Source organism: Microbacterium sp. USHLN186 (assembly GCF_037145155.1).
Lineage (GTDB): Bacteria > Actinomycetota > Actinomycetes > Actinomycetales > Microbacteriaceae > Microbacterium.
In genome coordinates this window covers 57,672-115,342 of sequence record NZ_JBBCYA010000002.1, presented here as the reverse complement: position 1 = coordinate 115,342, position 57,671 = coordinate 57,672, and the positions used below count along the sequence as shown (strand labels likewise).

The following is a 57,671-nucleotide window of genomic DNA, read 5'->3' as shown; positions in this document are numbered from 1 at the left end:
AGCTGGTCGAGGGTCTCGCCCTTCTCGAAGCGCGCCCGCAGCTCCGCGGTCTCGCCGCGCAGCTCCTCGTCGGTGAGCTTCTCGAAGTCGTCCTCGAGCGCGTTCACCGCCTTCGCGACCTGCTTGAGCCGACGCAGGATGCGTCCCTCGCCCGCGCGCAGCAGCTTCTCGAGAGGATTCGCCACGGATGTCTCCCTTGGGGTATACGCCCCGGCGCAGGGGTCAGCGCCGGACATGCTTTGCCATGTTACCGGCGCGTGACGTGCATCCGCTGTGCGTCCGCACCCGCACCTAGCGCATGATCCGACCCGTGGGAGCCGTCTTGCGCAGTCCATGATTTGCGGATATGCATATGCCGGGAAACGCGATATCCGAGACCGGACGGGATGACATGCCTTCGATGTACCGTGCCCTCGCGGCATCCATCCTCACGGGACTCGCCTGCGCGGCACTGCTGATCGGAGCGGGCGTGCAGGCGGTCGCGGTCCTGTACACCATGTGCATCGCGGTGGTGTGGTTCACCGGCATCCGTGCGGCCGTGCTGTGGGCGCGCTCGCACCGCTCGATCCCGCGGTCCTCTCCCTCACTGCACACGGGGCGGATCGCCCTGCTGTACTGCACGGCCGACGACCTCGACGAACGCGCGCTGGCCGCGAGCAGCGCGCAGGACGTCCCCGTCGACGTGTTCGTGCTCGACGACTCGAACGCAGACCGGCATCCGGATGTCGACGATGCGGCTGCCCGGGTGGGGGCGGTCGTGATCAGACGCCACGATCGCACGGATGCCAAGGCCGGCAACCTCAATCACGCGCTCGCACAGCTGCCGCGTGACGTCGACGCGGTCGTCGTGCTCGACAGCGACACCGCGATCCCGGAGGACTTCGCCCGACGCGCCTGGGCGGCACTGGTCGCCGATCCGCGAGTCGCGTGCGTGCAGGCGGTGCCCGTCGCCGGCGGTTCGAGTGCGTTCGCCCGCTTCTTCGGCCCGCTGGTGCGCAGCCACGCCCGGATCAACCACGCCACCCGTGCCCGCGTGGGGTTCCCCGCTTTCGTCGGGCGCGGAGCCATGCTGCGCACCGATGCGCTGCGCGACGTCGGGGGTCTTCCGTCGGCGGTGTCCGAGGACCTCGCGCTGAGCGTCCGGCTGCGTGAACGGAACTGGCGGATCGTGCACCGACCCGACATCGAGTTCCGCGAGGACTTCCCCATCGACTACTCCGCCTTCCGCGTGCAGCAGGCGAAAGCCGCGGAGGGCGCGGCGGAGTTCCTGCGCGACAGCGGCGAGCGCGCACGCGCGCTGCACGTTCGCGAGCGCTTCGACCTCCGCATCGAGACGGGCCTGCTCTCGCTGGGGGCGGCGGCCGGGCTCGGGGCGCTGGCCGCCGGCACCGTGCTCGCGGCGTGGGGGACGCCCACGCCGGCGGGGCTCACGCTGATCACCGGAGTGCTGGCGCTGATGCCGCTGCTGCCCGAGGCGCTGCGTCGTGCGGCGGACGGCGCCCTCGGGTCCGCCCTCGCCTTCCTCCTGCTCGGGCCGCTGCTGTACTCGTCGGTCGCCCTGCTCATCGTGCGCCACGCTCTCGCGGTGACGGGGGGCCGCTCGGCGCGGTTCACGGTGACGCCGAAGCGCGCCGGATCCTCCCGCGTGCGCGATGCCGTCGAGCAGATGCGCCTGGAATGGGCGTGGGCGCTCATCGCGCTGATCGCGGCCACCGCCCTCGGCGCCGCGCCCCTCGCCATCCCGTTCGTCCTGCCGGCCCTGATCGGCACAGGCATGATCGTCTGGGGTGCGCGAGACCTGCCGGTTGCAGCGCCGCCGCTCCAGCGCCGTGACCGGCGCGAGCCGTCCGAGCAGCTCGTCTGAGACAGTAGGGTCTGGGACCGCCCTACTGAGCACGAAGAGAGAAGACAGCGCATGTCCGTTCGCCAGAGTCTGCTGGCCATCCTCGAGCAGGGTCCGTGCTACGGATATCAGCTGCGCGCCGAGTTCGACCGACGCACGGGCTCGGTCTGGCCGTTGAACGTCGGCCAGATCTACAACACGCTCGAGCGCCTGGAGCGTGACGGCCTCGTCTCGAAGGGCGAGGTCGACGAACAGGGTCACGTGTATTACGGGATCACGGATGCCGGGAGTGCCGAGGTGGCCCACTGGCTGCGCGCTCCGGTCAAGCGGGGCCAGGGCACGCGTGACGAGCTGGCCATCAAGCTCGCCGTCGCGGCGACCCTGCCGGCCGTCGACGTGGGAGCGGTCATCCGTGCGCAGCGGCGCGCGTCGGTGGCACAGCTGCAGGAGCTCGATGCCGCCGAGTACGCGGGCGCCAATCCGGGTGGTCCCGAGGAGCTCGCCTGGTCGCTCGTCATGGATTCCATGATCTTCGCGGCCGAAGCGGAGGTGCGCTGGCTCGATCACATCGAGAAGCGGCTCAGTCTGCATCCGCAGCACGCGCTGCAGCTCGAGCTCTCGACCGACCGGCCCAAGCGGGGTCGTCCGGCCCGGGTCGGCTGAGCGCCTGGGCCCGAGCACTCGGCTGTGCTGTTCGCCGCGGGCGCACCGCATCAGCCGCGCACGCATCGGCCGTCGATCGTAGGATCGAGGCATGGCCGGATTCTGGGGCAGACGCAGACGTGAAGATGAGGCGCTCGCAGCGCAGGACGCGGATCTCGCGCGCCGCGCCGAGCAGGCGCTGGTCGCGACCGACGAGCGCATCCGCACCACGGCCGACGAGCTGGCCTTCGCGCAGGCGGAGCTGGGCGACGCCCTGACGGCGGATCTGGCGGACGCGCTGCGGTCGGTGCGCATCCACCTCGGTGAGGCGTTCCAGCTGCATCAGCTGAATCACGACGAGATCCCCGACACCGTCGAAGAGCTGCGCACGCGCAACGCCCGCATCGTGCAGCTGTGCGAGTGGGCGGAGGGCCTTCTCGACGAGAAGACCGGTGACCTGGCGGAGACGGTCGCCAAGGTGCGCCGGGCTCCCGAGATCATCGCCCAGGTGCGCCGGGATGCCGACATGCTCGCGACGCGCATCGCTCCGGCTCGCTCGATGATCGAGCGCCTCGCCGCCCGCTACTCGGAGACGGCGATGCGTCGCATCTCCTCATCGGCCGACGAGGCCGAGCAGCTGCTGGCGTTCGCCACGCACGGGGCCGACGTGTCGGAGCGCCGCCGCGCCGCACGACAGAACGAAGAGGCGAACCTCGCGCTGGAGACGGCGACCGAGGCCGTGCGGCGAGCGAGCGCCATGCTCGACGCCGTCGAGGACTTCGAGCTGCAGGCGCTGCGGGCCGAGTCCACGCTGGCCGCTGTCGTCGACGATTCCCGCGGCGACATCGTCGCCGCCCGCAGTGCTCCGCAGACGCCGGAGGTTGCGAAGGCCACCGCCGCTCTGGAGGCCGCGCTGCTCGCCCTCGCCCCGTCCGGGACGCGCAACGACCCGTTCGCGGAACTCACCCAGCTGCGCAGCGCCAACACCGCTCTCGACGAGGCGATCGCGAAGGCGCAGTACCGCATGCAGCATCCGCTTCCCTCGCTGGATCAGGTGCAGCACGCCCTCGACGACGCCGACCGTCAGCTCGGCGTGGCACGCGGACTCATCGCCGGGCACCGCGGGTGGATCGGCGCGGATGCTCGCACCCGACTGGCCGAAGCGGAGCGGCTGCGCATAGACGTCCCGGCCCTGCTGCCGGCCGAGGACACCCGCGAGCGAGCCCTGTCCGGCGCACGACGCGTCGCGCAGCTGGCATCCGAGTCCCTGCAGCTCGCCCAGCGCGACATCGACTCCGCCCGCCCGCAGAACCAGGGCTGGGGCGGCGACGGCTGGGGCGGCGGTGGCCGCCGCGGCGGCATGGGCGGGGGCGATGTCATGGGCGGTGTCCTGGGCGGCCTGGTGATCGGCAGCATCCTCGACGGCATCTTCGACTGATATCCGCTTCCCCCGGGATGACGAGAGGCCCCCTTCTACGAAGGGAGCCTCTCATCATCTGATGAGCCGGCGGGTCAGGAAGCCAGCTCCTCCTGCGCCGGAGGCGCTGCCGTGGTGAGCGAGATCACGCCGTAGTCCCAGCCCTTGCGTCGGTAGACGACGCTGGGGTGGTCGGTGCGCGCGTCGACGAACAGGAAGAAGTCGTGGCCGACCAGCTCCATGCGATCGACGGCCTCCTCGACCGTCATCCACTCCGCGTCGAAGTTCTTGGTGCGGATGACGACCGGGGAGTACTCCTCCTCCTCGTCCTGCTGGACCGGGATGGCCCCGGTCGCGACCGCACGCAGCACGTCTGCGGATGCCGGCTCGACGTCGATCCCGGCCAGCGCTCCGCTGCCCTTCTCGAAGTGGGGGCCGCGCGACTGGTTGCGTCCGTCGATGCGCTTCTCCTTGGCGCGGCGCAGCTGCTCGGAGAGCTTGTCGAGCGCCATGTCGAACGCCGCGAACTTGTCGGGGTCGGTGGCCTCCGCGCGGATCACCGGTCCCTTGCCGAGGAGGGTGAGCTCGACGGTCTCATCGGGGAGTCGTCCGTTGCGGTAGGCGCGATGCGTGACCTTGATCTCGAGTCGAAGAGCCCGCGGCGCGAGCGTCTGGATACGGGCCGTCTTCTCCTCGACAACCGTGCGGAACCGATCGGAGATGCTCACTCCGACGCCGACGATGCTCGTTTCCATCACTGTCTCCTTGTCCCGGTCCGCCCGGCCAAGGGCGGACCGTGGTCGCCTTGTGACCCCCTACGCTAGTCGCCGCGCTGCGACATGTCACTATCCGCGCGCCGTGAATTCCGTCGTGTCGTGCGGCGGCCGCAGCCGTGGCGTGGCGGCCAGCGCCACGGCGCCGACGGGCAGGAATCCCGCGGCGAGCAGCGCCCGCGCGGCCTCGTCGAGCGTGGCGCCGGTGGTGACGACGTCGTCGACGATGAGCACGCGTCGGCCGTGCCCGCTGCCGATCGCACGCATGCTGCCGGCGACGTTGTGCGCGCGGGCGCGACGACCGAGCCTGCGCTGATCGCCGGTGCGGCGGGCGCTCACGAGCAGCCGCCGCGGCACGCCACCGGCTCGGCGCACGAGCAGCTCGGGAACCCGGTAGCCGCGCCGGCGGAAGGCGGCGCGGCTGGTCGGCACCGGGGCGAGCAGCGCATCGGCGGGCTGCACGGCGAGGACAGCCCGTAGAGCGTCGCCCAGGGGGCGCGCGAGCAGGGTCGCGCCGTCCTCCTTCAGCCGCCGGATCACGCGGGCGGGCACGTCCTCGTAGCGCAGCGCGGCGTGCACCATCATCCCCTCCGGAGTGCGCACGTCGTGCCGTTCACCGCGAAGGCGCATCCGGCACGCCTCGCACAGCAGCGTTCCGGCGCGATCGCACCCTGCACAGCTCGCGGCGAGCAGCAGCGCGAGCGCGTCCTGCCCGATCCGGTGCCACACTCCCATCCTCCGATGCTGCGCGATCCCGTGCGGCGCCGTCCGCGATCAGCCGACGAATGGGGATGCCTGCGCGTGCGCGCGGGCTGTGCAGGAGAACCGGAGCGCCGGCGTGCGGTCAGTAGCCGGCGCGGGTGCCGAGCACGAGCACGTCCGAGATCGACTCCTGCCAGAACGAGCCGCGCTGCGCGTACACGGCGCCGTCCGAGGCGAGCACACGCAGCCCCGTCACCGTCTTCGCGCCGGCCACCGAGATCGCGCCGTCCGGCGCCGCCGACTCCGCGGCCGGACCGCCGATCACATGCATCGTGAGAACGGCATCCGGAGCGGCGCTGAGCACGGCGACGCTGTCGGCGCCCACCCACGACAGCCCCTGGGCAGGACCGATCAGCCGCCCCACCTCGTGCGGCGGGCCGAGCTCGAGAGGCGTCTGGTCGGCGTCCCGCAGGATCGATGCGACCTCCACGCGGCGCTCCCCGTTGGAGGTGACCACGGCCGCGACCCGCGCGCCGTCGGACGACACGCGCATCTGGCTGATCGACTCCGCACCCGGCCAGGCGTTCGCGACCGTGCGCGGCGCGGCGTCGGCGCGTGAGACCCGCACCTCGCCGGGGCTTCGCGCGGGGACGGTCCAGATGAGCTTGAACGGATCGAGCGTCGGGGCGATGAGTCCGCCGCGCTCGTCCACGCCCACCGAGTCGCCGTCGCTGACGGCGAACACCCGCCCGTCCCGCAGCTGCACCGACGCCAGCAGGGCGTCCGTGGAGACGTCGATCGCGGTGATGGGCTCGCCGATCTTCGCGATCTGCGCGGTGAGGCCGGTGACCGGCGCGATCTCGCCGCCGGCGGCGGCGGTGCCGAAGGTCTCGCCGGTGAGCACGAGCACGCCCGGATCGATGATCGGCTCGTCGAGGGAGACGACCCCCGCCTCCAGCGGCACCCCGTCCACGACCAGTCGCACGTCGGTCACGCCGGATCCCACCAGGCTCTGCTCGAGCTGCGTGCGCATGCGCGCGAGATCCGTCGTCGAGGCCGACAGGGCCGCACGTGTCAGCGACACCGACGCCACCTGCGCCGCGTCCACGGTGACCGCGTCGCCGACCATGTCGATGTCAGAGGAGAAGGCGGTGCGCACGGCCGGGGCGAGCCAGTCACTCGGCTCGCCGGAGATCAGGGTGCGCACGATCGAGGTCGCCATCGCGGGGCGGCGGGGGAACCAGCGCACGTCGGGCACGAGGTGCGTCCAGGACTGGTCGAAGTACTGCAGAGCGAACTTCTCGTAGACCTGGCCGAACGTGTCGAGATCGAGCGTCACGCCGTCCCGCGCCTCCGCGATGCGCCACTCCCCACCCGCCGCGCGCACGAGACGGAAGGGCGCCTTGGCGGTGCCCTTCTCTGCGCTGTACACGCCGTCCGCGCTGACGCTCGCGACCTGGTCGAGGGTCACACGCACCTCGGCGGTCGTGGCGTCCTCCTCGTCGGCGTGGACGGAGGCATCGAACTGCCGCTTGAACGCGGAGGAGTCGATGGCGACCCCCGCCTCCGGCTGCCAGGTGTGACTGAACTCCTCGGTGAGGAACTGCCGGGCGATCTCCCACGAGTTGGCGGGAGTCATCGAGGCATCCAGGAAGCCGGCGACGATCTGCTCCGGGTCCGCTCCGGGCTCGGGGCCCTGTGCGATCGGCGTGAAGGGCACGTTCTCCTCATCCTCGCCGATCGTGAGTCCCGCGTTGGGCGGCCCCGAGGTGGGCAGCCCCGTGCACCCCGCGAGCAGCAGCATCGCGGTGATCGCGGCGAGGACGGCGAGCAGACGGATGCCGGTCCGGCGGCGGATGCGCGTGTCCGGGTGCGCCACGACGTGGATGCTCACATGTCCTCCCCGGGCTGGGCGCCGGCCGCGGCGTCGGCCTCAGAACCGGACGGGTCGCCGGTCTCGCGCGCCGGGCGCAGGGCGATCGGCTCGGTGACGTCGATGAGGTCCACGACGGCCTCCTCGGGTTCCAGCGGCACCGGCCCGCGTGTCACCTCGACATCCGTGCCGCGGGGGATCGTGAGCACGAAGTTCGTGCCGACGCCGAGCTCGGACCACACCTCGAGCGTTCCCCGATGCAGGTGCGCGTCGCCGAGCGCGATCGACAGGCCGAGGCCGGTGCCGCCGATCGTGCGCTTGCGTGAGGGGTCGGCGCGCCAGAACCTGTCGAAGACGTGCTCGACATCGCCCGGGCGCATCCCCAGCCCGAAGTCGCGCACGCCGACGGCCACGGCGTGCTGATCGCTGTCCACCGTGATCACCACCGGCTGACCCTCGCCGTGCTCGATCGCGTTGCCGATGAGGTTGCGCAGCACCCGCCGCACGCGACGCGGATCCATGTCGACCGGGGAGTATCCCCCGGGCGCGACCAGGCGCAGCTCGGTGTCGTGCGCGGCTGCCAGCGGACGCAGCTGCTCGATCATCTCCTCGGCCAGCTGCGCCAGGCTCGTCGCCTCGACCTCCAGCTGCACCGATCCGGCGTCGTAGCGGCTGATCTCGAGCAGGTCGGCCAGCAGCGTCTCGAAGCGGCGCACCTGCGTGTACAGCAGCTCGGCAGTGCGCGCCGTGACGGGGTCGAACGCCTCACGCTGGTCGTTGATCATCTCGGCCGCGAGACGGATGGTGGTCAGCGGCGTGCGCAGCTCGTGCGAGACATCCGAGACGAAGCGCTGCTGCACGAGCGAGAGCTCGGCCAGCTCTGCGATCTGACTCTGGATGCTGTCAGCCATCACGTTGAACGAGTGTGCGAGGCTGGCCAGCTCGTCCTCGCCGTGCACGGGCAGGCGCACCTCGAGGTCGCCGGCGGCCAGGCGCCCACTGGTGTCGGCGACCTCGATGATCGGTGCGGACACCGACCGCAGCACGAGCCACGAGATGGCGGCGATGAGGGCGACCAGGGTGATGCCGGCGAACCACAGCGTGCGCTGGACGAACAGCAGCGTCTCGTCGGCATCCGACAGGTCGTACGCGATGTACACGTCGTACGTGCCGACACCCCGGAAGTCCAGCAGCTGCCCGACCACCAGCCCCGCGGTGGTCGAGCCGTCCTGCTGCGGCAGGGCGACCGACTGCCACGCCTGACGTCCGGGCACCGTGATCACTCGCGTGCGGATCTCGTTGCTGAGCTTGAGCTGGGTGGACGAGTACTCCAGGCTGCGGAAGCCCGTGGGCGCATAGCCGTCGCCCTGCGTCTCGGCGCGGAAGCCCACGATGCGATCGGAGGAGGCGGTGCGGGCGAGCACCCGCTGCGCCTCGCCCCACGCGGCGGCGATCTTAACTCGGTCGTCTCCGGCCTGCGCCGCGTCGAGCTGCTTCTGCGCCGCCGACACCGCCGCGCGAGCATTGTGCAGCGCCTCGTCCTTGCGTGACTCGAAGAGGTCGTTGCGGATGACCAGCGCCATCACCACGCAGATGATGAAGATCGCCAGCGACGTCAGCACCAGCGTGATCGCCGTCGCGCGGAAGCGCATCGAGCGGCGCCAGGTGGCGGCGACGACCTCGGGCCAGCCGCGAGGGCCGCTCAGCAGCGTGGCGGTGGCGCGCGTGGGGTGGGTCGCCGTCACGGTCCGACCTAGCCGACGCTCCCGGCGCGGTACCCGACGCCGCGCACGGTCGTCACGATGCGCGGGTTGTCGGGATCGAGCTCGACCTTCGCCCGCAGCCGCTGCACGTGCACATTGACCAGGCGCGTGTCGGCCTTGTAGTGATAGCCCCAGACCTGCTCGAGCAGCATCTCGCGTGTGAAGACCTGCTGTGGCTTGGAGGCGAGGGCCACCAGCAGCTGGAACTCCAGGGGCGTCAAGGCGATCGGCGCAGTGCCCCGACGCACCTCGTGCGCGTCGACGTCGATAGTCAGATCGCCCACTCGCAGGATCTCGCTGGTCGTCTGCGGAGTCGGGCGCAGCCGGGTGCGGATGCGAGCGACGAGCTCCTTCGGATTGAACGGCTTGACGATGTAGTCGTCCGCGCCGACCTCCAGGCCGCGCACCACATCCGCCGTGTCGCTGCGCGCGGTGAGCATGATCACCGGCACCCCGGATTCCGCGCGGATGCGCGTGCAGATCTCGATGCCGTCCATGCCGGGCAGCATGAGATCCAGCAGCACGAGGTCGGGGCGGCTCGATCGCCACTCGTCGACGGCCTGTGCGCCGTCCGCGCAGAACAGGACCTCGAAGCCCTCGGTGCGCAGCACGATCCCGATCATCTCGGCCAGAGCCGTGTCGTCGTCGACCACGAGGATTCGAGAGGTCATCTTCCGCCCAGCCTCAGCTTTCTCTCCTGTTGGGCGCCGGTCTCTCCCCCGTCGGCGCGCCATCGGTCAGCCTACTTGACAATCCTCGGGTGCCGTGGAGGCGCCCCGCCCGCACTGCCGGCGCGCATCGCGTACGGGCGGTGTGCCACGATGGTGGCAGGCAGGGCGAGGGCGCCGAAGGCGAAGCGGAGGGGAGACGGATGAGCGGTCAGACCTGGACGCCGGCACCGAGGAAGGGCGCGATCCCACTGCATCCGATGACGTTCGGGACGATCCTCGGCCGTGCCTTCAGCGCGCTGCGCCACAATCCGAAGGTCCTGTTCGGCTTCGCCGTCGCCGTGCAGTTCGCCGTCACCGCGGCCGCCGTCGTGGTCGCCGTGCTGATCGGCGGCTATGCGGCCGAGCGCATCGCCCGCGTGCCCGCCGGCTCCCCGGACGCCGGCCCCATCATCGCCGGCACGGTGGCGCTCGGCGTGATCGTCGCCGTGATCGTCACCCTCGCCAGCGTCGCCTTCACCTCCGTCGTGCAGGGGCTGGTGGCCGCCGACATCTCGCTCGCCGCCCTCGGTCGCCGGGCGGGGCTGCGCGATCTGTGGGCGCGAGTGCGCCCGGCGTTCTGGCGGCTTTTCGGCTTCGCCCTGCTGCAGGGCCTCGCCGTGTTCCTCTGGCTGCTGCTGCTGGCCGGCATCGCGATCGGCGTCATGTCCGGCACCGGCTTCGACGGGGCGGGCGTAGGGATCGCGGTGCTCCTGGTGGTGGCGCTGATCCTGGCGAGCATCCCCCTCATCGTGTGGCTGAGCACGAAGCTCCTGGTGGTGCCCGCGGTGCTGGTGCTGGAGCGGGCGACGATTCCGGGCGCGATCCTGCGCTCGTGGCGGCTGCTGCGGGGACGGTTCTGGGCGGCGCTCGGCGTGATGTTCCTCATCGGGGCGATCATGGGCCTCGCCGCACAGGTCGTGAGCATCCCGGGCTCGGTGATCTCCGCAGTGCTCGGAGGGGTGCTGGCACCCACCGGCGCGCCGGACGAGACCGAGATCGTGACGCTCATCGCCGCGACGGTCCTGCCGCAGATCCTCGTGCTGGCGGTGCAGGCGATCACGCTCGTGGTGCAGGGCACCGGGGCGACGCTCATCTACATCGACTGCCGGATGCGCTACGAGGGACTGGATCAGACGCTGATCCGCCACGTCGAGCGCAGCGCCCTCGGCGCGTCCGACGCGGAGCTCGGCGACCCGTACGCGGTGGATCCGGCCCGCGCCGTGTCGAAGAACCCGCCGCCGCCGGCAGCCGCCTATCCGGTGGCACCGGGCTATCCGCCGGCGGGGTATCCGCCCGGGGCACCCCACCCCCAGTCGTCCGGGAACCTGCCGTATTCCCCGGGGCATCCGCCGCCCCCTCCTGCGGCCGGGCCGCCGCACACTCCTCCTCCGTCACCGTACGGCGAAGCGACGCCCGATCGCTGGGCCGCACCCGGCGGCGACGGATGATCGCACGCCTCAGCGCGCTCGAGGTCTTCGTGCCGGACGGCGAGGAAGCGCGCCGGCTCGCCGAGCAGGAGCTCGCGAAGAGCGAGTACCAGGCGGCGCGGCCGAACTGGTTCGACCGTCTCGCCGCGGACATCGTGGAGTGGGTCTCCGGGCTCTTCCGCGGTGAGGGCACCGGGAGCATCGCCCCGCTGGCGCTCACGCTCATCACGATCGCGGTGGTGGCCGCGCTGATCGTCGCCCTGATCGTCTGGGGCCGTCCCCGCGCGTCGCGCGCGGTGCGGCGCCGCGCCGACCTGCTCGGCGACAAGGACGACCGCACTGCCGCGCAGCTGCGCGCTGAGGCGGAGCGGCGCGCCCGCGACGGCGACTGGGACGCCGCTGTCGTGCTGCGCTTCCGTGCGCTGGCGCGCGGACTCATCGAACGCGACCTGCTGGATCCTGCTCCTGGTGCCACCGCACAGGGGATCGCGCGCGACGCGACGAGCGTGTTCCCCGCCTTCCACGACGTGCTGCACGCGGCCGCGAGCTCGTTCGACGCGGTGCGCTACCTGAACGCACCTGCCGACGAGGGCGACTACCGGCGCCTCGCGGCCGCCGACGAGGACCTGCGGGCCGCAGCCCCTCCGGCGACTGCCCGGTCCGCGGTGGTGACAGGATGAGCGACACAGCGCTCCTGTCCGCACATACCGGCCCGGCGGACGGCGCTGCGAGCACGGCGAGCACGGCGAGCACGGCGAGCACGGCCGCGCCCCCGCGGACCGGACGCGCACGCGCAGTACTCGGCTGGCTGTTCGTGGTCGTGCTGCTCATCGGAGTCGCCCTGCTGTCACTGCGGATGGTCGCCGCCGCCCCCGCGCTGACCGGAGTGCTCAATCCCGCCTCGCCTGGCCCGAACGGCGCCAGGGCGCTTGCCGAACTCGTGCGGCAGCAGGGCGTGGACGTGGAGGTGGTGCACAGCCGCACGGCCGCGACGGCGGCATCCCGATCCGGCGCCACCCTCGTGCTGAGCGACCCGGTAGCGCTCAGTGACGACGCCGTGACCGACCTGCTGGACGGCGCGGAGCGGGTGGTGCTGCTGAGCACCAGCGCACGGATGCTCGCGCTGCTGGACCTCGGGGTCAGCGCGGCGCCCAGCGCCGATGCGAGTGCCGGCCTGGTGGCCGGATGTGCGCTCCCCGAGTTCGCGGAAGTCGGCGAGGTGCGTCCCGAACGCGTGTTCACCCCAGCCGCCGGGGTCGTGGGGTGCTTCGCGGATGCCGATGGCGACGCGGCACTGCTCGTCGGCGAGCGCGACGGCACGCGCATCTCCTTCATCGAGGCTTCCCGGCTGCTGTCGAACGACCGCCTCGCCGACGACGGCAACGCGGCACTCGGCCTCGCACTGCTCGCACAGGGCGAACCGGTCGTGTGGTACGTCGGCTCGCTCGAGGACGGCGACCGCCGCGCCGACACCCCGGCCACGCTGGGCGAGCTGACCCCCGGGTGGGTCAGCCCCGCAGTGCTGCTGCTCCTGCTGGCCGGCATCGCGGTGATCTGGTGGCGCGGCGCACGGTTCGGGCCCCTGGTCGCGGAATCGCTTCCGGTGACGGTGCGCGCCTCGGAGACCATGCATGGTCGCGCGCGTCTGACGGCCAGGGCCGCGGATGCCCCGCATGCGGCATCCGCGATCCGCACCGGCACCCGCGCCCGGCTCGCGGTCCGCCTCGCGCTCAGCCCCCGCGCCACCCCAGCCGAGGTGGCCGATGCGGCGGCCGATCGGATCGGCGTGCCGCGCGGCTCGCTGCACCGGCTGCTCGACGGCCCGCCCCCCGCCGACGACCGCGAGCTCATCGAGCTCGCCCGACGACTCGCCGAACTCGAGACGGCGGTCGAGACCGCCGCCCGCACCGAAAGGACCCGCCCGTGAGCGACGAGAGCATCACATCCAGCGCCCCGCCGACCGACGACACCCTGCGTCAGGCGATGCACCGCGTGCGCGCCGAGGTCGACAAGGCGGTGATCGGGCAGGCCGGCACTGTGACGGGCCTGCTGGTCGCCCTGCTCGCCCGTGGCCACGTGCTGCTCGAGGGCGTGCCCGGCGTCGCCAAGACGCTGGTCGTGCGCAGCTTCGCCCGCGCAGTCGGACTCGACACGAAGCGGGTGCAGTTCACTCCCGACCTGATGCCCGGCGACGTCACCGGTTCGCTCGTGTACGACGCGCGCACGGGCGAGTTCGAGTTCCGGCCGGGACCGGTGTTCACGAACATCCTGCTCGCCGACGAGATCAACCGCACACCGCCGAAGACGCAGGCGGCCCTGCTCGAGGCGATGGAGGAGCGGCAGGTGTCGGCCGATGGGCTGAGCCGTGCGCTGCCGGATCCCTTCCTCGTCGCCGCCACGCAGAACCCGGTCGAGCACGAGGGCACCTACACCCTGCCTGAGGCACAGCTCGACCGGTTCCTGATGAAGCTCGTGGTCGGCATGCCCGAGCGCGACGCCGAGGTGTCGGTGCTGCGGCTGCACGCATCCGGATTCTCCCCGCGCCTGCTCACCGGTGTGCAGGCCGTCGTGAGCGCCGACGAGATCCGCGCGGCGCAGGACGCCGCCGCGCGGGTGCAGGTCAACGACGATGTGCTCGGCTACGTCGTGGATCTGGCGCGCGCCACCCGCCACTCCCCCTCGGTCGAGCTGGGCGCCAGCCCGCGTGCGGCCACCGCACTGCTCGCGGCCGCCAAGGCCTGGGCCTGGCTGAACGCCTCCACGGCCGTCACCCCCGACCATGTGCAGACCATGCTCATGCCCGCCTGGCGCCACCGTCTGCAACTGCGTCCGGATGCGCAGATGGAGGGCGTCTCGGCTGACGCGGTGTTGCAGTCCGTCGTGCAGCAGACGCGCGTGCCGATCTGACATGTTCGTCACCGTCCTGCTGGCTCCCCTGCTCGCGCTGGGCGTGGTGCCGATCGTGCTGCTGAACGCCGCCGGCATCTCCGCCTGGGCGGTGTTCGGTGCGTGGCTGCTGCTGTGCGTACTGCTCGTCGTGGCGGATGTGGTGTTCGCTCCCCGACCCGCGGACGTCGTGATCCGCCGCACTGCGCCCGCCCGCACCCGGCTCGGCGAGCCGGTGCTGACGGGCCTCACCCTGCAGAACACCGGTGGGCGCACGCTGCGCGGGCAGCTGCGCGACGCCTGGCAGCCCACGGCCGGTGCGCCCGCCGCCCGTGAGAGCGTCGTCATCCCACCGGGAGAACGTCGGCGTGTGCAGGTTCCCCTGCTGCCGCGGCGCCGCGGCGAGCTGGTCAGCGCGTTCGTCATGCTGCGCTCACGCGGACCCCTGGGCCTGGCCGGACGGCAGGCCCGTCACGACGTGCGCGGCACCGTCCGGGTGCTGCCCGCGTTCACCTCGCGCAAGCACCTGCCCTCCCGCCTCGCCCGGCTGCGGGAGCTGGACGGCAACACCTCCCTCCAGGTGCGCGGTCAGGGCACCGAATTCGATTCCCTGCGGGAGTACGTGCGCGGCGACGACATCCGCTCCATCGACTGGCGCGCCACCGCCCGCGCCGGCACCACCATGCTGCGCACCTGGCGGCCCGAGCGCGACCGCCAGGTCGTCGTGCTCATCGACACCGGGCGAACGGCGGCAGCACGCGTGGGCGACGGCACCCGTCTGGATGCCTTCCTCGAGGCCGCACTGCTGCTCTCGGCGCTCGCTGCACGCGCGGGCGACCACGTCAGCGTGCTGATGCACGACCGCGTGACGCGGGCGCGGGTGACGGGTGTCGACGGTGCGGCACTGCTGCCTGCGCTCTCGGATGCGATGGCGCCGGTGCACGCGCGCCTCGTCGACACGGACTGGACAGCAGCGTTCGCGGCGATCCGCGGGCTGACCACCCGCCCGTCGCTGATCGTCGTCCTGACTGCACAGGATGCGCCTGAGACCGCGCGCAGCTTCCTCGGGGCCTTCCCCCGGGCATCCCGCGCGACGACCGTGCTGGTCGGCTCGGTGACCGACGACGGCGTCACCGCGCTGGCGCGCCGGCGCGAGTCCCGTGCGGACGTGTACCTGGCCGCGGCTGCGGAGCAGACCGCGACCGATGCGCAGGCCGTCGCGGATGCCGTCCGGCGCGCCGGTGCGGAGGCCATCGCGGCCGATCCCGAGCAGCTGCCGCCGCGCATCGCCGACCGCTATCTCGCCTTGAAGGCCGCTGGGCGCCTCTGAGCAAGAACTGAGTGATTCGTTCTTCTGACTGATTCAGGATAAGATGGGGACCATGACCCGCTCCCCTGTCGACGCGCCGCAGCTGCTGCGCGACGCCGGGCTTCGCGTCACGGTGCAGCGCACGCGCGTCCTCGAGACACTGGACGCGCATCCGCACGCCTCCGCCGAGGTCGTCTACACCGGCATCCGGGACGCACTGCCCGGTATCGCCCTCGCCACGGTGCACAGCGTCCTGAACGACCTCACCGCCGCGGGGCTGGTGCAGCGTGTGAACCTGCCCGATGTCGGCAGCGCTCTCTACGAGATCCAGCACAGCGACAACCACCACCACGTGCAGTGCATCAGCTGCGGCCGCGTGGAGGACGTCTCCTGCGCCATCGGCGCCGCTCCCTGCCTGCACCCCTCCCACGACCACGGCATGCGAATCCTCGAAGCCGCGGTGACGTACCGAGCCCTCTGCCACGAATGCGAAAGGAACAGCAATGGCTGACAAGCCCGCAACCACCACACAGACAGGAACGCCCGTCGCAAGCGATGCGCATTCGCTGACCGTCGGCGCCGACGGCGTCACGGCGCTGCACGACCGCTACCTGGTCGAGAAGCTCGCCTCGTTCAACCGCGAGCGCGTGCCGGAGCGCAACCCGCACGCCAAGGGCGGCGGCGCGTTCGGCGAGTTCGAGGTCACCGAGGACGTCTCGGCGTACACGCGCGCGGCCGTCTTCCAGCCCGGTGCGAAGAGCGAGACGCTGCTGCGCTTCTCGTCCGTCGCCGGCGAGCAGGGCTCGCCCGACACGTGGCGCGACGTGCGCGGCTTCTCGCTGCGCTTCTACACCACCGAGGGCAACCTCGACATCGTCGGCAACAACACCCCCACCTTCTTCCTGCGCGACGCGATGAAGTTCCCGGACTTCATCCACTCGCAGAAGCGCCTCGGCGCCTCGGGTCTGCGCGACGCCGACATGCAGTGGGACTTCTGGACCCTCTCGCCCGAGTCGGCCCACCAGGTCACCTACGTCATGGGCGACCGCGGCCTGTCGCGCTCGTGGCGCCACCTCAACGGGTACGGCTCGCACACCTACCAGTGGGTCAACGCCGCCGGTGAGCGCTTCTGGGTGAAGTACCACTTCCTCTCCCACCAGGGCGTCGAGCGCATGTCGGCCGGCGAGGCCGAGCGCATCGCCGGCGAGGACGCCGACTACTACCGACGCGACCTGTACGAGGCGATCGAGCAGGGCGACTTCCCGAAGTGGGACGTGTACGTGCAGATCATGCCGTACGAAGAGGCCAAGACCTACCGCTACAACCCCTTCGACCTCACCAAGACCTGGTCGAAGAAGGACTACCCGCGCATCAAGGTGGGCACGTTCACGCTCAACCGCAACCCGCAGAACTTCTTCGCCGAGATCGAGCAGGCCGCCTTCTCGCCCGGCAACCAGGTTCCCGGCACCGGCATCTCGCCCGACAAGATGCTGATGGCCCGCGTGTTCTCGTACTCCGATGCGCAGCGCTACCGCATCGGCGCGAACTTCAACCAGCTGCCGGTGAACCAGCCGCACGCGGCCCAGGTGCGCAATTACATGCACGAGGGTCAGATGCAGTACCACTACGCCCCCGCCGAGCACCGGGTGTACACCCCGAACTCGTACGGCGCGGCCGGCGGCCCCGAGGCCGACCCGCTGCTGGGTGTCGAGGCGAGCTGGGAGTCCGACGGCGCGCTCGTGCGTTCGGCTGCCACGCTGCGCGAGGACGACGGCGACTTCGTCCAGGCGAGCATCCTCTACCGCGAGGTGTTCGACGACGAGGAGCGCGAGCGCTTCGTTCAGACCCTGGTCGGGCAGTACAACGCCCTGACCGTCCCCGCCATCCAGGAGCGCTTCTTCTGGTACTGGGGCCAGGTCGACCAGGACCTCGCCGCACAGCTGCGCGCTCTCGCGGGTGCACCGGTCGGCCAGCCCGAGCCGGTGGGCGTCGGCGAGTGAGCACGACGATCTGATCGGTGTATCCGAGGCCCCCTCATCACGGTGATGAGGGGGCCTCGGCGTGTACGCCGCACGGGTCGGAGCCGGATGCGAGATCATCGAAGAACGTGCCCGTGCCCACCGGGCGAGAGGAGCATCCCGGATGGAGAGCGCGATGACCGAGATCCCGGATGCCGCAGAGGCCGCCCGCACGGCGCGGCTGACCGCCGAGGGGTTCGGCTCTTTCCTGCTCGTCTTCGCCGGGGTCGGCACCGCGCTCTTCGCCGCAGACCACCTCACCGACCCGGGCGCGAACGCCGTCGTCTACCTCGCGACCGCGCTGGCCTTCGGCCTTGCCCTCCTGGTCGCGTTCAGCGCATTCGGACGGATCTCCGGCGGGCACTTCAATCCGGCGATCTCCCTCGGCGCGGCTGCGGCGGGCCGACTGCCCTGGCGCGATGTGCCCGCGTACGTCGCCGCGCAGCTCGTGGGCGCGGTGATGGCCTCCACCGCGCTGGTGCTGATCGGCACGTTCGGTCCGGCGGACTGGCTCAAGCGCTCCCAGGACGCGGGCTTCGCGAGCACGGGCTTCGATGCGCTGTCGCCGGCGGGCTTCGAGATGCCTGCGGCGATGCTCATCGAGGCGATCCTGGCCGCGTTCCTCATGTTCGTCTACCTCGGAACCACCGCGGCGAGCCGGAGCACGCCGAACGGGCCGGCGCCGGCAGCGGCGGCGGCCATCGGACTGGGCTACCTGCTCGTGCACCTCGTCGCGATCCCCGTGGACAACGGCGCGGTGAACCCGGCACGCTCCCTCGCGACCGCGATCTACGGCGGCCTCGGACCGCTGACGCAGCTGTGGGTCTTCCTGATCTGCCCCGCGCTGGGCGCGCTGGCCGCGGGGCTCGCGCACCGTGCGCTCTTCGCGGACGTCGCCGCACGCGAGACGCACTGACGCCGCGGCGGATGCCCACCGCCGAGGTCGTGTCCCGGGCGTCGCCTCAGCCCGCCGTGAGCGTCGGCGTTCCCGCCTCGTACTCCACCAGGTCGCCGCTCTCCCCGAGCCGGGCAGCACGACGACCCATCACCAGCATGTAGAAGACGAAGGCGGACAGCGCCAACCCGCCGATGCCGATCTTCACCGGCCACGGCAGCGCCGACCCGGTCACGAAGCCCTCGACCAGGCCCGACAGCAGCAGCACGAACACCAGACCGATCGCCACCGTCGCCAGCGACCGCCCGCCCGCGGCGAGGGACTGCGCGCGGCTGCGCCGACCGGGCACGGCCCACGACCAGAACACGTGCAGACCGGCCGCGGCTGCCACGAAGATCGCAGTGAGCTCCAGCATCCCGTGCGGCAGGATGTGCAGCAGCATCGTGTCGAGGTGCCCGTACGCCGACATCACCGCGCCGGCGACGCCGAGCCCCATCGCGTTCTGCACGAGCATCCACACCGGCCACACGCCCGTCACCCCGAACAGCACGCACTGCATGGCGATCCACGCGTTGTTCAGCCAGACCATCCCCGCGAACGAGGCACCCGAACCGTAGTAGTCGACGAAATCCTCCTCGGCATACTGTCGTAGCGCGTCCGCCGGCCCGAGCGTCGCCACCAGCGCCGGATCTGCGGCGATCCATGCACCACTGAGCAGTACGACGAGCACGAAGGCGGCGGCGATGACGGCGGTCGTCCATCGGATGCGGTACAGGGCGGCCGGCAGCTGCCGTGTGAAGAATCGACTCGCCTGGGCGAGCACGTTGTCGCCCGCCCCGGTCAGTCGCAGCCGCGCGGCGGCGAGGATGGTGGAGAGGTACGCGCCCTGTGGGGAGTCGCCGACCGAGGTCTTCAGCTCGGCGAGGTCCGCAGATGCGGCGCGGTAGCGCAGGATGAGCTCGTCGACCTCGGCGCCGGTGAGCCGGCGCTTGCGTGCCAGCCCGTTCAGCCGTTCCCACTCCGGGCGGCGCACGTCGGCGAGCGTATCGGCATCCACCTGATTTACTGTACTCATGTCCGTGCCGATCGCCGATGACCAGGAGATCCTCTCCGGCGAGGCCGTCGCGATCGACGTGCAGCCGGTGGGCTTCGTGCTGCGCGCCGCCGGAGCGCTCATCGACATGCTGATCAGCCTCGCCCTGTTCCTCGCAGTGCTCTTCGTGCAGATCTGGCTGTCCGGCGCCGGGCTGCTGAGCGAGCAGGCCGTTCGCATCCTCAGCATCTCGGCCCTGGTGCTGAGCTTCCTCGTCCTGCCGATCACGGTGGAGGTCGCCACGCGTGGCCGCAGCGTCGGCAAGTTCGCAGTGGGGGGTCGCATCGTGCGCGTCGACGGCGGCGCGATCACCTTCCGGCACACGTTCATCCGCGCCCTGATCGGCGTGCTCGAGATCTACCTGACCCTCGGCGGTGCGGCCGTCATCACCGGCGCACTGACAGCACGATCCCAGCGACTGGGCGATCTCGTCGCCGGGACCTACTCCCAGCGCGTCCGCACTCCCGCGCTCGTCTCGCATCAACCGCAGCTGCCGCCCTCGCTCGCGGACTGGGCGGCGATCGCGGACGTCGCGCGCCTTCCGGACCGCCTCGCCCGGCGAATCTCGCAGTTCCTCGGCAATGCCGTCCGGCTGTCCCCGTCCGCGCGCGCGGCCGTCGCGGCCGAGCTCGCCGATGAGGCGTGCGCCTTCGTCTCCCCCGTGCCCGCGGTGCCGGCCGAGGACCTCCTGCGCGGCATCACGGCGCTTCGTCGCGCCCGCGAGCAGCGCGCGCTGCTGCTGGCCGACGAGCGCGCAGAACGACTGAGCGGACGCCGCATCCGGGTGTGACCGGCCCGTGCACGGGCGTGACGCCTGGGTGTCCGCTGGCGCCGCCCGGTGATGGCTCAGCCGCGCAGCGCCTCGTGGCGCACCACGAGCCAGCCGGACGGCACCGAGAGACGCTCGGCATGGATGGCGCACAGGTCGTGCGCGTGCGGATCGCCGCCCGGCCCGAGCGGACCCAGCGCCGCCATCTGATCGCCGTAGTCGAAGGTGAGCGTGGCCACCGCCTCGCGCGCGCAGGCCACCTTCGAGCACAGGCGTTCTGCGACGTTCAGGCCGGCGTCGAGAGGAAGTGTCGCATCCATCCCCTCCACCATACGACCGGCGGGCCGCGATGCCCGGTCGGCACGCAGAGCGCCTAGACTTTGCTCATGCCCGCTCGTCACCCGTCCCGCACCGCGGCACGCCGGGGCGCGCGGCACGGGCGGCATGGTCGCCTCGGACGCAGCGAGGTCGTGCGTCCTCCGCTGCCGCCTCTGGACGGACGGCTGGACCGCTTCGAGATCACGGTCGGCAGCGCTGTCGAGTACCTGCGCGGTGCCTGGGACGAGCTGCGCGAGGTGCGCTTCGAGATCGCGTCCATGCCCGTGCACGACCGTGGAGACGGCATCCCGCTGTGGCGCGTCGACCCCGCCGCGCAGCGCGTCACGCTCTACCGCGTGCCGATCGAGCGACTGCTCCCGAAGGGTCACGACGACGCGGCGCATCGGCGGATGGCCGTGGAGAGCGCGGTGTTCCACGCCGCAGCGGAGTACGTCGGCCGCGAGCCATGGGAGCTCGGGCCGGACGCCCGCGACCGCTGAGCGGGTCGCCGAGCAGTCCGAGGGCCGGGGAATCAGGGGCGGACGACGATCGGCTGCTGTGTGGCGGGCGGTGCCCACAGCGGCCAACCGGCGACCGCGGTGTCCGCCCGCAGGACGACGGAGGCGTGCACGGGTTCGCTCGAGAGCAGTCGGTAGCCCCCGGCCGGCAGCGCGACCGCCGCGGCGCTCTCGGGAGCCAGCTCGATGAGATCCGATGCAGCGCCCTCCAGCGTGACGGTGATCGCGGCCGACCCCGGATTGCGCAGGTGCAGGCTCGCCGCCGCACCCTGCGGAACCGAGAACGGGACGGTGCCCACCAGCTCCGGGGCCGGAAGCATCCACGCGAAGTCCTCCTGTTCGCCGGAGTGCACGCTCTGCCGCGCCGCGGCGACGACCGGAGCGGTCGCCTCGATCTCGACGTCATACGAGCCGCTGACGCCGCTGAGCGCGATCTCGCTGGGCTGACCCGCGGTGAGCTCGACGGCGTACTCCTGCATCACCTGCTGCTGCGCGGCGCCGCGCAGCCGGACCGTCGCGCTCGCGCCGGACGAGGGAGCGAGCATGCGCAGGATGACGCCGGTCGCGTCATCACCCGGTGCGTCCTGCGGCGACTGCACCCCGAGGATGCGCAGGCTGCGCTGCGGGCCGCTCATGCCATCCTGCAGGTCGACGCCCACGGCGTCGAGGGCGCGCACCCGCGCCGACTGCAGCGTCGCCCGCACCGGCGCTCCGGAGGCGACGACCTCGATCACCGGTCGCGCCGCCGAACCGGCGACGGATGCCAGCGGAAGACTCAGCTGGGTGCGCGGCGGCACGATCCGCGTGGTCGTGCTGCGCGCGTCAGCGTACACGTTGAGATCCACCGTGGTGGGGACGCTGCCCGCGTTCGCGAGGATGATCACGTCTGAGGACCCGGTCGCCCCATCGCCGCCGACCAGCCAGGAATGCAGCGAGGGCTCACGACAGGGTGCGGCCGCGAAGCCACGCAGATCCTCGTCATCGAGGCGGACGGCCTCCACGGCGGAGATCAGCGGAGCTTGACGGTCTGAAACGGCAGCGGTGAGGCTCTGCGCGCCCTCCCCGCCCACCACACCGGGCATCTGCAGCGCGTCGACCTGGATCTCGTGTCCGTCCGCGTCCACGCGCCGCTCGGGCGTCGCAGCCGACAGCAGCAGGTCGGCCTGGGTCGCTTCCCTACCGAGGGCGCGGAAGGAACCTCCGCAGATGATCGTGGCGTCCCCGGGAACGGGGGTCACGAGCGTATGCGCGGCGACATTTCGCACCTCGGGCCAGGGAGCCGCCACGGCGGCAGTCACGGCCAGCACGCAGCCGACGGCCACGGCCGCGCCGGTGGCGACGCGCGCACCGGTGGCGGCGAGATTCATCGTGCGCTGTCTCATCGTCGTCCTCCGCTGTGCGTCGGGGTGAGGGCGGACGCCGGGGTCGACGCCTGGGGCGCGGACGGGTAGGGCGGGGACGCCGTCGCCGCTGCCTCGGGTGCAGGCGCTGCTGTCTGGGATGCAGCAGCCTGCGCCGCGGAGGGCTCGGGGGTGCGGCGCGACCGTCGCCGGGGTCGGTCGTCGCTCCAGCGCCCCACGACGCGTGGCCGGGCGCGGGCGGCGCGCCGGGAGGCTCGCGTGGGGATCGCCAGCAGCAACGCGGCGATCACGACGACGAGCTGGACGGTGACGACGAGGCGCGCGGCGGCCTGCTGCGCCGGAGATGGCTCGGCCCTCGGCGCGATGGGCGCGTCCACCTGCCAGAGCATGCCGGTAGGCGTCTCTCCGGCCTTGATGAACCCGCTGCGCTGGTCCATGGCGGTCACCGCACCGTCTCGCATGCTGCGCGCCCGATCGCTCTCGCCCGCGGCGGAGCTCAGCAGCACGAAGCCGACGCCGCGCGCACCGAGCGCCGCGGCGGCGTCGAAGTCGCGCGCGGAGAGCAGGTCGACGGCGTCCGTCGCGAGGGTGTCGTCTGCCGCGCGAGTGGCCGTGCTCAAGAGGGTCGTCTGGGCACTGAGCGTCGCGCTCGGTCCCCAGACGAGCTGCGTGGACAGCGAGCCGTCGTCGAGCGGGGCCAGAACGAGCGTTCCGGTGTCACCGGCATCCGCCGAATGAGCGGCCACGAGTGCCGGCAGTGTGCTCGTGGCCCCGTTGCGGATCTGCGTCTCGCCGAGGTTCACCGCGAGCAGGCCCGGCAGCGCGCACACCACGACGCCGGCCGCGGCGACCAGAGCGGCAGCGGAACGCAGCGCCGGGCGCCCGACGACCGTGTCGAGGGTGATCAGCAGGGCGCCGACCGCACCGAGCCAGGCCAGGCTCAGCGCCGATCCCGGCCAGAGCGGCACGGGCTGGCCCTCCGCGAACGAGACGGCGATCCCGACCGAGAGCATCGCCGTGGCGATTCCCGCCATCATGGTGAGCAGCAGCGCGAACCCGCCGCGCCAGCGCGGGGACAGCGCGGAGGTCAGGGCGAGCAGGGCGAGCGGTACGAGCAGCAGCGGCGCCCACCCCGCCGGATCCGCCCCGATCAGCCACGTCCAGCCGCCGCGATCGGCGGACGGGAAGCCCTGTGCGAGCACGAGTCGTCCCGGCACGTCCGCGGCAGCCTGCTCGAGGACCCGCACGACGCCGGGATCGGCCAGCAGGGCCCACGGGTCGCCCTGACGCAGCTGCCAGTAGACGAGGGGTGCGAACAGCACGGCGGCGGGGACGAGCAGCCAGAGGATGCGCACCGCGCGGCGCAGCCGCCCCGCGGAGAGCATCAGGGTCAGAGCGAGCGCCCACAGCAGCGCGATCGCAGGTGCAAGCGAGGGAGCACAGGCGAGAACGGCCGCGACGAGCAGGGACGCCGCGCCGGCAGCCCCCCAGGAGCGGTGGGCGACGACGGCGGCGTGGAACGCCCATGGCAGCAGCAGGTGCACCAGCACCGCCGCCGGCCGGCCCTGGGTGAGGGCGGTGAGGAAGGTGGGTGCGAACGCCCACAGCACGCCCGCGACGATGCGCAGGCTGGCGCGGTCGGTGATGCGCGTCGCCGCGAACCAGCCGCCGAGGACCGCGAGCGGAAGAGCCGCCAGCCACAGCAGCACGATCGCGAACGAGGGCGCACCCGGCCACAGCGAGCCGAGCACGGCGAGCACCGCCGCGAACGGATCGGCGGGGCCCACGACATCGAGACCGAGGTCGCGCAGCCCCCATCCGGCATCCCGCCACAGTTCCGCAAGAGTCTGCCGCATGGGCAGCAGCTCTCCGCCACCGATGCTCGGCCAGGCGAGCAGCGGGAAGAACGCGGCGATCCCCACGACGAGCGCCGCGAGCACCGCCCACGCACCGCCACCGCTGAAGAAGTGCAGTTCCGCCGCGGCACCTCGTTCGCTGCCGTGGCCGTCGTCGAGGCGCTGGCGCAGCTGGGTGTGCGAGACCCGCAGCGGCGCGAGGCCGGCCCAGGAGGCATTGCGGAAGGAGCGGATGCGACGGCGCGAGCGCGCGACGGCGCCGAACGCCAGCATCGCAGCGAGCGCGGCACCCCACTCCGGCACCACGGCGACCGGCCGCTTGCCGATGAGGTGGACGATCGAGCGCCACAGCGCGAGAGGCAGCAGACTCAGCCAGTGCAGCGGCACGGCCGGTGCGGGCGCGTATGCGAGGCGGCGGTGCAGCTGGGCGCGGCGCGTCGCCCACGCGCGGGCCGACGGGCGCACCGGCAGCGCCGCGACACCGTCGGGACGCACATGCACGCGCGCCTTGGGCACCAGCACGACACGCGCCCCGCCGAGCCGTGCGCGCACGCCGAGGTCGAGTCCCTCGTCCGCGCCACCGAGCGCCGGGTCGGGCCGCAGCGCCGCGGGCGCCTCCCCGCGGATCAGCATCCCCCGCACGTCGGCGCTGAGTGCGTCCTCGTTGAAGTCGTGCTGTCCTTGATCCAGCTCGTCCGCGGCGAGTTCGACGGAGCGGCCGAACCGACTCATGCTCACGCCGAGCGAGACGATCTCGCGTTCGTCGTCGTGCCGCACCAGCTTGGGCGCGGTGATCGCCGCCGAGGGCGCGCGTTCCAGAGCCCCGGCGAGAAGCTGCAGCGCGTGCTCCTCGGGAGCGCAGTCGGCACCGAGCAGCCAGACCGAGGCGCCGTCCTTCACCCGGGGCTGGGCCAGCGCGACGGCCTGCGCGAAGCCCGTGCTCGGACGCGCCTCGATGATCCCCTCGACGGTGTGCCCGATGCCGTCCAGGGCGCGCACCTGCGCGCCGCTGCCGAGCACGACGACCGTGACGGCGTCGGGTGGGCGGGTCTGGGAGCGAAGGGCGTCGAGGGTTCGGCGGAGTCCGGCGAGCGCGGTCTCACCCGTGCGCGCGACGACGATGGCATGAACTCGTGCTGGCATGGCAGAGACAGCCTACGCACGCTCCCGCAGGGCGCCGGTCAGCCGACGCGGCGCGCCTGCGAAGCGGTCAGCTCGCGCGACGCTTGAGCTTGCGCCGCTCGCGTTCGCTGAGCCCGCCCCAGATGCCGAAGCGCTCGTCGTTGCTGAGCGCGTACTCGAGGCACTCGCCCCGGACATCACAGGACGTGCAGATGCGCTTGGCGTCTCTGGTCGAGCCGCCCTTCTCGGGGAAGAACGCCTCGGGGTCGGTCTGCGCGCACAGCGCGTCAGCCTGCCAGGCGAGAGCGCCGTCATCATCTTCATCGACTCGACGTACACCGGGTACGCCGAGATTCACCGGATCGACGAACCAATTCTCGGGAACGTCTGAGCGGTAACCCGTCATCTCGATCTCCCAACCCTGCTCGTGCCCCCCGCGGGCCGTGCTCCACTAATTACACCCGTGTCATTCGCCGCGGTCAAGTCGCGGATCGTAAACCCTCAAGAGTGCGTTTAAGGTTCATGGCGATCTGTCGGCGTGTCGCGCTCAGCTCGCGGCACCGGGCTCGGCGATGAAGACCTGACCTCGTCCGTGCAGCGCGAGCTCGCGCTCGTCAGCGGTGGCGAACACGGCGGTTCCGACGGGCACGGCGACGCGTTGCGGCGCCGCGGCCGCGGACACGCTCACCTCACCGGCCGTTGCGAGCACCATGGCCGGTCCGCGCACCGGCACCCGCAGCTCGCCTGCGAGATCGATCCGCTGCAGGGCGAAGTCGTCCACCGGTATCTCGTATCGGACCCGGGAGCCCGTCCCGGGCTGCACCGCGACCGCAGCGGGTGCGGTGTCGACGATGGCGAGCAGCTCTTCGACATCGACATGCTTGGGCGTGAGTCCGCCGCGAAGGACGTTGTCGCTCGCCGCCATGATCTCCACGCCGAGCCCCGAGACGTACGCGTGCAGCAGTCCCGCGCGCAGGTAGACGGCCTGACCCGGCCGCAGCACGACGAAGTTCATCAGCAGTGCGACCAGCACGCCGGCATCGTCGGGGTTGCGCTCGGCGATGCCGCGCAGCGCGTCGAGGGTCTCCGCGAACTCGGGTGGGGCGTCGACCGCCGTGGAATCCTGTACCAGCACAGCGCAGATCTCCCGCACGTCGGCCTGCGCCCGACCGGACAGCAGCCAGCCGATGGTGTCGCGCAGGGCGGCGGACTCGTCGGGATCGCTCAGCCGCTCGCGCAGTGCCCATACTGCCGCGGCGTCGGGAAGGGATGCCAGCAGGCGCAGCGTGTCCGACACCGGGCGCAGCCCGGCGAGCGCCTCGAATCGGTCGCTGAGGGCGACCAGGAGCTCCGGCTTGTGGTTCTCATCGCGATAGTTGCGGCTGGGATCGGCGGCGTCCATCCCCTGCTCCCGCGCGTACCCCTCCCGTGCCTGCGCGCGGGTAGGGTGCACCTGGATCGACAGCGGATCCGCCGCGGCGAGCAGCTTCAGCAGGTAGGGCAGCTCGCCCCCGGTGACCTCGTCCAGGGTACCGCCGGATGGCAGCTCGGCCGGATCGGCGGGGTGGTCGCCGAACCAGACCTCCGCCTCGGGCGACGCCGACGGCGTCCGCCCCTCGAGTGCGGCCAGCAGCGATCGCGAACCCCACGCGTAGTCGCGCGGTTCATTGACGAGAGGAAGCAGCATGCCTCCAGCGTAGGTCGTCACCGGGTGAAACCCGGGTGCAGCGCGATAGCCTGAACCCGATGGCCGTGTACACCAAGCATCCTGTCGCCGCACGTCCGGCACCGCCGCCTCGCGAGGCCACGCGGCATCTGCTCGTGCGGGGCTTCAGTGTGCTCGCGCTGGTGTGCCTGCTGGCCCACACCGCGGTGTACAACCTGCTCGGCACGGCGGGCGCGGCGATCGTGCTGGCGGTGCTCAGCACCGTGGCCGTCGGGATCTGGGTGACAGCGATCGTCCGCCGGCGTCCGACGCGCTTCCCGTGGCGGCGCCTGCCCTGGGCGGCACTGGTCTACGCCGCCCTCGCGCTGCTGTCGGTGCTGTGGTCGCGCTGGCCAGGGGCGACGCTGCTGACCTGGTCGCTGCTGGCCGCGATCACGGTGTGCGCGCTGCTGATCGCGACGGTCCTGACCTGGCAGGAGATCGCGCGCGCCCTGTCGACGGCCCTGAAGATCATCCTCGGTCTGTCGCTGCTGATCGAGCTGGCCGTGGCGCTGGTGCTGCGGCATCCGCTGCTGCCGAACTTCGCCGACGTGCCCGAGGGCCGGATCGATCCGCACCTGTACTGGGTGCGCGGCAATCTCTTCGACGGCGGTCGCATCCAGGGCATCGTCGGCAATGCCCACACGCTGTCGATGATGTGCCTGTTCGCGCTCATCGTGTTCGCGGTGCTCTACGTCACCCAGGTGCGCCGGCGCAGCATGCTCATCGTCTGGTCGGCCCTCGCGATGCTGCTGCTCGTGAAGGCGGCCTCCGCGACCGTGTACCTCAGCATCGCGGTGATCGCGGCCGTGCTCGTCGCCGCGCTCCTCGCGCGCGCGGTGGCGCCCGGGCGCCGCGGCGTGCTGTACCTGGTGTTCGCCGGGGTCGCCGTGGCGGGCGGCGCCGCCGCCCTGCTGCTGCGCGAGCGCGTCCTCGCCCTGCTCGGCAAGGACTCCGACCTCACCGGGCGGATCGAGATCTGGCAGGCGGTCTGGGAGCGCGCGATCACACGCCCCGCCTTCGGCAACGGCTTCTCGTCGCCCTGGGTGCCGTGGGACCCGGCGTTCCACGGCTGGATCATGGATCACGGCCTCACGGTGTTCCATGCGCACGACATGTGGCTGGACGTCTTCCTGCAGCTCGGCGCGGTGGGCGTGGCGGTGATGGCGATCGCGTGGCTCGCGCTGCTCTGGCGGGCCTGGTTCTTCGCAGTGGATCGACCGCGCTGGGACCTCGACGCCGACCGGCCCTACTCCCCCCTGTCACTGCTCCCGCTGCTGCTGACCGCGGCGCTGCTGGTGGAGGGTCTGGCGGAGTCCGCGCCGATCATGCTGTGGGGCTGGCTGCTGCTGATCCTGCTGTCGTTCAAGATGAAGGCCGTGCCGCTGATCGGCGTCGGACTCAGCGAGCGCACTCCCCTTTCGGGCGCCGGCCGTTCGGCATCATCGCGGCCCGCGGGCGCACGCGCGACGAAGCCGTCATGAGCCCCCGGCGGTACGTGGTCGCGCTGCTGAACTCTGCGGCGTTCGCCCGCGCCTACACGCTCACCGCTATCGCGGCGGCGTTCACGTCCTTCCTCATCACGCGCATGATGTCACCGGTGAGCCTTGCCACCATCATCGCCGTACTGGCTCTGCTCGGCGCCGTGGTGCTTCTCGTGCGCCGCGAGGAGCTCTCGCTGCTGCGTCTGGCTCCCACCTCGCTGCTGGGCTTCCTCGCCCTGGCGCTGCTGAGCACGCTGTGGTCATCCGATCGCTCGGGGACGATCGCGGCCTGGACGACGCTGTTCGGCTACGCGCTCATCGCCGTCACGATCGGGCACATCCGCGATACCCTGCAGACCGTCCGCGCGATCGGCGACACGCTGCGGGTGCTGCTCTCGCTCTCGCTGGCGGCGGAGATCCTCTCCGGCATCCTTCTGGACACGCCCTTCACCGCGTTCGGAATCGAGGGCAACCTCGCGATCGGCGGTCCCGTCCAGGGGGTCTTCGGCACCCGCAACATGCTGGGCTTCATCGCGGTGATCGCGCTGATCACGTTCGTGATCGAATGGCGCACCCAGTCGATCGGCCGTACCGCGGGCGTGCTCTCCGTCGCGCTGGCCGGCTTCCTGGCGCTGCTGTCGGCGTCGCCGACGGTGGTCGTGCTCGCCGCCGCGGTCGGCATCGGGACCACCGCGCTGACGATCGTCCGGCACACGCCGCCCGAGCGACGTGATGTGATGCAATGGCTGCTGGGGGCGCTCGTCGTCGGCGCTCTCGTGCTCGCCTTCGCTCTGCGTCACCGGATCATCAGCCTCCTCGATGCAGGTTCGGACTTCTCCACGCGCGCCGATCTGTGGAACCTCTCGCTGGACTTCATCGCCGAGCGCCCCATCACGGGGCACGGCTGGTTCGGCACCTGGCCGCGGGGGCAGTACCCGTTCACCTACATCAACTTCCAGCTGGCGGATCACCATCAGTCCGCGCTGAACTCCTACTTCGACGTCCTCCTGCAGCTCGGCTGGGCGGGGCTCGCCCTCTTCCTCATCCTCGGCGGGGTCGCCATCGTGCGCTCGTGGCTGGTGGCGAGCGTGCGACGCTCGGTCGTGTACGCCTGGACACCGCTCACGCTGCTCACGGTGGCCGTCGAGTCGATGTTCGAGAGCTTCTCGCTCACCGGCGTCGGCTGGCTGCTGCTCGTGCTGTGCGCCCTGCGCGCCGGGCAGAGCCGATCATGGCGCGAGAGCATCGATGCGGCGCACACCAGCGCTGCCATCGCGCTGCGGCCCGAACGCGGCGACGGCTGACGGCGCCCGGGCTCTGCCGTCACTGGGATTCCAAGCTGCGACCGCTAGGCTTTCCCCTCGTGACCCACGTGCTGCAGAACGTCGTCTTCCCGCTCGATCGCGACCCCGATCTGCTCCCGCTGTACGTCGACCCGGAGACGTGGTCCGTCATCGATGAAGAGCCCGTCCGAGTGTCCAACCGGGCGCAGCTGGGCAACATCCTCGGGCGCCATCGTGCCCGGATCGTGTCAGGACGCCGTGTCTCCCTCGGCACGTACTTCAACGCGTTCCCGGCGTCGTACTGGCAGCACTGGACGAGCGTGCGCCAGGTGCGTCTGACGGTGCGCACCTCGGGGCCGGCGACCATCCTCGTCTACCGCTCCAACGGCGGCGGGGTGCATCAGCGCGTGGACACCCGCGAGGTGTCGGGCGAGGCCAGCACGTCCTTCGACCTCTCCCTCACCGAGTACAGCGACGGCGGCTGGATCTGGTTCGACGTGGTCGCCGACGAGGCGACCGCCGTTCTCGAGGGCGCCGAGTGGACGACCGAGCAGGAGCCCGTGCGGCAGGGGAAGGCGTCGCTCGGGATCACGACCTACAACAAGCCGGACTACTGCGTCGACACGCTGAACGCACTCGCGGACTCGCCCGGTGCTCTCGAATTCGTCGACTGCATCTTCCTCGTCGACCAGGGCACGCAGCTCGTCGCTGACCAGCCCGGCTACGCCGATGTGGCCGCGCAGCTGGGTGACACCCTGCAGGTCATCCGTCAGCCCAACCTCGGCGGCTCCGGCGGCTTCGCGCGGTCGATGCATGAGGCGCTGCAGCGCCCGGGGAGCGACTTCGTGCAGCTGCTCGACGACGATGTGCGCCTGGAACCCGAATCGCTGCGCCGGTCGATCGTCTTCGGTCGCTATGCCACGACCCCCATGCTGGTGGGCGGGCACATGTTCGACCTGCTCGACCGTCCGAAGCTGCACGGCTGGGCGGAGGTGGTCGACGAGCATCCCTTCATGTGGCGCAACCTCTATCAGGAGAAGATGCCGCACGACTTCGGCACCGCGAACCTGCGGCAGTCCCCGCTGCTGCACATGCGCATGGACGCCGACTACAACGGCTGGTGGATGTGTCTGATCCCGCTCGACGCCATCCGCGAGGTGGGGCTGTCGCTCCCGGCCTTCATCAAGTGGGATGACGCCGAGTTCTGCCTGCGCGCCGGCGAGGCCGGCTATCCGACCGTCTCGCTGCCCGGCGTCGCCCTCTGGCACGTGTCGTGGGTCAACAAGGACGACTCGATCGACTGGCAGGCCTACTTCCACGCCCGCAACCGCATCGTCGCCGGGCTGCTGCACTCGAACGCGCCCAAGGGCGGCCGGCTGCTCAAGCACAGCCTGCGGGTGGACCTCAAGCATCTGATGATGATGCAGTACTACCCCGTCGCGCTGCGTGCGAGAGCACTGCACGACGTGCTGTCCGGACCTGCGCACATGCAGCGCAATCTGGCCACCGCGATGCCCGCAGCACGCAAGCTGGCCGCCGATTTCCCCGAGACGGTCGTGCACCGCGACCCCAGCCGGGTGCTGCACTCACGACGCGGACGGCAGGTGTACAAGCGGCTCAAGAAGAATCAGTTCGACAGCCCCAAGGGTCTGCTTCTGCGCTGGTTCACGCTGCGCACGCTGCTCGCGCACTGGGTGCACGTACCCGACCCGGTGAACGTCGAGCAGCCCGAGGTCGAGTTCGGCAAGGGCGACGCGCACTGGTGGCGCGTCCCCCTGTTCGACAGCGCCCTCGTCAGCTCCGCCGACGGGTCCGGCAAGAACGTGTACACCCGTGACAGGGCGCAGTACCGGCGCATGCTCACCGAGAGCGTGCGACTGCACCTGCGGCTGCGCCGCAACTGGTCGCGGCTGCAAGCCAGGTATCGCGCTGCGCTGCCCGAGCTGGTCTCGGACGGCGCCTGGGGCCGGATCTTCGAGGAGGAGGCATGACCTCGGCTGAGTTCGCGCCCTCGTCGGCGTCGATCGTCGTCGTCACCTACAACCGCTCGCATCTGCTCGGCGGACTGCTCGCCAGCATCCGCGACATGGATCCCAAACCGGGCCGTGTGGTCATCATCGACAACGCTTCCTCCGACGACACCACAGAGGTCGTCGATTCGTTCCGCGGCAGCGTCGGCACGGAGATCGTCTACCGCCGCCTCGAGACGAACACGGGCGGCTCCGGCGGGTTCAGCGAGGGGATGCGCACCGCCTACGAGCTGGGGTCCGAGTGGATCTGGCTCATGGACGACGACGTCGAGGTGCTCCCGGACGGCCTCGCGAAGATGGGGCGCTGGACGCATCGCTTCAAGAGCATCCAGGGGCGCCGCTACGACTACGACGGCAGCGAGTTCTACTGGCAGTACCGCATCGCCGAGCGCATGGGCATCCCGATCCCCTTCGCCCCGTCGAAGTTCGACTCCTCCGGGTACCGGCAGATGAACAGCGGATGCTTCGAGGGCATGTTCATCCACCGTTCGATCGTGGCCAGGATCGGCCTTCCCGACCCGCGCTTCTTCATCTACTGGGACGATCAGATGTACGGCTGGCTGGCATCCCGTCTGACGACGTCGGTCATCGTCGATGAGTTCGTCCTGCGGCGCACGCGCGAGATCAAGCAGTGGGACATGGGCATCCGGCACATGAACGCGTCGAGCAACGCCTACCGCTACTACATCATGCGCAACCGTGCATACATCAAGCACTACTACCGTGCGAAGGGCACCTACAGCCCCGTGCTGTTCGGCCTCGGCACCACGGCCACCTTCTTCAAGGAGCTGATCCGGCTCTTCTTCGTCGAGCGCACCGTGCGCGGGACGAGCAATCTGCTGCGCGGGCTCGTCGACGGAGGGCGGATCAGCCGCGACCGGACCTGGCAGCCCATGCCCGCACTGGAGGATCGATGAGCGACCCGCAGCCCGAGTACGTCTGGGCGTACCCCGAGGAGCGGCCGCGCCGGTCCCGCGCATGGCTGATCGCCGGACTCGCGGTGGCCGCCGTGGCCATCGCCGTCGCGGTCTTCCTGCTCTTCCTGCGTCCGGGGGCTGCCGCGGATCCGTCCGCGTCGTCCACGCCGACTGCGCGCCCCACGGCATCCGCGACGCCGACCGCCACGCCGAGCACGACGTCGACGCCGTCGACGACGCCCACCCCCTCGCCGACGGCCACGACGGCGCCCGTGCCGGACGTCACCCCGGAACCCGCTCCGTCGACCGCTCCCCCGGCCCCCGCCGACCCGGCCGTCCCCGTGTTCCGCCAGAAGGTGCAGCCGCTGCTCGATGACGCGGCCACCGGGCTCTCGTACGCTGCCGACGCGTCGGGCGAGGAGGGCGTGCAGATCGTCGACCAGCTGCGTGGCGACGCGGGCCGGATGTCGGACACTGTGACGCCACGCTCACTCGCCCAGAAGTGGCAGGACGGCGTGCAGAACTACGGACAGACGCTGGATGCTCTCCGCGCCGCCTACGCGCAAGGTGAGGACGGGTCAGCGCGCCTCGACGCGGCGCGGGCAGCGCTGCGCGAGCTGCGGGAGCTGATCAGCGGCTGATCCCGTGACCCTGGGGAGCACCCGGACGTTCAGCGCCCGCTGTGATCCGCGTTGTAGCGGTCGAGCACCTCGTCGATGGGAGCGTCCAAGACCAGACGTCCCTTGTCGAGGTACAGACCGCGGCTGCAGAAGCGGCGCAGATCCCGCTCGTTGTGACTGACGAAGAACAGCGTGCGACCGTCGGCGAGCAGTTCGTCGATGCGCCGGTAGCACTTCTCGCGGAAGGCCTTGTCGCCGACGGCCAGGACCTCGTCGACGAGCAGGATCGGCTCATCCAGCTGCGAGACCACGGAGAACGCCAGTCGCACCTTCATGCCGTTCGAGAGGTGCTTGTAGGGAGTCTCCTGGAAGTCCTCGATCTCGGCGAACGCGATCATCGCGTCGTAGCGCGCTGCCGCCTCCGCCTTCGACATCCCGTGCAGACCTGCGATCAGGCGCACGTTCTCGCGCACCGTCAGGTCTCCGACGAAGCCGCCGGTCAGCTCGATGAGAGGCGCGACTCCGCCGTTGACGCGGACGGTGCCTTCATCCGGCAGCAGCACGCTGGCGACGAGGCGCAGCAGTGTCGACTTGCCCTGGCCGTTGCGGCCGACGACACCGATGGACTCGCCCGGTTCGACCGCGAACGACACCCCGCGCAAAGCCCAGAACTCGCCGGGCCGTGAGCGTCGACTGGCCCCGGCGAAGAGGTCCTTCAGATTGCGCCGACCGCGGCGGTTGCGGCGGAATCGGACGCCCAGGTCCTCGACCTCGATCGCGGCAAGCATCACAGCTCCTTCAGGATGGGGCGCTCCAGGGTGCGGAAGACCCAGAACCCGAGCGCGAGGATCGCGAAGCTCATCGCGGCGCTGATCAGGACGAGCTGAGGATGCCACTGGTCGGGGAAGAACGCCATCCGGTAGAGCGAGAATATGCCGGCGAGCGGGTTGAACATGCCGAGGGTGTCGAACGGGCGCGGCAGGTCGTTCACGCTGTAGATGATCGGCGTCGCGTAGAAGAGCGCGCGCAGCACCAGGGCGGTGGTGCGCTCGAGGTCGGTGTACAGCGCGCACAGCGGAGCGACGAGGAGGCCGAGCCCGACGAGGAGCACGGCCTGCAGCACAACGGCGACCGGGAACCACAGGACGCCCCAGCCGATGTGGGCGGCCTTGGCCGGATCGGCCTCGACCACCACGTTGACGATGACGAAGATGGCCAGAACCGGCAGCGAGAAGAGGAACTCGGTGCCCTTGCTCAGCACGATCCGGTTGACCCAGATCGTGCGGGGGATGGACGTCGAACGCACCAGTCGCGCGTCCTTCTTGAAAGCACGGGTGAAGTCGCCGACGGCGCTGTTGAACCACACCCAGGGCAGCAGCGCCGTGATGAGGAAGATGATGTACGGCTGCTCGCCGACGGTGCGCTGGAACACCTGGGTGAACACGAACCAGTAGATCGCGCTCATCACCAGCGGATCGAGCACCGACCAGAGGTAGCCGAGCGCGCTCGTGGAGTAGCGGACCTTCAGATCACGTGCGGACAGCAGCCACAGCGAGTGGAAATAGCGCTTGGGTGTGCCAGGCGCGCCCGCCGTCGACGCCACGTCAGGCGCTTTCGCCCGCGAGATCGTTTCGCCACATCGACAGTGCGGAGCCGATGGCCATGTGCATGTCGAGGTACTGGTAGGTGCCCAGGCGGCCGCCGAAGTGCACGTCCCGCTCGCCCTTCGCGAGCTCGCGATAGGCGAGCAGCCCCTCGCGGTCGGCAGCGGTGTTGACCGGGTAGTACGGCTCGTCGTCCCGGTTCGCGAACCTCGAGAACTCGCGCATGATGACGGTCTTGTCGGAGTTGAAGATCTCGGTGCGCTCGGGGTGGAAGTGCTTGAACTCGTGGATGCGGGTGAACGGCACGTCGAGATCGGGATAGTTCATGACGCTGGTGCCCTGGAAGTCCGTGACGCCGAGCACCTCCTGCTCGAAGTCGAGCGTGCGCCAGCTGAGCTCGCCCTCGGCGTAGTCGAAGTAGCGATCGACCGGGCCCGTGTAGACGATCGGCACGCTGCCGACGGTGGCCCGCTTGTTCAGCGGCTGCGACTCGTCGAAGAAGTCGACCTCGAGCTTGACGTCGATGTTCGGGTGGTGGGCCATCCGCTCCAGCCACGCCGTGTAGCCATCGGTCGGCAGTCCCTCCCAGGTGTCGTTGAAGTAGCGGTTGTCGTAGGTGTAGCGCACCGGCAGGCGGCTGACGATGTCGCCCGAGAGCTTCTGCGGATCGGTCTGCCACTGCTTCGCGGTGTAGTCGCGGAAGAACGCCTCGAACAGCGGACGCCCGACCAGTGCGATCCCCTTCTCCTCGAAGTTCTGCGCCGTCTTGGCATCGAACTCCCCCGCCTGCTCCTTCACCAGCGCGCGCGCCTCGGCGGGCGAGTAGGCGGCCTGGAAGAACTGGTTGATCGTGCCGAGGTTCACCGGCATCGGGTACACGACGCTCTTGTGGTTCGTGTAGACGCGGTGCACGTAATCGGTGAAGGTCGTGAAGCGGTTCACGTACTCCCACACCGTCGGGTTGGACGTGTGGAACAGGTGCGCGCCGTAGCGGTGCACCTCGATGCCGGTCTCCGGCTCCGCCTCGCTGTAGGCGTTCCCGCCGATGTGGTTGCGGCGATCGATGACGGTCACCTTGCGCCCCGCCTCGGCGGCGCGCTCAGCGATGGTGAGGCCGAAGAAACCCGACCCGACGACGAGAAGATCCATAGTGCAATGGTATCGGCGGGCGGCTGGGAGCTCAGACTCGCGCGCGTTGTGAAGTGACGCTGGCTACGCGCGTAACCTGTCCGCTACTGTGAGCGAAGCGGCATCCCGCGCCGCGTTCTGCCCTGACACGAATGTGAGAATTCGCGATGCTCCGACGCGCCCTCGCGGCGTTCGTGACGACAATGGCCGTCGTCACCGCACTCCTTCCGATATCCGCCGCCTCTGCCACCACTGTCGTCGCGGCGACCCTGCCCGATCTGCTGCACCTCGCCCAAGTCGATGCCGTGCATCCGTACGATCGTGGGCGATTCGAGCACTGGATCGATGCCGACTCAGACGGCTGCAACACGCGATATGAAGTGCTGATCGAAGAGAGCACGACGTCAGTGTCCGTCGGCAGCGGATGCGCGCTGACCGGCGGCACGTGGGTGTCGCCGTACGATGGCTTCGCGAGCAGGGAGACGTCGCGGATTCAGATCGACCACGTCGTGGCGCTGGCGGAAGCCTGGCGCTCGGGTGCGTGGGCGTGGACGGACGTGCAGCGTCGTGCGTTCGCCAACGACCTGGAGGTGACGTATGCCCTCACCGCGGCATCCGACGTCTCGAATCAGGCCAAAGCCGATAAGGACCCCGCTCGCTGGCTGCCCACGAACACTGCATATGTATGCGAGTATGTGACGTCCTGGGCGCTGGTGAAGTATCGCTGGTCTCTGAGCGTCGACGCGGACGAACTCGCGACGCTGCGGCGCGAGCTCACCGGGCGCTGCGGAAGCACGGCGATCGAGCTGCCAACCGTCATGATTCCAGCGGGTGCTCCGCTGGAGCCGAACGCGCCGAGCGCCGGCGGCGAGGTGACAGGATTTCCTGCCGGCGGCACGCGACTCGCGGGCGTCAGCAGATATGAGACGGCTATCCAGGTCGCCAGGCGCTACGCCCCGGGCGTACCCGCTGTGTTCGTCGCGACCGGAGCGAACTTCCCGGATGCTCTCTCGGCCGCCGCAGCCGCCGCGTATCTCGGTGGCCCGCTGCTCCTGACCCCGTCCAATACCTTGACACCGACGGTGCGGGACGAGATCGTCCGTCTGCGTCCGAAGAAGATCTACATCGCAGGAGATAATGGCGCAATCGACCGAGCAGTGGGCGCTGCGCTGGAGACCATCGCGCCCGTACAGCGGCTCGGCGGCCTGTCCCGGTATGACACGGGCAACAGCATCGTGCAGACGGTGTTCCGGTCGGCGACACACGCGTTCATCGCAACAGGACGGACTTTCCCCGACGCCCTCGCCGCCTCCGGCGCTGCAGGTGCGACCTCCGCCCCGGTGATCCTCGTAGACGGGATGAAGTCCGCTGTACCGGCTGAATCCGTCGCTCTGCTTTCGAAGCTCGGCGTTCGAGAAGTCACCGTCGTCGGCGGGACAGGGGCGGTGTCCGCCGGCATCGAAGCGCAGCTGTCACGCAAGTACGCGACGACGCGCATCGGCGGAGCCTCGCGGTACGAGACGGCCGCGAAGATCAACGACGCTCACTTCGCTCCGGGCACGGCGCCCGTGGCGTTCGTCGCCACCGGTCTGAACTTCCCAGATGCGCTCGCCGGTGCTGCGCTCGCCGGACGCATGAAGAGCCCGGTCTACGTCACAGCAGCTGCATGTGTGCCGGAGCCCGCGCACGTCTCGATCTCCCGCCAGGCGGTCGCGGCGATCGTCACGCTGGGCAGTGCGAACGTTGTGAGCGCCAATGCCGCATCCAACGTCGGATGTCTCACTGTCGCCACTCCTACCATCGGCGGCTCTGCGCGCGCGGGCGCAACCCTCACGGCCTACCCCGGTCGATGGACAGCGGGCACTTCGTTCCGCTATCAATGGCTCGCGAACGGCTCCCCCATCAGCGGTGCCACTGCGTCGACACTCGCGCTGTCTTCCAAGTTCGCGGGCAAGAAGATGTCGGTCCGCGTCACCGGCTCGAAGAGCGGCTACCTGTCGGCGACCGTGACCTCGCGCGCGACGGCAGCCGTCACGGCTTCGGCACAGACACCTGCACCCGCCCCGACGCCGAGCAAACCGATCGACAGCTGGAACTGTCCCTCCTGGGCCGCTATCAAGGGCAACGCGGACTCGATGATCTACCACGTTCCGGGCGGGGCGTACTACGCGCGCACCAAGCCCGAGGAATGCTTCAGCACAGAGGCCGCTGCGAGGGCCGCCGGCTACCGCAGGTCGCAGCGATGACGAGGCCCGACCCCCGCCACCGAATGCCAGCCACCGCGCTTGTCCACCCATGAGAGGAACGAGAATCCAAATGGACGCACGCCCCTGGCGGCGGGTTGGTGCCGCGGCCGCCGCAGCACTCCTCACCGCGTTGGCGCTTCCGCTGCAGGCCCACGCGAGCAGCGCAGACGCCGACTACCCGCCCACGCTCGAGCAACGCACGGCTGCCGCTGCCGCACCCCGTATCGTCGCGGATCCCACGGGCAGCGCGTCGGCGGTATCGAGGCACTCGAGCGTCGCACCGATCGCCGCGGCCGTTCCTGCCCAGGTGGCAGCTGTCGTCGTGACCGGCGTGACGTCCACAGGCGCGGCGGTCAGATGGGACGCTCCGAGCGACGGAGGTTCGCCCATCACCGGGTACCATCTCCAGCTGCTGACGGGCGGCGTGGTTCAAGATGAACTCACCACGGACTCGCCGACGACAAGCGCGATGATCTTCGACCTGCAACCGGACACTCGCTACGAGTTCCGGGTCGCGGCGAGCAATGCCGCGGGATCGGGCGATTTCTCCGTCCCCATCCCGTTCACGACCGAGCACTGGTCGGTCGCCAGGATCTTCGGCGGCGATCGGTTCGAGACCGCAGTGCGAGTCTCGCAGGACGCGTTCCCCTCCGCTGGTGTCACCCTCGGTCTGGTCGCGAACGGGCTGAACTTCCCCGATGCCCTCGCGTCGGCCGCCGCCGGAGGAACGTTCGGCGGCCCGGTGCTGCTCACGCGCCCATCGGTGGCCAGCACCGCAATGCTCGACGAATTGCGTGCACTCGAGCCGGACTACGTGTTCGTCTCCGGTGGCATCGCGTCCGTGAGTGAGACCGTTCGGAAACAGGTCGCGTCGATCGCGACAGTCGACTCGGGTCGTCTCGCAGGGCAGTCCCGTTACGGCACCGCCGCAGAAGTGTCCGGCCTGTGGGAGCCGAATGACACGGTGTTCCTGGCAAGCGGGATGAACTACCCGGATGCGCTGGCGGGAGCCGCCGCGGCTGGATATCGAGGCGCGCCGGTGCTCTTGACGACTCGCGACGCTCTCCCCCGCGAGACCGCGGCTGCGCTCGCATACCACGCGCCCATGAAGCTCGTCATCCTCGGCGGAGCAGGTTCGGTGAGCGATGCGGTCATCAGCCAAGCGCGGATCGCCGCAGGCTCTTCGCCGTCGATCACACGTCTGTCCGGGCAGAACCGTTACCAGACAGCGGTGGCGATCTCGAAGAGCACCTTCCCGGGCACGCCCCGTGTTCCGGTGGTGTATCTCGCCAGCGGCACCGGATTCGCCGACGCACTCTCCGGAGCGGCAGCGGCGGGCTTCCTCGGCGGCCCGCTGCTGCTGACATCGCCGCACTCTGCTGCTGAATCCGTGCTCGAGGAGATCAAGCGGCTGGATCCGGTTCGCGTCGTGATCCTCGGCGGACCCGCAGCGGTGAGCGAGACCGTGCGTATTCAGGTCGAGGCGAAGCTGAGCCAGAGGTGATCCGATCCTGACGCACCCGACCGTGGGGAGGTGCGGCTGCAAGCCGCACCTCCCCACGGCGAATCCGTCAGGCTGCGGTGCCGACGACGATGCGGGGCGTACCTGCCCACAGTGCGGCGTCGGATGCGTTGCGACCGTCGACGAGAAGTTTCACACCGGGGATGTCCGCGGGTGCGAGGGAGCGGTAGCCGGCGTGGTCGGTCTGCAGAATCGCCAGGTCCGCGGCGTCGCCGATCGCGTAGGGCTCGAAGCCGAGACCGCGCAGCTCGTCGTCGGTGTAGAGCGGGTCGTGCACGACGACCTCGGCCCCGCGCGTTTTCAGCGCGTCCACGGTCGGGAAGACACCGGAGAAAGCGGTCTCCTTGACTCCGCCGCGGTATGCCGCGCCGAGCACCACTGCGCGCTGACCCGCGAGGTCGCCCAGGACCCCTTCCGCCTGCGCGACGAGGCGTTCGGGCATCGAGGCGTTCAGCTGACGGGCGACACGCACGATGTCCGCGTCCGGGTCGGTGGACAGGTACAGGCGCGGGTACACCGGGATGCAGTGCCCGCCGACCGCGATGCCCGGACGGTGGATGTGGCTGTAGGGCTGCGAGTTGCACGCGTCGATGACCTTGTACACATCGATGCCGTGCGATGCCGCGAACAGTCCGAACTGATTGGCCAGGCCGATGTTCACGTCGCGGTAGGTGGTCTCCGCGAGCTTCGCCATCTCCGACGCCTCGGTCGAGCCGAGATCCCACACGCCGTTCGGCTGAGCCAGATCCGGACGCTCGTCGAACTGCAGCACCGCCTCGTAGAACTCCCGCGCCCGGCGAGTCCCCTCCGGCGACAGCGCACCGATCAGCTTGGGGTACTTGCGCAGGTCCTCGAACACCCGCCCGGTCAGCACGCGCTCCGGCGAGTACACCACGTGGAAGTCCACGCCCTCGGTCAGCCCCGAGCCCTCCTCCAACATCGGCTTCCACCGCGTACGCGTGGTACCCACCGGAAGAGTGGTCTCATACGAGACCAGGGTGCCGGGCGTGAGGTGCTCCGCCAACGACCGGGTGGCGGAGTCCATGTACTTGAAGTCCGGTTCCCACGTCTCGTCGTTCACGAAGACGGGAGCCACCAGCACCACAGCATCCGCACCGGGGATGGCGTCCGCGTAATCGGTGGTCGCGCGCAGACGCCCAGCCGGGATCAGCTCCTCGAGACGCTCCTGCAGGTGCGCCTCCCCCGGGAAAGGCTCCACAGCCGCGTTGATCGAATCGACCGCCCTCTGATTCACGTCGACTCCGATCACCTCATGACCGGAAGAGGCGAACTGGACAGCAAGAGGAAGCCCGATCTTTCCCAGGGCAACGACGGCGATACGCATGACCGTCATTCTACTGGGCCGATCCTCCGCCCCTCCCGAGCAGCAGGCTCAGCTGCGGGGTGAGCGCAGGAGCGAGATACGAGACGAAGGTGCTGGTCAGATGGTTCACGTCGCGATAGACCTGGATGTCGTCGATGATCACCGGACAGACATCTCCCGTGCAGATGAACGGGGTGAGGTCGGCGAAGGCGGCTCCTGTCTCACGGGCCACCGTCCGCTCCACGTCGGCGACGCCGTCGTCGATCGCCCACCCCCGGGCGACGTCGCACCCCGAGACGTCGTCCACATTCGCGGAGAGGCAGGTGGGGGGCTGGGCGGGCAGTCGCGGTGTGTCGGCGATGATGAGAACTTCGCTGCCGGCATCGCGGAGACGCTGCACCGTGCTGCGCAGCCCCACGCGCCACATACTCAGCCGGGCCTGCTCGGTGGATGCCCCGGCGAGGGCGTAATGCGCATAGCTGGAGATCACGACGAGATCCGGTGGATCTGCGATCAGTCGCTGCGTGACCTTCTCCCGCCAGCGGTCGCACGCACCGTAGGGCGCGCCCTTCACCAGCACGGTGACTGCCGCCGCGGTGCATGAGGACTTCGTGTACGCGCTGATCGCGGCGCTGCTGCGCTGCGCGAGCTCCTCGACCGCCGGGAACCACTGCGCCGAGTGCGAGTCGCCGAACAGCGCGATCCGGCCGCCCCGTTGAGAGTCGCCGTACGTGCAGTCCTGGACATCCTCCGACTTCACGTCGAGATGACATCCGTCGGTGAAGAGCCGCGGCAGGTCCTCCGCCACCTCATCCAGAGCCGGCCGCAGGTTCTGCGGGACGAACTCCGTCGCCGTCGGCGGTTCCCGAGGCGTCTCCGGCGCCACCGCCACAGGTGTCGACGTGCCCAGTTCGCGCTCGGACGACCAGTGCACGACCGTGCTCGCTGCCAGCACGAGCACCACGCTCACTCCAAGGGCAGGGATGAGCGTCGCGCGGGGTCGCCGGGCACGGAGGAAGACCGGGGCACGCAGGGGCGTCTCGACGAAGCGGAAGAGAAGCCACGCGAGCGGCAGGGCCAGGCCGATGCCAAGCGCCGCGCGCCAGAGCAGCGGAAGCGGGTTCTCCTCGCCCACCGCAGCCTGCGGGATGACCAGCAGCGGCCAGTGCACCAGATACAGCGAGTAGGAGATCACGCCGATGAACTGCATAGGCCTGACGGAGAGCAGCGCCGTCGGACCGCCTGGTGCAGAACCGTCTCCGAAGAAGATCACCAGAGCGGTGCCGAGGGTGGGCAGCAGCGCAACGACGCCCGGGAAGGCCGTCGCGCTGTCGAACACCAGCGCACTGGCGAGGATCATCGCGATGCCGAGCCAGCCCCCGGCGGCGCAGACGGGTGCGGGCAGCCGCGGTCCTCCTTTCAGCAGCATGGCGCCCAAGACGGCGCCGATGAGCAGCTCCCACGCCCTGGTGTGCAGCGAGAAGAACGCGGTCGGCTGATCGGCCGCGGTGAGCACCGCGCCGGCGATGAGACAGGACAGGGCGATCACCCCGATCGCGCATACCAGCAGGGATCGGCGGCGACGCACCAGCAGGAAGATCAAGAGGAGCGCCAGAGGCCAGAGCAGGTAGAACTGCTCCTCGACACCCAACGACCAGTAGTGCTGGTAGGGGGTCGGCGAGTGGTCGGCGAGGTAGTCCGTGTCCTGGATCGCGAACCACACGTTCGGCACGTAGAGGATCGTCGCCAGCCCGTCGCGCAGCACGCGCTCCAGGGCGAGCGGAGGGTAGAACAGGATCGAGGCGATGCCCGTGAGGACGGCGACCGTGAGCGACGCGGGGAGGATGCGGCGGATGCGACGCGCATAGAACTCCGCGAATCGGATCCTTCCGTCGCGCTCGAGCGCCTGGAGCAGGTGGGTGGAGATGAGGAAGCCCGAGATGACGAAGAAAACGTCGACACCCACGTACCCGCCGGTGATGCGGGGGATGCCGGCGTGGTAGGCCAGCACGAGGCCCACGGCGATCGCTCGCAGCCCCTGAACATCCGTCCGGAAGGACTGCCCGCGGCGGGCTGCCGATGCCACCGTGTCAGCGGTCGGCGCCTGCGGCGCGGAGCAGTTCCGCCACGACACGCTCGGCGGCGTGTCCATCGCCGTACGGGGCTTCGTCGGTGTTCGCCGGCCGGGGACGGGCGACGCCAGCGGCGATCTCCTCGGCGGTGTTGGCGAGGACGTTCCAGCCGAGCTGGACGGTCTCGACCCATTCCGTCTCCGTTCGCACGGTCGTGCACGGCACCCCCAGCAGGAACGCCTCCTTCTGCAGGCCACCGGAGTCGGTCACCACGCCCGCGCTCGACAGCGCTGCCGCGATCAGATCCGGGTATGCCAGTGGCGCGTGCGCACGCAGCGAACCCTGGGTCAGCTCGATGCCATGCGCTGCCGCCTTCGCCACCACTCGCGGGTGCGCCAGCAGCACCACCGGCTTGTCCAGCCCGGCGAGCCCTGCTGCGACCTCTGCCAGACGAGCCGGGTCGTCGGTGTTCTCCGCCCGGTGGATGGTCGCCACGTAGAAGCCACCCGCCTGCAGACCGAGCTCCTCGAGCAGTGCGGACGGCCTGTGCCTGACCTCGTCACGCACCTCGAACAGCACGTCGGTCATCACGTCGCCCACCAGTACGGTCCGCGGCCCGAGCCCCTCCGACGCGAGATGGTCGACGGCGACCTGCGTGGGGGCGAGCAGCAGATCCGCGGCGTGGTCGGTCATCACCCGGTTGTGCTCCTCGGGCATCCGACGGTTGAAGCTGCGAAGCCCCGCTTCCAGGTGCGCGACCGGGATGTGCATCTTCACCGCACTCAGCGCTGCCGCGACGGTGGAGTTCGTGTCCCCGTACACCAGCACCCAGTCCGGCCGATGCTCGTCGAACACCGCATCCAGCGCAGCCAGCATGGCACCGGTCTGCACACCGTGCGAGCCGCTGCCCACGCCCAGATGCACATCCGGGACGCCGATTCCCAGATCCTCGAAGAACACATCCGACAGCATCGGGTCGTAGTGCTGCCCGGTGTGCACGATCACATGCTCCACACCGGCAGCCGACGCCGCCTTGTGAATGGGGGCGAGCTTCACGAACTGCGGGCGCGCGCCCACCACACTGACGATCTTCACGGGACACAAGTCTAGAGCGCCGACGCTGAGCGAAGCGGTCAGCGGATACCCTTGACCCGTGCGCATCCTCGTCGTGACTCCGTGGTTTCCGACGGCGAACACCCCCGTCTCCGGGGTGTTCGTGCAGCGAGAGGTTGAGGCGCTCGCGGCGGACCACGATGTCCGCGTGCTGCATCTCGACTGGCAGCGGGGTGCGGCGCTGCCGCCCGCATCACGTGACGGGTATGCGTACCGGCGGGTCGCCCTCTCCCGTATGAATCCGCTCGCATACCTCGCGGCCAGGAGGACGACCGCCCACCTCGCTCGTGACGTGGATGTCGTGCACACTCACGCGCTCACCGTCCTCGTCCCCTGGTTGCTCGGGCGGCCAGGACGGCGCGGACAGCCGTGGGTGCACTCGGAGCACTGGTCCGGCATCAGCGGCCCCCAGACTCTCGGACGAGGGGATCGCCTGGCCCTGTCCGCACTCGGTCCACGGCTGCGAGCGCCGGATGCCGTCATCGCCGAGAGCAGCAGGCTGGCGCACGCGGTCGGAAGGTACCGTGCAGCGGAGGTGGACATCGTGCCGTGCGTCGTGGAGGCCAGCGCCGTCGAGGAGCGCGTCGACGACGGCGTGCTGCGCCTGCTCGGCGTCGGTGGCCTGATCCCGAGAAAGGGTCCCCTTCTCGCCGTTCAGGCGCTGTCGTCCCTCGTCGAGCGGGGGGTCGATGCCCGCTTGACCTGGGTGGGAACCGGTCCGCAACGAGAAGAGATGCTGGAGGAAGCCGCTCGCAGAGGGGTCACCGACCGACTTCGTCTGACGGGCGCGCTGGACCGCTGGGGAGTCGAGGCGGAGTTCGCCCGCGCGAGTGTCTTCCTGCTTCCGACGCAGGGCGACAACTTCTGTGTGGTCGTCGCCGAGGCGCTGTTGAACGGCCGACCTGTCGTCAGCGGTGCCGCGACCGGCGCCGTGGACTACTCGTCGCCGCAGGTCAGCCGATTCGTGGACGTGCAGAGCGGCCCGGCGTACGCGGACGCGGTGCTTGATATCGCCGGCGCGACTGCGCCGCTCTCGGCGGAGGACATCGCCGCCACGGTCGAGGGTCGGTTCTCGCGCTCGGCCGTCGCCGCGCAGCTCACCGCGATCCTTCATCGTGTTTCGGGAGGGCCACATGTCTGAACCGGACGCTCCAATCGGGATCCGGGAGCGGGCAGGCGAATGGGTGGCGACGCATCCGTCGAGCCTTCCCGGCCGGGCAGCGGCTCTGCGCTTCGGTCTTCCTCGGCGCGACGATCGGCGCGAGATCGCCGCAGCCCCCGCGACTGAGACCCGAGTCCTGATCGCTCCGGCGAACCACGCCGGGCAGGGGTACCGTTGGGCCCGTGCCCTGGAGTCCTCCGGAGATCGGATCGGAGCGAGGTCGCTCTCCGTGGAATCCGCGTTCGACTTCCCTGCGGATGCTGTCGTCGCGCGCCGTGTCTTCCACAATTCGCCTTCGTGGCAGCATGCACAGCGCCGGGCGGCGGGTGCTTTCACACATGTGCTCGTCGAATCGCTGATCCCTCCCTTCGGCCGGCTGAACGGGCGCGATCTCGCCTCTCAACTCGCCTCGCTCGGGCCCCGGCCGGACCTCGCGTTCGTCTGTCACGGGACGGACGTGCGCCGAGTGCGTCCCGTGCAACGACCGCTCAGCCCAGCGCAACGGCAGGCGAGCCGCATCGCGCGACGCCACCGGCAATTCCTGCGCGACCGCGCCGAACCGGTGTTCGTCACCACTCCTGACCTGCTCGATGATGTGCCGTCGGCAATCTGGCTGCCGGTCGTGATCGACATCGAGGCGTGGACTGTCCCGCACCGCACCAGCACAGGGCTGCCGCGCGTCGTGCACGTGCCCAGCAGCTCGGTGATGAAGGGCACTGCATTGATCTCACCGACGATGGAGATGCTCGCCTCGCGAGGGGTCGTCGACTACACGGCAGCCGCGGGCATATCGCCCCGTTGCATGCCGGAGATCGTCCGCGCGGCCGACATCGTGCTCGACCAATTCGTGCTGGGCAGCTATGGCGTCGCCGCATGCGAGGCGATGGCGTCCGGTGCTGTGGTGGTGGGGCACGTCGCCCCGGAGGTCCGCGAGCGGGTGCGCAGCGCAACAGGTCGGGAACTGCCGGTGGTGGAAGCGACTCCCGAGAGTCTCGAGGGAGTCGTGGTGGCGCTCGCCGAAGACGAGGATCGGCGCGCCGCGATCTCCGACGCAGGTCGAGCCTTCGTCACCCGGGTGCACGGCGGGGCGCTCAGCGCCGATATCCTCAGGCGAAGCTGGATCGACGACTCGACCTCTCGGAGCACCGCCTGACATGCCCCGCCTGCTGATCATCTCCTTCTCCGACCTCAACACCGATGCCCGCCTGCAACGACAGATCGCGGTGTTCGCCGACCGTTACGAGGTGGTGACCGCCGGCTTCGGGACGCGGCCCCCCGGCGCAGTCGAGCATGTCGCTCTTCCTCTCCCGCCCTCCGGTGCCGCGCGTCGTCGACGGATGCGAATGGAATCCGTGCTGCTGCGGCTGCGCGCGTACGGAGTCCTGCACACCACCACTCCCCTGCTTCGCGCCGCGCGACGCGCCCTTCGTGACGTCGCGGCAGACGTCGTGCTCGCGAACGACATCGATGCGGCGCCTCTCGCCTACGACGTGGTGTCCCCCTCCCGGGTGCACGTCGACCTTCACGAGTTCTTCCCCGGGCTGCACGACGACAACCCCGCCTGGGCGCGGCTCCGCGGGCCTTACAACGGGTGGCAGGTCCGCCGCTTCGCCGGCCCTGCGGCATCCACGACCACCGTGGCACCGGAGATCGCATCCGGGTACCACCGCTACGGGATCCGTCCCGAGGTGGTGACGAATGCGTCGCCCTTCCAGGACCGGTCCCCTTCACCCGTGGCCTCACCAATCCGGATCGTGCATACGGGAGCGGCGCTCGCAGGTCGGCATCTGGAGACGATGATCGAGGGCGTCGCCCTCACCACGTCGAATGTGGTCTTCACCCTGTATCTGATGCCGAACGACCGCGCCTACATCGAGCGGCTGCGTGCACGTGTGCAGTCCCTGCCGAACGTGCGCATCCATGATGCGGTTCCGCACTCGCAGCTCGCCTCCACTCTCGCGCAGCACGACGTCGGGATGCACATCCTTCCGGCGACATCGACGAATCACCGGCTGGCATTGCCCAACAAATTCTTCGACTTCGTCCAGGCCCGTCTCGGCGTCATCGTCGGCCCGACCGCGGCGATGGCCAACTTGACGAACGAGCACGGTCTCGGTGCTGTCACAGAGGGCTTCACCCCGCGCGACGTCGCAGACGTCCTCGATCGGCTGACGCCCGAAGCGGTCTCTCGCTGGAAGGCTGCGGCTGACGTGGCGGCCGCAGAGCTGTGCTCCGAGCATCAGGTGCACGGTTGGGTCGACGCGATCGACCGTCTTGCGCGCGTCAGCGAGGCGTGAGGGCTTCGATACGCGGGGCGAGCTGCGCACGCCGGGAATATCGCTCACCCCATTCCTGAGCGCTGCGGCGCTGTTCGGGTGTCTGCGCGGCCGCCAGCCGCGCCGCCGCCGCGAACGCCTCGGCCACGGCGGACGCATTCAGGCTCCTCGCGGGCACCCAGGCTGGGGAGTCTTGCATGACCTCGGTGGCAGCGTTACCCGGATCGTGCACGGACACCACCGGGATGCCCGTGGCGGCGTACTCGTACACTTTGCCGCTGGTCACGTATCGACCGGTCCCCAGCGCCAGCACCAACGCGTCGAAGCCGCGGTATGCGCGGGCGATCTCCGACTTGCCGACCGGACCGTCATAGCTCACACCGTCCGCAGCCGCCGCGTCGATACGGGCTGCTGCTCTCGCATCGACAGCACCGAAATGGCCGAGGTATCCTCGCAGCACGAGCCGTGAGCCGGTGAGTGCTGGTTCCACCGCGCGAGCCCGGCGCCAGCCGTCGAGCAGGACATCCAGCGGAACATTCGGGGTGATCGTTCCGATGTACCCGAACACCAGCCCCTGTCCGCGCTCCGCACGGACAGGAACCTGCAACGGCTCACCGTACTGGTCGAATCCGTTGGCCACAGTCCGCATCCGTTCTTCGAACGCCGGGTGCACTCCGGCGTGCCAGGCGCGGATGGCATCGTTGACGAACCAGATCTCCCGCGCACGCTCCATGAGGCGGCGCTCCCATCGGCGCACGCCCGGCGTGGCCGTGGGCAGCCGTCGGCCCGAGAATACGTCGAGCTGCCACGCATCGCGGTAGTCCATCACGTACGGCACGCCGTGCGTGCGGTTCAGGTGCCAGCCCGGAACGAAGTCGACATGAGGGTTCGCCGTTCCCACCGCCAGATCGACCGGATGCCGCCGATGGACGTCTGCGGCCATGGCCTCGAGTCCTGGTCGCCAGCGCCCGTAGTTGGGTTCGGGGAAGTGCCGGAAGTCCTTTCGCAGGTCGGCCAGCTTGAACAGCTCGGGGAATCTCGCCCGTGCGGCACTCCACGCGCCGATGTCGTTCCGGAACGCCGGCACATCAGGGTCCTTGCGAACGACCCGAATCGACGGGTCGACTTGCGCGGCGAGCTGCGCGTCGACCCCGGTGGACATGCGGAACAGCTCCTCGGGGACGGTCAGCACGGTGACGTCCCATCCGGCAGCAGCGAAAGCGTTGACCGTGGCGATCGCGCGATACACACCGCCGGCGCGGCTGGGCGGGAAGCTCCAGGCGGTGTAGAGCAGGTGAGGGCGCTTCACAGTCGGCCCTCCCCGTCCGCCCGAAGCGTCTCGCGAGCGGCCGGCAGCCCGAACACCGCACGAGGAGAGCGGGGAGAGCGCCTCGCGCCCCGCCAAGCGGCCAGAACCGCGTCCTCTTCGGCCGCGACGATGAGAGTCGCCGTGTCGATGGCATGCCGCGCCGCCGCATCTGCTGTGACCCGTCGCGCGAACTGGGTGGCGCCGTCGATCCCGAACAGCCTCAGCACCGCCCGCGTCGGGAACGATGCCTCGAGACGGTGGCGAATCCCCTCCACCCACGGGGCAGGCCGCGCGATCAGGATGTCGGCGGCGGTGCCCTCCCAGCCGATCATGCATCCCGCCGCTTCGTCACGGAAGGTCGCCGCGGTCGCGGATGCCGCTGGCGAGAGGACCACCACGGCGGCGCCGCTCGGCTCGCGCGCCGTGCCACGCACGGCAGAACGGTCGGCGACCGCGCGGGCGGCAGCGGCTCGAACCGTCCGGCGCGCGACGTGACGTCCCGCGAAGGCTGTCCGCAGTGGAGCATGGCGGTGCAGCGCGAAGCGCAGCTGCATCGGGAGCATCTCAGCGACTCCGGTTCGCGGGGACCGTGCTGCGGTCACGTTTGTCATCGATCCCGACTCCAGTGCGAGGACGTCTCGCTTCATGGCTCTGGGAAGCAGCGCCGTGCACTCGGGCACCGCCTCGACGAGGCGGCGCAGGATCGCGGTCGCCGTCGTGACGTCCGCGTCCGTCAACACCCCGGCACGTGCGCGAGTACGCACCCCGGGAACGAGATGCACACGGATCATCTTGGCTGCGATGGCTCGACGCAGAGCCTTCGGCAGAGCCTCGACGACTTCGAGCAGACCGTCGAGAAAGGTGAAGTCATTTGCGAGTGCACCGAACGCATGAGTGACGCGGTCGTCCTGGTCAGCGTGCTCACGGTAGGCGGGAAGCGTCGGATCGAACACGCAGCGATAGTGTGTCCAGAGCATCAGACCGTAACGCTGATCCACCCCGCGGGGCAGCCCGGTGGTGTAGCGAAGCGGCGATGTCGGAAGACGCCGCTGGAGCCCGAGCGGGGCCGTCCGATCGAACAGACGATCCCGGTCGGCATCGAGCGGTCGCCCCACGCGGCCGGACCTCACCCGCGGCGTCGGCACCGCGCCGTCATCGCGCATGATGGGGGCGATCACGGCGTCAGCTCCCGATTCCTCCGCGAGTCGCACCCAGCCGTCGAGCGCGCCTGGCTCGAGAGTGTCGTCCGAGCCGACGATGGCGACGTACTCCGCGTCGGCGCTGTCGAGGCCGAAGTTGAACGCGTTCGCCGGCGAGCGCACGCCGTCCATCAGCGAGAGCACCCGCACTCTCGGGTCCTCGAAGAGAGCGCCCAGCCGCGTCGAGATCGCGTTCGGCGCCACATTGTGCGCGATGACGCTCACCCGCGTGCTCACGACGTTGCGCAGCGCGGAGCTCACCGCGCGCTCCACCGGCCTGCGGTCGTTGTGGACCGCGATGATCACGTCCACGACCGCGTCAGTCATCGTTCGGCCTGATGACGTCGGCGGGATCGACCAGCCCGGCCAGGGCCGCCTGGAGGGCGAAGTCGGGTTCGGCGGCGACGACCTGCTCGAACGTCCCCGCCGCGACGACCTCGCCGTCGCGCATGAAGAAGACGATGTCGGCGCTGCGGATCGTGGAGAGCCGGTGTGCGACCGTGATGGTGGTCACGCTTCCCCGCAGTTCGTCGATCGCCCTGGTCACCGCCGCCTCAGTGGCGGTGTCCAGCGCGCTCGTGGCTTCGTCCATGACGAGCACGAGAGGATCGGTGTACAGCGCGCGCGCGATCCCCATGCGCTGACGCTGGCCACCGGAGAGGGAAAGTCCACGCTCGCCGATGCGGCTGTCGATCCCACCCTCGCGTGCCTCGATCAGCGGCAGGATCTGAGCGCGCCCCAGTGCTGCGCGCACGCGCTCTCGATCGAAGTCGGAGCGCCAGCTGAGAGCCACGTTCTGCGCCACGGTGGCGTCGAAGAGCGAAACCTCCTGCGGCACGTAGGAGATCTGAGATCGCCATGCGTTGAGCACCTTGTGCAGGGGAACGGCGTCGATCGTGATCGACCCCCTGGTGGGCTCCACCAGACCGAGGAGGAGATCGATCATGGTCGATTTCCCCGCACCGGACGAACCGACGAACGCCACCTGAGCACCGATGGGGATGTCGAGCGTGACGCCCTTCACCGCGTCCGCGGCGTCCGGCGCATAGCGGAAGCCGACATCGCGCAGGCGGATGGCGAGCGGAGATTCGGGAAGCGCGGCGGTGTCGCCGACAGCCGCTGCTGCCACATAGCGGTCCGAGCGTCGAACTTCGTCGAGCACTGCGCGTGCATGCGGGCCGCTGACGTTGAGCTGCTGAAGGACGCTCTGAAAGCGGACGAGAGAGGGCGCCAGCCGGAAGCCGGCGAGTCCGAACAACGCGATCGATGCCATGGCACCTTCGACGGTCCGCTCGGTGAGGAACCCGGCGGCGCCCACAAGCACGATGCCACCGATGAGCGCCACGTCCAGCACATGACGGGGCACCTGGGCGAGGAACTGGGAATTCGCCCTGGCACGTGTGGCATGCGATCGGTTCTCCTTCACGACGCCCGCGACTTCCGCGGCGCTCCCCCGCAGCGTGACTTCCTTCAATGCGCCGATCATCTCGGTGATGAGCCTCGACGAACGCAGCGAGTAACGCAGCGCGACCATCCCCGCCTGCTTGGACCGACGGGAGATCTGAAGCTGGAGTACCGCGGCGATGAGACCGAGGTAGACGAGCGTGACAGCGCCGACGAAGGGCTGCGCGATCGCGAGCACCAGGATCAGGGAGACGAAGCTCATCAGCTCGCCGATGAGGGAGGCACCCGGGAGGAGGAAGCCCGAGATCGTCGTGCTGACGCTGGAATCGCTGATGCGCACGAGGTCCGAGGAATTGCGCTGCAGACGCTCCACCCAGGGCGCCCGGATGTAGCCGTCGAACACTCGCACGCCGAGGTCGAGTTCGTATCCCGAGAATCGCCTGGTCGCGAACCACTGCAGCGTGAGCGCGCATGCACCCTTGAGCACGATCAGCACGCAGACGAGGGCGAGCGGGATGAGCACCTGGGCACCCTGAAGTTCGCCGAAGAACGGCAGTTCGAGCGGCTTGCGCCCGATCAGAGGCGTGATCACCACCGCGAGCATGCCGAGCGCCAGTCCGTCCATGAGAGCTAGCACGCCCATGACCGCGGCGTAGAAGCCCAGGAATCGCGCCGCACTGGGGGGCAGCACGGAGAGCACTTCCCGGTACAGCCGCCATTCCGCCTTCATGAGGTCGTCCCCTCTGTCAAGCCCGAGGCGATCGCCGCCAGGAAGGACTGCCCCTCGGACTCCGCATTCAACGTCTGCGCCACCACGGCGGCATTGCGCTTCATCTGCGTCACCGTCTCCGGGGTAAGGGCCGCCAGCGTGTCCCTCAGGGACTGAGAGGTGAACTCGGGAACCACCGCGCCGTGTCGGTACTGGCGCACGATGGGCGCCATCGTGGGAGTCTCGCCCACGATGACGGCAAGGCGGCCTTGGGCGGCCTCGAAGAACTTGTTGGGCATCGCGAACTCGAGGTTCGGCTCCAGGGGCTTGTAGAACACCACTTCCACGTCGTACTCATTGATCTCCTGCGCGATCCGACGCATCTGGGCGGGAGGGACGATCTCGATGCGGTCGCGTGCAGGGTGCCTATCGATCGCCGCGCGCAGCTTGTCGATGACCGCCGGGTTGGGCATGAGCATGAACGTCATCGTGAAGTGCGCGGGAAGGGACTCGAGCGCTTCGAGAATCTCGGTGAACCCGCGCGCCCAGCTGGGCATGCCGTGGAAGAGCAGCCGGATCCGGCCGTCGCGGACCGGCAGGGGCTCGATGTCCGACACGTACGGCGGAGCGTTTCGCACCTGCGCCGGCGTCGGAATGCCGAACTCCTCCGCATACAGTCGCCCGATAGGGGTGTTCACTGCAGAACGGCTGGTGAACCGCGCACTGCCGATGTGGCTGCGGACCCACCGGTAGTGTGCTCCGGTGATGCGACCGCCGAGGGTGCGTCGGCGGATGTCGGGATTGCGGTACTCGTGAAGATCCAGGTGGAACCGTCCACTGGGTGCTGCCCCGAAGTCCCTGCGGTCCTCCAGCCACGGTGCGAACTCGATCTCGTTGAAGACGACCAGGTCATAGTCGCCTGCACGCACGGCCTGTCTGAGCTCCACCGGGATGGTCTCGCTGACCAGCATTCGGAACCGCGTCCGTGGCGGAATGAGCGTGTGTGTGATCAGCGTGCCCAGCCGCCCCCGGGTCCACCCGGGTGCTCGTCCGAGTGGGAAGTGACGACGCACATCGGCTGCGGGGTGCGCGCCGAGGCCGAGAGTGTCGACCGTCCACCCGTTCCCGACCAGCCAGTCGATCTCCCGACGGACACGAGGGTCCGTCTTGATCTCGGAGTATGAGAGGACCAGCGCCGTGCGTCCACCGGTCGGTGCAGTCACTGTCGTCTCACGCCTTTCGGTTGCTGCCGCACTGATGCACAGCGCGCCGTCGATCTTATCTGCCTGGGGTGTCCGCTTGCTGAGCGACGGCACCGGTCAGGGTGTCCAGTCGCCGAGCATGCGCTCCGCGAGGATCTCCGCTGAATACCTGCCGTCGTGAAGCGCCCGCACGAACGCCGGGCCCGCCGCCGCGATCTGGCGATAGTGCCCCGGGCGCTCCACGATGTCGATCAGGACTTCCTCGATCGTGTCCGGAGTCGCCTGGACGATCGGCACCGGCATCCCCGCCTCCTGCGTCGCGAGGCGACGCACCTCGGGCAGCAGGAAGCCGAGAACGACCCGCCCGGCGGCCAGCGCCTCGAGCGCCGTGGTGGAGTAGATGCCGATGCGGAACTGATCCAGGACGACGTCCGACTGGGCATACAGCGCCGGCATCGCGTCGGGCGACACGCCCGATACGAGTTCGTAGTGCAGGGCGCCCGACGCGCGGACGCGCTCCACGGCATCCGCGATCAGCTCCGAACCCTTGATGTGCGTGTTCGTCGGTGCATGCAGCACGCGAACCGGCCCTTCGGTCAACGGCGGCTCGTCCAGGGCCCACGCCGCCGGGTCGACGACGTTCGGAAGCCACGTCGCCGCGGGCATGTCGAGGAGCAGATCGGGAGTGGCGACGAGGACGCGACCGGGATCCTGTTCTTCGAGAAAGCGCCGGTTGCGCACAGCAGCCTCGACGAGCATCGGACGCAGATCCCACGAGCTGTCGCGGAAGGGCGACCAGCTGCTCGTCTGCGCGTGGATGTCCGGGTCGCGCAGATCGCTCCCGTGGCTGACATACGCGCGATGGATGCCCCATTCGTCCAGTGCACGCGCCTCCTGTCGGACATCGCGGCCTGCTCGTACTCCGAGCACTGTGCGCTCACTCTCCACGAGCACATGTGTGATCGAATCGCGTACTGCGGAGATGTGTGCGGCGCTCCAGCGCCGGGAATGCGCGAATACGGCATCCCGCACACGGAAGTCACTCGGGAAGGAGTAACCCCCGGTTCGGTCGACGGACAGATTCACCGCGTTCACACCGCGGTACTCGTCGAGCGCCCGAGCCCAGAGCCGTCCCTGTCCCGCGGAATTCGCCGGTGCGATGAGCACAGCCGGATGTGCGGGCTCGACCGCTATCGGCGGCGGTATGTCCGCAGCCCGATACCCCAGTCGCTGAGGCGCGGCCTTCAACATCAGACCCTCGGGCAGAGCCCGCAGTGCGCGCCCAGCCAGCGCCCGCGCTGTCGTCACGGCTGCACTCCGGCCTGAGCGATGTCCAGGGGGTCGGCGTCGACAGGCGCATCCGAGGACGATTCCATCCGCGAGAATCTCGACATGGGGGCCCAGTCGGTACGAAGCGTGTCAGCCCACGTGCGGAACTCGGTGACGCCCGTCAGCGCAGCGAGAGTCTCGAGCTGCCAGGAGTGGATGACGTGGTACTTCTGGTTCTGCCACATCGGCCGCTGACAGAACGCGGGTTGCACGCAGTAGTACGAGACGTCTCCGCGCTTGCGTATCGAGGGCATCATGTCCAGCACGGTCGCGCTCGAGCCGCGCAGCAGCCGTTCTGCGTCAGGGTCGCCACTCAGACGCCAGTAGTCGTACACCCCGAACATGGCGAAGATCTGACCGTTCAGCACTTGCAGGGGCTTCTGGTCGCCCGCGTACTCCTCGAAGTAGAGTCGCTGCTTCAGGACCACGCTGGACCATTGTTGAGAAGCCGAGCGGCTCTGCGTGAAGCTCTGCCAGGTTCCTGCGACAGCGGCGTCCCAGCGTGCCGCTGGTGCGATCTGCGCTAGGCGGGAGAACAGCGAGAGGGCTTGCCCCTGCGCCATACCCGACCACCACGGCGCATTCAGCGTGCGGTTGTCATACGTCCAGTCGAAGCTGTAGGCGTACCACCAGCCGCCTCCGCGGAGCGTGCGCATCTCTATCAGGCGTTCCGCCTGTCGGATCGCGCGGCGCAACCACGTCCTCTCGCCGGTGCGCTCGTACTCGAGCAGAGCGGAGATCCCGTATTGCGCGTAGACCACCGGATGGTCCGCTCGCGCGCCGGTGGTCTTCGTCCGATAGATGCGAAGACCGGTGGCATCGACGATCTGATCGGCGGCTCTGACGTCGACCGGCGGTCGATCCCAGTAGGGAAGCCGTGCACCGGCGTCGAGGCTGAGATCCTGCTCGATCCACTGCTGGTCGAGCACGCTGCCCGGGTCGGGTTTCGTGCAGGGCTCGAGCCGAGCGCTCGCCTCGCTCACCACCGAGGTGCCCCCCAGGACCACGGTCGATGACACGCCGATGCGGGCGGCGGTGGAGATGGTCGCCGAATACGCGCAGGTCTTCGGGACCACGAACATCGGCATCTGACCGCCCGCGGCACTCGCGGCCCCCGCCAGCGCGTCAGGGAAGTCCGCTCCGGTGGCGAGAAGCGCGCGCTGTGCGCTTCCCTCCGGGAAGAACGCGTCGTTGAGGGCCGCGGCAGTGTCGTATCGGTTGGCGCCGGCGTAGCGGCTCACCTGCATGCCCGCCCTCCCCAGCGCGGCCTGCAGCTCTGCGCGAACCGCACCGTACCCGCCGACGACAGACACCCGTGTGGCTCCCAGCCGGCGCATCTCGCGCAGCGTGGCGGACGGGATGGTGGTCGCCTTGCCATCGACGAGCAGTACGGGAGCGCCGGCCCCTCCGGCCGCGGCGGCTGAGACGAGTGCATCGGGGTAGTCACGACCGGTGGCCAGGAAGACCTGTTCAGAGGTGTCGAACTCCGCCGCTGACAGCGCGACGGATGTCGCGTACCTGTTCGCCCCTTGGAGGCGGGATGTCGGAGCGATCCTGTCGAGGAGCCTCTGCACGCCTGCGCCGACGACGCTGGAGCCGCCGACGACGACGATCCGCTCGGGGGCGAGACGGATGATCTCCTTCCGGACCTCGTCCGGAAGGACCGTCGGCCTGGTGAGGAGGAGAGGTCCTCCCAGAGCCCCGGCTGCTGCGGTGGCTGCGAGTGCATCCGGGAAGTCCGTGCCGGTCGCGACGAACACGACGGGAACCGGTCCCTGAAGCGCAGATGAGATGCGAACGGCGGTGTCGTAACGGTCACGACCGGCGATGCGCTGCGGCGACTCCGCCACCCCAGCAACTTGAGCGCCCTGCTTCACGGGTGCTGCTGCGGAAGCAGGGTCGGGTGATACCAGGACGGCGGCGATCAGCATCGCAATGACGGTCGCCGTCACGCCGCGGATCGTCGATCTCACGTGCGCGAAAGCGTTCGTACGCCGAGATCGCGGGCGGAGTCGAGGGCTGCTTCGACGACGGTGAGGGTGCGTTGTCCTTGTTCCATGGTGACGACGTCGGTCTGCCGGCCGAGCACGGCGTCGCGGAAAGCTTCGTGCTCCACGCGCAGCGGTTCGCGTTTGGCGAAGGCGTAGCGGGTGACATCACCCTCCGACACGCCACGGAAGGAGGAGACCGACTCCCATTCCAGGGGGATGGTGCCGTTGGCGTAGAAGGTCAGGTCTCCGGTGGAGGTGTCGGCGACGAAGGCGCCCTTCTCCCCCGTGACGACGGTGATGCGCTCCTTCATCGGGGAGAGCCAGTTGACGATGTTGTTCACGATCACCCCGGAGTGGGTGCGGCCGGTGATGGTGATCATGTCCTCGTATTCACGGCCGGACTTGAACGCGGTCTGTGCGAACACCCGCTCGTAGTCGGACTGCACCACCCATGCCGTCAGGTCCACGTCGTGTGAGGCGAGGTCCTTCGCGACCCCGACATCGGCGATACGCGAGGGGAACGGGCCCTGCCGGCGGGTGACCACCTGATAGACCGCGCCGAGCTCGCCCGCCTCGATGCGCCGGCGCAGTTCCTGCAACGCGGGATTGAATCGCTCGATGTGACCCACCGCGCCCACAAGACCCGCCTGCGCGAACGCGTCGACCATGCGCTGCCCGGCCTCGAGCGAGTGCGCGATCGGCTTCTCGACCAGGGTGTGCACCCCGGCTGCGGCCAGCTTCAGAGCC

The 57,671-nt window shown here is 69.9% G+C and carries 48 protein-coding genes (2 of these 48 cut by a window edge); 23 read left to right on the top strand and 25 right to left on the bottom strand.

All coding sequences use genetic code 11. The features are described 5' to 3' along the window. Positions 1-185 carry the start of a preprotein translocase subunit SecA gene (secA, locus tag WFG93_RS04550; protein WP_336645145.1) on the bottom strand. 2,572 nt of this gene lie to the left of the window's left edge, so 185 of the gene's 2,757 nt are visible here — the first part of the coding sequence; its start codon is at positions 183-185; the stop codon falls past the left edge of the window. Positions 186-391: 206 nt separating this feature from the next. Here secA and WFG93_RS04545 point away from each other — a divergent pair, with 206 nt between their 5' ends. From WFG93_RS04545 to WFG93_RS04535, 3 genes are all read left to right on the top strand, one after another. Beyond that, complete coding sequence (locus tag WFG93_RS04545; protein ID WP_336645144.1) at positions 392-1,864, top strand: glycosyltransferase family 2 protein; 1,473 nt, start codon at positions 392-394, stop codon at positions 1,862-1,864. Between the two features lie 51 nt (positions 1,865-1,915). Continuing rightward, entirely contained in the window at positions 1,916-2,506 is a 591-nt protein-coding gene (locus tag WFG93_RS04540; RefSeq protein ID WP_336645143.1) for a PadR family transcriptional regulator, read from the top strand. 91 nt (positions 2,507-2,597) lie between these two features. Further along, positions 2,598-3,923 carry a hypothetical protein gene (locus WFG93_RS04535; protein WP_336645142.1) on the top strand — a complete coding sequence of 442 codons (1,326 nt, stop codon included), beginning with the start codon at positions 2,598-2,600 and terminating at the stop codon, positions 3,921-3,923. A 74-nt stretch (positions 3,924-3,997) separates the two neighbouring features. Here the strand turns inward: WFG93_RS04535 and hpf are convergent, their stop codons facing one another. The 5 genes from hpf to mtrA form a co-directional block, all read right to left on the bottom strand. Then, complete coding sequence (gene hpf, locus WFG93_RS04530; RefSeq protein ID WP_336645141.1) at positions 3,998-4,657, bottom strand: ribosome hibernation-promoting factor, HPF/YfiA family; 660 nt, start codon at positions 4,655-4,657, stop codon at positions 3,998-4,000. A gap of 90 nt (positions 4,658-4,747) precedes the next feature. Next, positions 4,748-5,410 carry a ComF family protein gene (locus tag WFG93_RS04525; RefSeq protein WP_336645140.1) on the bottom strand — a complete coding sequence of 221 codons (663 nt, stop codon included), beginning with the start codon at positions 5,408-5,410 and terminating at the stop codon, positions 4,748-4,750. A gap of 109 nt (positions 5,411-5,519) precedes the next feature. Continuing rightward, positions 5,520-7,271, bottom strand: coding sequence for an LpqB family beta-propeller domain-containing protein (locus tag WFG93_RS04520; protein ID WP_336645139.1), 1,752 nt, complete (start codon positions 7,269-7,271; stop codon positions 5,520-5,522). After that, positions 7,268-8,995, bottom strand: a complete 1,728-nt coding sequence (gene mtrB / locus WFG93_RS04515; RefSeq protein WP_336645138.1) for an MtrAB system histidine kinase MtrB — start codon at positions 8,993-8,995, stop codon at positions 7,268-7,270. Before mtrB ends, WFG93_RS04520 begins: the two co-directional genes overlap by 4 nt. 8 nt (positions 8,996-9,003) lie before the next feature. Further along, positions 9,004-9,684: an MtrAB system response regulator MtrA gene (gene mtrA, locus WFG93_RS04510; protein ID WP_336645137.1), complete on the bottom strand. Its 681-nt coding sequence runs from the start codon at positions 9,682-9,684 to the stop codon at positions 9,004-9,006. A 200-nt stretch (positions 9,685-9,884) separates the two neighbouring features. On the opposite strand from mtrA, the gene WFG93_RS04505 reads away from it, so the two are divergent. The 8 genes from WFG93_RS04505 to WFG93_RS04470 all read left to right on the top strand — a co-directional run bounded on the left by WFG93_RS04505 (position 9,885) and on the right by WFG93_RS04470 (position 18,279). Further along, on the top strand, positions 9,885-11,171 hold the full coding sequence (locus WFG93_RS04505; RefSeq protein ID WP_336645136.1) for a hypothetical protein: 1,287 nt from the start codon (positions 9,885-9,887) through the stop codon (positions 11,169-11,171). Beyond that, complete coding sequence (locus tag WFG93_RS04500) at positions 11,168-11,830, top strand: DUF4129 domain-containing protein (RefSeq protein WP_336645135.1); 663 nt, start codon at positions 11,168-11,170, stop codon at positions 11,828-11,830. Before WFG93_RS04505 ends, WFG93_RS04500 begins: the two co-directional genes overlap by 4 nt. Continuing rightward, positions 11,827-13,077, top strand: a complete 1,251-nt coding sequence (locus WFG93_RS04495) for a DUF4350 domain-containing protein (RefSeq protein ID WP_336645134.1) — start codon at positions 11,827-11,829, stop codon at positions 13,075-13,077. Before WFG93_RS04500 ends, WFG93_RS04495 begins: the two co-directional genes overlap by 4 nt. Before the next feature lie 56 nt (positions 13,078-13,133). Then, entirely contained in the window at positions 13,134-14,057 is a 924-nt protein-coding gene (locus tag WFG93_RS04490; protein ID WP_336645693.1) for an AAA family ATPase, read from the top strand. A gap of 1 nt (position 14,058) precedes the next feature. Continuing rightward, a complete protein-coding gene (locus tag WFG93_RS04485; RefSeq protein ID WP_336645133.1) occupies positions 14,059-15,366 on the top strand; it encodes a DUF58 domain-containing protein in 1,308 nt (435 codons plus the stop codon). A 52-nt stretch (positions 15,367-15,418) separates the two neighbouring features. Continuing rightward, on the top strand, positions 15,419-15,856 hold the full coding sequence (locus WFG93_RS04480) for a Fur family transcriptional regulator (protein ID WP_336645132.1): 438 nt from the start codon (positions 15,419-15,421) through the stop codon (positions 15,854-15,856). Then, on the top strand, positions 15,849-17,345 hold the full coding sequence (locus tag WFG93_RS04475; RefSeq protein WP_336645131.1) for a catalase: 1,497 nt from the start codon (positions 15,849-15,851) through the stop codon (positions 17,343-17,345). The genes WFG93_RS04480 and WFG93_RS04475 overlap by 8 nt, the downstream gene beginning before the upstream one ends. A gap of 142 nt (positions 17,346-17,487) precedes the next feature. After that, positions 17,488-18,279 carry an aquaporin gene (locus WFG93_RS04470; protein ID WP_336645130.1) on the top strand — a complete coding sequence of 264 codons (792 nt, stop codon included), beginning with the start codon at positions 17,488-17,490 and terminating at the stop codon, positions 18,277-18,279. A 46-nt stretch (positions 18,280-18,325) separates the two neighbouring features. Here the strand turns inward: WFG93_RS04470 and WFG93_RS04465 are convergent, their stop codons facing one another. Continuing rightward, the gene (locus WFG93_RS04465) at positions 18,326-19,315 is read right to left on the bottom strand and encodes a stage II sporulation protein M (protein ID WP_442928237.1); all 990 of its coding nucleotides are present in this window, start codon (positions 19,313-19,315) and stop codon (positions 18,326-18,328) included. Positions 19,316-19,331: 16 nt separating this feature from the next. Here WFG93_RS04465 and WFG93_RS04460 point away from each other — a divergent pair, with 16 nt between their 5' ends. Beyond that, entirely contained in the window at positions 19,332-20,141 is an 810-nt protein-coding gene (locus tag WFG93_RS04460) for an RDD family protein (RefSeq protein ID WP_336645128.1), read from the top strand. 56 nt (positions 20,142-20,197) lie between these two features. Here the strand turns inward: WFG93_RS04460 and WFG93_RS04455 are convergent, their stop codons facing one another. Next, positions 20,198-20,440: a DUF3499 family protein gene (locus WFG93_RS04455; protein WP_336645127.1), complete on the bottom strand. Its 243-nt coding sequence runs from the start codon at positions 20,438-20,440 to the stop codon at positions 20,198-20,200. 150 nt (positions 20,441-20,590) lie between these two features. Here WFG93_RS04455 and WFG93_RS04450 point away from each other — a divergent pair, with 150 nt between their 5' ends. Beyond that, the gene (locus tag WFG93_RS04450) at positions 20,591-20,938 is read left to right on the top strand and encodes a hypothetical protein (RefSeq protein ID WP_336645692.1); all 348 of its coding nucleotides are present in this window, start codon (positions 20,591-20,593) and stop codon (positions 20,936-20,938) included. Between the two features lie 32 nt (positions 20,939-20,970). Here the strand turns inward: WFG93_RS04450 and WFG93_RS04445 are convergent, their stop codons facing one another. The 4 genes from WFG93_RS04445 to manA form a co-directional block, all read right to left on the bottom strand. Then, a complete protein-coding gene (locus WFG93_RS04445; RefSeq protein WP_336645126.1) occupies positions 20,971-22,338 on the bottom strand; it encodes a DUF5719 family protein in 1,368 nt (455 codons plus the stop codon). Then, positions 22,335-25,316: a glycosyltransferase gene (locus WFG93_RS04440; protein ID WP_336645125.1), complete on the bottom strand. Its 2,982-nt coding sequence runs from the start codon at positions 25,314-25,316 to the stop codon at positions 22,335-22,337. The genes WFG93_RS04445 and WFG93_RS04440 overlap by 4 nt, the downstream gene beginning before the upstream one ends. 67 nt (positions 25,317-25,383) lie before the next feature. Beyond that, a complete protein-coding gene (locus WFG93_RS04435; RefSeq protein WP_336645124.1) occupies positions 25,384-25,701 on the bottom strand; it encodes a WhiB family transcriptional regulator in 318 nt (105 codons plus the stop codon). Positions 25,702-25,842: 141 nt separating this feature from the next. Next, positions 25,843-26,982 carry a mannose-6-phosphate isomerase, class I gene (gene manA / locus WFG93_RS04430; protein WP_336645123.1) on the bottom strand — a complete coding sequence of 380 codons (1,140 nt, stop codon included), beginning with the start codon at positions 26,980-26,982 and terminating at the stop codon, positions 25,843-25,845. Between the two features lie 59 nt (positions 26,983-27,041). Between manA and WFG93_RS04425 the strand changes: the two genes are divergently transcribed. From WFG93_RS04425 to WFG93_RS04405, 5 genes are read left to right on the top strand one after another with little or no spacing between them, the layout of a single operon-like run. After that, positions 27,042-28,484 (top strand): O-antigen ligase family protein, encoded by a 1,443-nt coding sequence (locus WFG93_RS04425; RefSeq protein ID WP_336645122.1) that lies wholly within the window; start codon positions 27,042-27,044, stop codon positions 28,482-28,484. Further along, the gene (locus tag WFG93_RS04420; protein WP_336645121.1) at positions 28,481-29,788 is read left to right on the top strand and encodes an O-antigen ligase family protein; all 1,308 of its coding nucleotides are present in this window, start codon (positions 28,481-28,483) and stop codon (positions 29,786-29,788) included. Before WFG93_RS04425 ends, WFG93_RS04420 begins: the two co-directional genes overlap by 4 nt. Positions 29,789-29,847: 59 nt before the next feature. Next, complete coding sequence (locus WFG93_RS04415; protein ID WP_336645120.1) at positions 29,848-31,758, top strand: glycosyltransferase; 1,911 nt, start codon at positions 29,848-29,850, stop codon at positions 31,756-31,758. Then, entirely contained in the window at positions 31,755-32,714 is a 960-nt protein-coding gene (locus WFG93_RS04410) for a glycosyltransferase family 2 protein (protein WP_336645119.1), read from the top strand. Before WFG93_RS04415 ends, WFG93_RS04410 begins: the two co-directional genes overlap by 4 nt. Continuing rightward, positions 32,711-33,355 (top strand): hypothetical protein, encoded by a 645-nt coding sequence (locus tag WFG93_RS04405; protein WP_336645118.1) that lies wholly within the window; start codon positions 32,711-32,713, stop codon positions 33,353-33,355. Before WFG93_RS04410 ends, WFG93_RS04405 begins: the two co-directional genes overlap by 4 nt. A 29-nt stretch (positions 33,356-33,384) precedes the next feature. On the opposite strand, the gene WFG93_RS04400 is transcribed toward WFG93_RS04405, so the two are convergent. From WFG93_RS04400 to glf, 3 genes are read right to left on the bottom strand one after another with little or no spacing between them, the layout of a single operon-like run. After that, positions 33,385-34,122 (bottom strand): ABC transporter ATP-binding protein, encoded by a 738-nt coding sequence (locus WFG93_RS04400; protein WP_336645117.1) that lies wholly within the window; start codon positions 34,120-34,122, stop codon positions 33,385-33,387. Then, complete coding sequence (locus WFG93_RS04395; RefSeq protein ID WP_336645116.1) at positions 34,122-34,937, bottom strand: ABC transporter permease; 816 nt, start codon at positions 34,935-34,937, stop codon at positions 34,122-34,124. The genes WFG93_RS04400 and WFG93_RS04395 overlap by 1 nt, the downstream gene beginning before the upstream one ends. Before the next feature lies 1 nt (position 34,938). After that, the gene (gene glf, locus WFG93_RS04390; RefSeq protein WP_336645115.1) at positions 34,939-36,087 is read right to left on the bottom strand and encodes a UDP-galactopyranose mutase; all 1,149 of its coding nucleotides are present in this window, start codon (positions 36,085-36,087) and stop codon (positions 34,939-34,941) included. A gap of 146 nt (positions 36,088-36,233) precedes the next feature. On the opposite strand from glf, the gene WFG93_RS04385 reads away from it, so the two are divergent. Both WFG93_RS04385 and WFG93_RS04380 read left to right on the top strand, forming a co-directional pair. After that, positions 36,234-38,312, top strand: coding sequence for a cell wall-binding repeat-containing protein (locus tag WFG93_RS04385; RefSeq protein WP_336645114.1), 2,079 nt, complete (start codon positions 36,234-36,236; stop codon positions 38,310-38,312). Positions 38,313-38,382: 70 nt separating this feature from the next. After that, the gene (locus tag WFG93_RS04380) at positions 38,383-39,816 is read left to right on the top strand and encodes a cell wall-binding repeat-containing protein (protein WP_336645113.1); all 1,434 of its coding nucleotides are present in this window, start codon (positions 38,383-38,385) and stop codon (positions 39,814-39,816) included. A gap of 67 nt (positions 39,817-39,883) precedes the next feature. Here the strand turns inward: WFG93_RS04380 and WFG93_RS04375 are convergent, their stop codons facing one another. From WFG93_RS04375 to wecB, 3 genes are read right to left on the bottom strand one after another with little or no spacing between them, the layout of a single operon-like run. Next, positions 39,884-41,179: a nucleotide sugar dehydrogenase gene (locus WFG93_RS04375; RefSeq protein WP_336645112.1), complete on the bottom strand. Its 1,296-nt coding sequence runs from the start codon at positions 41,177-41,179 to the stop codon at positions 39,884-39,886. 10 nt (positions 41,180-41,189) lie between these two features. After that, complete coding sequence (locus WFG93_RS04370) at positions 41,190-43,310, bottom strand: acyltransferase family protein (protein WP_336645111.1); 2,121 nt, start codon at positions 43,308-43,310, stop codon at positions 41,190-41,192. Further along, positions 43,249-44,325 (bottom strand): non-hydrolyzing UDP-N-acetylglucosamine 2-epimerase, encoded by a 1,077-nt coding sequence (wecB, locus tag WFG93_RS04365; protein ID WP_336645110.1) that lies wholly within the window; start codon positions 44,323-44,325, stop codon positions 43,249-43,251. The genes WFG93_RS04370 and wecB overlap by 62 nt, the downstream gene beginning before the upstream one ends. 58 nt (positions 44,326-44,383) lie before the next feature. On the opposite strand from wecB, the gene WFG93_RS04360 reads away from it, so the two are divergent. From WFG93_RS04360 to WFG93_RS04350, 3 genes are all read left to right on the top strand, one after another. After that, positions 44,384-45,484, top strand: coding sequence for a glycosyltransferase family 4 protein (locus tag WFG93_RS04360; RefSeq protein WP_336645109.1), 1,101 nt, complete (start codon positions 44,384-44,386; stop codon positions 45,482-45,484). A gap of 250 nt (positions 45,485-45,734) precedes the next feature. Continuing rightward, positions 45,735-46,658 (top strand): glycosyltransferase family protein, encoded by a 924-nt coding sequence (locus tag WFG93_RS04355; protein WP_336645108.1) that lies wholly within the window; start codon positions 45,735-45,737, stop codon positions 46,656-46,658. 1 nt (position 46,659) lies between these two features. Beyond that, positions 46,660-47,802: a glycosyltransferase family 1 protein gene (locus tag WFG93_RS04350; RefSeq protein WP_336645107.1), complete on the top strand. Its 1,143-nt coding sequence runs from the start codon at positions 46,660-46,662 to the stop codon at positions 47,800-47,802. Here the strand turns inward: WFG93_RS04350 and WFG93_RS04345 are convergent. From WFG93_RS04345 to WFG93_RS04315, 7 genes are all read right to left on the bottom strand, one after another. Then, positions 47,789-49,090, bottom strand: a complete 1,302-nt coding sequence (locus tag WFG93_RS04345) for a glycosyltransferase (RefSeq protein WP_336645106.1) — start codon at positions 49,088-49,090, stop codon at positions 47,789-47,791. The two genes, WFG93_RS04350 and WFG93_RS04345, sit on opposite strands and share 14 nt — an antisense overlap. Beyond that, on the bottom strand, positions 49,087-50,616 hold the full coding sequence (locus tag WFG93_RS04340; protein ID WP_336645105.1) for a glycosyltransferase: 1,530 nt from the start codon (positions 50,614-50,616) through the stop codon (positions 49,087-49,089). Before WFG93_RS04340 ends, WFG93_RS04345 begins: the two co-directional genes overlap by 4 nt. Continuing rightward, positions 50,609-52,423: an ABC transporter ATP-binding protein gene (locus tag WFG93_RS04335; RefSeq protein ID WP_336645104.1), complete on the bottom strand. Its 1,815-nt coding sequence runs from the start codon at positions 52,421-52,423 to the stop codon at positions 50,609-50,611. Before WFG93_RS04335 ends, WFG93_RS04340 begins: the two co-directional genes overlap by 8 nt. Beyond that, positions 52,420-53,625: a glycosyltransferase gene (locus WFG93_RS04330; RefSeq protein ID WP_336645103.1), complete on the bottom strand. Its 1,206-nt coding sequence runs from the start codon at positions 53,623-53,625 to the stop codon at positions 52,420-52,422. The genes WFG93_RS04335 and WFG93_RS04330 overlap by 4 nt, the downstream gene beginning before the upstream one ends. Positions 53,626-53,721: 96 nt before the next feature. Next, positions 53,722-54,771 (bottom strand): glycosyltransferase, encoded by a 1,050-nt coding sequence (locus tag WFG93_RS04325; RefSeq protein ID WP_336645102.1) that lies wholly within the window; start codon positions 54,769-54,771, stop codon positions 53,722-53,724. Positions 54,772-54,908: 137 nt separating this feature from the next. Beyond that, positions 54,909-56,885 (bottom strand): cell wall-binding repeat-containing protein, encoded by a 1,977-nt coding sequence (locus tag WFG93_RS04320; protein ID WP_336645101.1) that lies wholly within the window; start codon positions 56,883-56,885, stop codon positions 54,909-54,911. 17 nt (positions 56,886-56,902) lie between these two features. After that, a protein-coding gene (locus tag WFG93_RS04315) for a Gfo/Idh/MocA family oxidoreductase (RefSeq protein WP_336645100.1) crosses the window boundary here: on the bottom strand, positions 56,903-57,671 show its 3' portion. Its footprint extends 227 nt past the window's final position; only the last 769 of its 996 coding nucleotides appear in the window; its start codon lies off the right edge, out of view; the stop codon is at positions 56,903-56,905.

What these genes read in the sequence shown, in the direction of transcription:
- hpf (WP_336645141.1), bottom strand. Translation starts at nt 4,657, where the DNA reads ATGGAAACGAGCATCGTCGGCGTCGGAGTGAGCATCTCCGATCGGTTC.
- glf (WP_336645115.1), bottom strand. Translation starts at nt 36,087, where the DNA reads ATGGATCTTCTCGTCGTCGGGTCGGGTTTCTTCGGCCTCACCATCGCT.
- WFG93_RS04495 (WP_336645134.1), top strand. Translation starts at nt 11,827, where the DNA reads ATGAGCGACACAGCGCTCCTGTCCGCACATACCGGCCCGGCGGACGGC.
- WFG93_RS04375 (WP_336645112.1), bottom strand. Translation starts at nt 41,179, where the DNA reads ATGCGTATCGCCGTCGTTGCCCTGGGAAAGATCGGGCTTCCTCTTGCT.
- WFG93_RS04485 (WP_336645133.1), top strand. Translation starts at nt 14,059, where the DNA reads ATGTTCGTCACCGTCCTGCTGGCTCCCCTGCTCGCGCTGGGCGTGGTG.
- WFG93_RS04435 (WP_336645124.1), bottom strand. Translation starts at nt 25,701, where the DNA reads ATGACGGGTTACCGCTCAGACGTTCCCGAGAATTGGTTCGTCGATCCG.
- WFG93_RS04500 (WP_336645135.1), top strand. Translation starts at nt 11,168, where the DNA reads ATGATCGCACGCCTCAGCGCGCTCGAGGTCTTCGTGCCGGACGGCGAG.
- WFG93_RS04380 (WP_336645113.1), top strand. Translation starts at nt 38,383, where the DNA reads ATGGACGCACGCCCCTGGCGGCGGGTTGGTGCCGCGGCCGCCGCAGCA.
- WFG93_RS04350 (WP_336645107.1), top strand. Translation starts at nt 46,660, where the DNA reads ATGCCCCGCCTGCTGATCATCTCCTTCTCCGACCTCAACACCGATGCC.
- WFG93_RS04440 (WP_336645125.1), bottom strand. Translation starts at nt 25,316, where the DNA reads ATGCCAGCACGAGTTCATGCCATCGTCGTCGCGCGCACGGGTGAGACC.
- WFG93_RS04385 (WP_336645114.1), top strand. Translation starts at nt 36,234, where the DNA reads ATGCTCCGACGCGCCCTCGCGGCGTTCGTGACGACAATGGCCGTCGTC.
- WFG93_RS04475 (WP_336645131.1), top strand. Translation starts at nt 15,849, where the DNA reads ATGGCTGACAAGCCCGCAACCACCACACAGACAGGAACGCCCGTCGCA.
- WFG93_RS04470 (WP_336645130.1), top strand. Translation starts at nt 17,488, where the DNA reads ATGGAGAGCGCGATGACCGAGATCCCGGATGCCGCAGAGGCCGCCCGC.
- WFG93_RS04455 (WP_336645127.1), bottom strand. Translation starts at nt 20,440, where the DNA reads ATGGATGCGACACTTCCTCTCGACGCCGGCCTGAACGTCGCAGAACGC.
- WFG93_RS04420 (WP_336645121.1), top strand. Translation starts at nt 28,481, where the DNA reads ATGAGCCCCCGGCGGTACGTGGTCGCGCTGCTGAACTCTGCGGCGTTC.
- WFG93_RS04405 (WP_336645118.1), top strand. Translation starts at nt 32,711, where the DNA reads ATGAGCGACCCGCAGCCCGAGTACGTCTGGGCGTACCCCGAGGAGCGG.
- manA (WP_336645123.1), bottom strand. Translation starts at nt 26,982, where the DNA reads ATGCTGCTTCCTCTCGTCAATGAACCGCGCGACTACGCGTGGGGTTCG.
- WFG93_RS04425 (WP_336645122.1), top strand. Translation starts at nt 27,042, where the DNA reads ATGGCCGTGTACACCAAGCATCCTGTCGCCGCACGTCCGGCACCGCCG.
- WFG93_RS04545 (WP_336645144.1), top strand. Translation starts at nt 392, where the DNA reads ATGCCTTCGATGTACCGTGCCCTCGCGGCATCCATCCTCACGGGACTC.
- WFG93_RS04400 (WP_336645117.1), bottom strand. Translation starts at nt 34,122, where the DNA reads ATGCTTGCCGCGATCGAGGTCGAGGACCTGGGCGTCCGATTCCGCCGC.
- WFG93_RS04445 (WP_336645126.1), bottom strand. Translation starts at nt 22,338, where the DNA reads ATGAGACAGCGCACGATGAATCTCGCCGCCACCGGTGCGCGCGTCGCC.
- WFG93_RS04525 (WP_336645140.1), bottom strand. Translation starts at nt 5,410, where the DNA reads ATGGGAGTGTGGCACCGGATCGGGCAGGACGCGCTCGCGCTGCTGCTC.
- WFG93_RS04480 (WP_336645132.1), top strand. Translation starts at nt 15,419, where the DNA reads ATGACCCGCTCCCCTGTCGACGCGCCGCAGCTGCTGCGCGACGCCGGG.
- WFG93_RS04540 (WP_336645143.1), top strand. Translation starts at nt 1,916, where the DNA reads ATGTCCGTTCGCCAGAGTCTGCTGGCCATCCTCGAGCAGGGTCCGTGC.
- WFG93_RS04335 (WP_336645104.1), bottom strand. Translation starts at nt 52,423, where the DNA reads ATGAAGGCGGAATGGCGGCTGTACCGGGAAGTGCTCTCCGTGCTGCCC.
- WFG93_RS04340 (WP_336645105.1), bottom strand. Translation starts at nt 50,616, where the DNA reads ATGACTGACGCGGTCGTGGACGTGATCATCGCGGTCCACAACGACCGC.
- WFG93_RS04410 (WP_336645119.1), top strand. Translation starts at nt 31,755, where the DNA reads ATGACCTCGGCTGAGTTCGCGCCCTCGTCGGCGTCGATCGTCGTCGTC.
- WFG93_RS04370 (WP_336645111.1), bottom strand. Translation starts at nt 43,310, where the DNA reads ATGGACACGCCGCCGAGCGTGTCGTGGCGGAACTGCTCCGCGCCGCAG.
- WFG93_RS04505 (WP_336645136.1), top strand. Translation starts at nt 9,885, where the DNA reads ATGAGCGGTCAGACCTGGACGCCGGCACCGAGGAAGGGCGCGATCCCA.
- WFG93_RS04535 (WP_336645142.1), top strand. Translation starts at nt 2,598, where the DNA reads ATGGCCGGATTCTGGGGCAGACGCAGACGTGAAGATGAGGCGCTCGCA.
- WFG93_RS04460 (WP_336645128.1), top strand. Translation starts at nt 19,332, where the DNA reads ATGTCCGTGCCGATCGCCGATGACCAGGAGATCCTCTCCGGCGAGGCC.
- mtrA (WP_336645137.1), bottom strand. Translation starts at nt 9,684, where the DNA reads ATGACCTCTCGAATCCTCGTGGTCGACGACGACACGGCTCTGGCCGAG.
- WFG93_RS04490 (WP_336645693.1), top strand. Translation starts at nt 13,134, where the DNA reads ATGCACCGCGTGCGCGCCGAGGTCGACAAGGCGGTGATCGGGCAGGCC.